Below are 57,671 nucleotides of genomic sequence, written 5' to 3' on the forward strand. Positions count from 1 at the left end.
AAATTTTCTGTTTTCCGTCACCGTGAGCGACTCGAACATGGGCGGTCATTGGAATGTAGTATTCTCCGTTTTCATCCTTCTTTTCAAAATCCGGTGGATCGAACTCATTTTTTTGCCCAAGGTATGCACCTGAATCCCGATATCTGCCAAATGTATTTTCTTGTTCCTTTAAAGTAGTCCGATCCCAAACTTCGATAAACATTTGAATCCGCCTTACTACTAAATACGTTCCGTTCACGAGCCAATCAGGTCCGTCACCGGGCTGCACCCAAACGTATTGATTCATTTCAGCAGAATTTTTCACATTTGGATTCACTGTTCCATCCTTAAAGCCAAATAAATTTCGCGGCGTTTCCTTTTTCGGACTCGCTTGCTTTGTACGCTGGAAGCCGGCCTGTGCCCAGCGAAGAACCGCTTTGCCGCGGGCAATTCTCGCTAAATTTCTAACCGCATGGAAGGCAACCTGCAAATCATCCGAGCATGCTTGAATACAAAGATCTCCGCCTGTCCACTGCTCTTCCAATGAATCAAGCGGAAACTTCGGCAGTTCTTTTAGTTCATCCGGCTGCTTTTTTTGCAAACCAAATCTATCCTTGTTGTTTTTTGTAAAAAGCGTCGGGCCGACGCCGAAAGTAATGGTTAAATTTGACGCATTAAGTCCTGCAGCTTCCCCCGTATCATCTGGAGGAAGGTATTTATTATTAGCTGGATCTCCAACCGATTTGCCTTCTGTCATAGCTGCGGCAGCCTTCGTCCATTCTTTAAAAAGCTGAATAAGCTCGTTTCTGTCTTCAGCCGTCACGTCAAAAGCAGCAAAATAAATGTGGTTTTGCACTTCAGTTGCAATGCCTGCCTGATGTTTTCCGTAAAACGGAACAACCGCATTTGTATTTTCTTTTTTTTGAGAGGTCGGCAAAACGTCAGCCAATGCTAGCGCTCCACCAATGCCGGATGCACCGATTAGCACGCCGACTCCTCCGATGCCCGCAGCCTTCAACACATCTCGTCTTGATACGTTCTTGTTAAAGACAGATGTCGTTTCTTTTTTTTCAGGTTCAGACATTGGCTATCCCTCCAGTACAACCCCTAGTTTAGAAAGAGGCTCTGCCAGTTCATTGATCGATTGGCTCAATTCTTTTACTTGATCCTTGGTCAGCTCAGTATATGAAATATACCCGTCGCCTTTTTTATATTTGTCAAGAAGTGCATAAACTGCTTGAAACCGCTGTTCAATTTCCTTAGCGAGCGCCTCATCCTTTTCCTTAAGGGCAGGGCTCATTAATTCATAAATCTTTTCAGCACCCTCAACATTGGCAGCAAAATCGTATAAATCTGTATGGGAATAACGATCCTCTTCCCCTGTAACTTTTGATGTTGAAACTTCATTTAAAAGGTCGACTGCGCCGGTGATCAAAAGATCGGGTGTCACATCAACAGTTTCAACTTTTGCGCGCAAAAGCTTCACATCTTTTATAAGCTGCTCAGCATATTTTTCATAGCCTTTCGTCGTATTTTCAACCCAGAGTCCCTTTTCAATCCGGTGATAACCTCCCCACTCTGCATCAGGGACATCACCTTCACGAGCGTCAATTTTCGGATCGAGTTCTGCAAACGCTTCAGCAATTGGTTCAGAACGCTCATAGTGCATGCGAGCCGGCGCATAAAGTTCTTTTGCTTTTTCCACATCCCCAGCGATCACTGCATTGGCAAACTCTTCTGTCTTTTTAACAAATTCATCTATTTCAGCGATCGCAAACGTGCGATAATCTGTAGATATTTGATTTAAATCAACTTGGGAGCTTTCTTTCGCTGTCTCTTTTTTTGCCGGTTCCGTTGAACTTTCATTTGATTGGGAACAGCTAAACAACAAACTGCTTGATAAAAATAATATGACAGGCAATTTATAGCGTTTCATGCGATCAACAACCCCTCAAATTAATGATTTTCATTCTCAATTATATTGGGAATGAAAATCAACTTCAATAGTTTTCTTCCTGTTACTAGAACTTAAAGGTGAAAATTGTATGTCAATATTGCTCGCTAGATAAGCCTATACGTTTTACTGCATTATTGAATGACTAACATCCTCGAAATGCAAATGTTAAGATACTTCCAGAATTTCAGTCTTTCAGTTTCATATATTTGATTATGACGAAAAACCATTTAATCAATGTTTGGTCAACACAACGTTTCATTGTTTTCACCGCATCATAATAATCTGATTTTGACAATGAAAAGTTCCATGGCTGTCGCTTGGATCGTTTTCATTTTCACGATGACCTATGAAGCGTTTATCTAAAAAACTTTTCCAGACAAGTCGCTATCTAAAATAAAAAACTGTTCAGCAGTAAAAGCTTTAATTCAACGATTAGCGTATTTCAAAAGGAATTTTGCATAAAAAGTCGAATGTTCATATTGGTGGAAAATGTGGGAAGGAGGAGAAAAATGAGTATCGTTGATCCTTTGAAACACGAAATTTGGCGCCGTTTTGTTCGGGAGGGAGTATTGGATCATGGGAGGATGAATAAAAGAATTGAAGAGTCATGGTATATTTGCCGCCGACAAAATGTCGATCCTTACGATGGAAAAGGAAGGATTGTGCTCGATTCGCAGCTGTTGACGGAAAGAAGGAAAAAGAATCAAAGATTGCTTCAAATTGCTGCTCCGATATTAGAACATTTGGAAAAAGTGTTTCAAGAAACGAAATCAATTCTTCTTCTCGCTGATAGTAACGGATACGTTTTGTATATGAACGGCCATAAACAGGCCATGAACAAGGCAGAAACAATCAATTTTATTGAGGGGGTGAAGTGGACTGAAGATGAGGTGGGGACGAACGCAATTGGAACAACATTGAGGATTCGTGAACCTATTACGGTTACTGGGTTAGAGCATTACTCTCTTGCTTCTCAGCAGTGGGTATGTTCAGCCACGCCGATCTATGACGAAAAAAAAGAACTTGTCGGAATTATCGACTTATCTTACCCCATCGACTGCTCTCAATTTTCCAACCATGCCTTAGCCACTGTTGTCGCTGCAGCGTATACGATTGAACAACAATTTCACATGAGAAAAAAGGACGATATGTTGGAGTTGCTTAAATATTCATCGAAAGTGAAAAATCCTCATTTCCCTTCAATGATATGTGATGATCAAGGGAAGATTGTATGGATCAATCATTGTTTACGTTCTTTCTTCGCGAGCATGATGGATCAACCGCTTGAAGAAATTTGTGATAAAAATTGGCGAATCAAAACGAAGACTCCTATTTTTTCTTCCATTTACCATGATTTGATTGGCTATGAAGTTACCCTGCAGAAGACGAATTATCATGAAGCTTTTCCATTTCCTACAACAATTTATCACTTTGAAGGAGTAGTTGGAAAAAGCTTATCATTTCAAAATCTTTTAAAGATCTGTGAAAAAGTTGCAAAAACGGAGTCGACTGTTTGTATCATGGGAGAAACAGGAACAGGAAAAGAACTCATTGCTCGTTCGATTCATCAAAATAGTGTGAGAAAAAATAAGCCGTTTGTTGCAGTAAATTGCGGAGCTATTCCAAAGGAATTGATCGGCAGCGAGTTATTTGGTTACGTTGACGGAGCATTTACAGGAGCCAAACGGACGGGACATAAAGGGAAATTTGTTCAGGCTGACGGCGGAACCATTTTTCTTGATGAAATCGGTGAAATACCGTCGGAAATGCAAGTAGCGCTTTTAAGAGTGCTTCAGGAAAAAGAAGTTGTACCGATTGGCGGGGAAAAGCCCGTTCCTGTTGATATAAGAGTCATAACTGCAACACATCGCAATTTATACAAATTAGTAAAGGAAGGAAAGCTGCGTGAAGATTTATTTTACCGCATTTATGTATGCACGCTTAACGTTCCGCCATTAAGAGAGCGTAAAGAAGATATCCCATTCTTTATTGAGTATTATTGTCAAAAAAATGATTGGCTCATTTCTTTTCCAGATGATGTCATACAGTTGTTTTCAGCTTATCACTGGCCCGGAAATATAAGGGAGCTGTTTAACGTGCTCGAGCGTATACGAGTGGAATATGGAGACCGTATTCCATCCATTTCCCACTTGAAATCCATGCTGATTGCTTGGGAGCAAGAACAGGAAAATTCCGAAACATTCCATAAAGGTAATTTGTCGTATCGGGATCAGCTAGAAAGAGAACGCATTCTAAATATGTTGAAGAAAACAAATGGAAATATTGGTGAGGCGGCTGCTGCGTTAAATATCTCTCGAAGTACACTGTATCGCAAATTAAAAAAATATAAATTGAGCTAATTTGCGACAAAACGATAAAAATTAGGACAAAATGAGATGAAAAAAATATTTTTTATAAAGCGCTTACAAAGAATGTTGATTTGTAAGCATTTTTTTATTGGCATGATAGTTGCAAATGAAAAAAGTGAAGCCAATCAAATAGGAGGTTATCTTTATGACGATTGCCAAATCAACATCTACTCCCATTACACAAGAAAAAGCAAAATGGATATTTCAGAAAATGCATGAAATTCGCCAGTTTGAGGACAAGGTTCATGAAATTTTCAGCAAAGGAGTGCTGCCTGGCTTTGTCCATTTATATGCTGGCGAGGAAGCGGTCGCTGTAGGAATTTGCGCGCATTTAGATGACAAAGATTATATCACAAGTACGCATCGCGGACATGGACATTGCATTGCCAAAGGCTGTGATTTGAACGGAATGATGTCTGAAATTTACGGAAAGGCAACAGGATTGTGCAACGGAAAAGGAGGATCGATGCATATTGCCGATGTTGAAAAAGGAATGCTTGGGGCCAACGGAATTGTCGGCGGGGGGTTCCCGCTAGCTGTTGGGGCAGGCCTGACAGCAAAATTGAAGAAGTCGGGAGCGGTTGCAGTTTGTTTTTTCGGAGACGGCGCGAACAATCATGGAACATTTCATGAAGGTATTAATCTTGCAGCTATATGGAAATTGCCTGTTGTTTTTGTGGCGGAAAACAACGGATATGCAGAAGCGACCCCATTTGAATATGCATCCAGCTGTAAAAACATTGCGGATCGGGCTCAAGCCTATAATATCCCGGGAGAAGTGGTCGACGGCAAAGATGTGGTAGCTGTATATGAGGCGGCAGAAAGAGCAGTTGCACGAGCTCGAAATGGAGAGGGCCCGACATTAATTGAATGTAAGACATATCGGAATTACGGACATTTTGAAGGTGACGCCCAGACTTACAAATCTGCGGAAGAAAAACAAAAGCATTTACAGGAGAATGATGCAATTGCAAAATTCCGCCATTACATTCTTTCCAATCAATTAATATCCGAACAAGAATTATTAAATATCGAACAACAGGTAACAAAAGCGGTTGAGGAGGCGGTACATTTTGCTGAAAAAAGCCCGTTTCCGTCTGCTGAGGATCTTTTAAAGGACGTTTATGTATCTTATTAAATCAAAGGAGTTAGGAGGAACGAAAAATGGCAAGAAAAATTTCTTTTTCTGGTGCGGTCAATGAAGCTATGAAGCTGGCAATGCGCAAAGATCAAAATGTTATTTTACTTGGAGAAGACGTTGCAGGAGGAGCGAATGTGGATCATTTGCAGGACGATGAAGCTTGGGGAGGAGTAATGGGGGTTACGAAAGGTCTTGTTCAAGAGTTTGGAAGAGAAAGAGTGTTGGATACGCCTATTGCGGAGGCAGGCTATATTGGTGCAGCAGTTACCGCCGCAGCAACAGGACTAAGACCGATTGCCGAATTAATGTTTAACGATTTTATCGGCAGCTGCTTAGATGAAGTTATGAACCAAGCGGCAAAACTTCGTTATATGTTCGGAGGCAAGGCGAAGGTGCCTGTAACGATACGAACAATGCACGGTGCCGGCTTTCGAGCGGCGGCACAGCATTCCCAAAGCCTGTATGCCCTTTTTACCCATATACCCGGTTTAAAAGTCGTTGTTCCTTCTACACCGGCGGATGCGAAGGGACTGTTGCTTACCTCCATCTTTGACGATGATCCCGTTATCTTTTTTGAAGATAAAACACTTTATAACCTGAAAGGAGAAGTAGAGGAAGGATTTTATACGATCCCGTTTGGAAAAGCGGATATCAAACGGGAAGGCAGCGATTTGACCATCGTAGCGATAGGGAAGCAAGTGCACACGGCCTTGAAGGCTGCCGACATATTAAAAACGAGAGGAGTCGAAACGGAGGTAATTGATCCGAGAACACTGTCCCCGCTTGATGAAGAAACGATTTTATCTTCTGTATCGAAGACAGGCCGGTTAATTGTCATTGATGAGGCAAATCCTCGCTGCAGTGCAGCTGCTGACATTTCCGCTCTTGTAGCAGATAAAGGATTTGATTATCTGGATGGACCAATTAAGCTGATTACGGCTCCGCATTGTCCGGTTCCTTTTTCGCCTGCGCTGGAGGATCTTTACTTGCCGACACCGGAAAAAGTGCTTAAGGCAGCGGCTGAAATAATTGGAGACGAAGCGATCGTGACCGCATAAAAAAAGCTGTGCGTGTTGATGAATGGAGACATCAACACGCATAGCATTTCTAGTATTCATCAAAGGAGAGATGAAACATGACAGTTGAAATTATCATGCCAAAGCTGGGAATGAGCATGGAAGAAGGAACGGTAGTAGAGTGGTTAAAGAAAAAGGGCGATCCAGTAAAAAAAGGAGAACCAGTTGTGGTGATCAGCTCTGATAAGATTGAAAAGGATATCGAAGCACCGCAAGATGGTGTGTTATTAGAGATTGCTGCCGAGCAGGATGAAACAGTGGAAGTAGGAAAAGCCATTGGCTATATCGGTCAAGAAGGGGAGGTAATCAACAACATAACGAACGATGCTGCCCAAGAAGTGGCGACAACCATTTTGAAAGAAGAAAGCTTATCTTCTCAAACAACAATTCGCGTTTCACCTGCCGCCCGAAAACTAGCACGTGAAGCCGGGATTGATTTGAGCAGTATTTCGGGTTCAGGGCCAAAAGGAAGAATTACAAGAGCGGACGTTGAAAAAGCGATTCAATCGAAAAAAGCATCCCCCCATTTAGAACCTGAACAAGAAGTAGTAATCCCGACAAATAAGCCGGCGGAAGAGCAAGAAGATATTGCAGTAAAAACTGTCACTGGCATGCGTAAAGTGATTGCATCAAGGATGTTTACAAGTCTGCATCAGACAGCACAGCTGACGATTCATATGAAAGCCGATGTGACCTCTTTATTTGAGCTGCAAGAAAAGATTAAAAGCGAACTGCAGGATGAGCAGAATTTAAAATTGACTATTACTGACTTTGTAGCTAAGGCGGTCATTCTGTCGCTGCGAAATCAAAAGCAAATGAACAGTTTGTATGAAAATGGGCAGATTCAAACGTATGATTCAGTGCATTTAGGCATTGCAGTTGCATTGGAGAACGGGCTCGTTGTGCCGGTTTTGCGCCATGCCGACAAGCTTTCCTTAAACGAAATTTCGAAAAATATCAAGGAACTAAGTAAGAAGGCAAGAGAAGGAAATTTAAGCAGCGAAGAAATGAGCGGCTCGACCTTTACGATCACCAGTTTAGGGGCTTACGGCGTTGAATTTTTCACCCCGATTTTGAATCCTCCGGAAGTGGGCATTCTCGGAGTAGGAACAGCTGCGGATACGGCAGTGTTTTCAGGAGATACCATTCAAAAGAGAAAAATTTTGCCGCTCAGCTTAACGTTTGACCATCAAGTAATTGATGGAGCTCCGGCAAGCCAATTTCTCGGGCTGGTGAAAAAATATTTAGAAAAGCCGTATCAGCTTTTATGGCTGTGAGTTTTCTGCTTTCAAGCTTGCTTGATTTTTTCACTATAAAAGTAATGTGTTAATAAAACAAGCGGATCTTTCATGATCCGCTTGTTTTAGCTTACGGGCAGCATTTAATTCTCATTCACAATAATTTTTATTTATTTAAGAAGTGCTTAATTTAAATTTTCCCTTTTTCATTAAGCAAATATCGTAGCTGCCGAGTTGTAATGTTTAGTGCTTCTGCTGTTTTTTTTCGATCTCCTGTATGTTTTTTAAGTGATTTGAGGACAAATGATCGGCCAATTTGTTTTTCTAATTCTTTAATGGAATCCAATACTTGTTCAAGGTCGATGTCATCTTGCTGTTTCCATAACGATAAAATATGTTTCGTCCAATTCGATAAATAAGCTTCTAAATCATCATGAACTGTGCTAGCTTTTGGAAATTTTGTTAGTTGGAAGCTGAAGCTGGTTTTTAATTTGTCGGGTAAATATTTTGGCGTAATTATGTCTGTCTCTCCATCTGCCAATGTTGCGGCTCTTTTGACAATGTTAAATAGCTCTCTGACATTTCCCGGCCAGTTATAGTTTTTCATTAGTTCAATGCTTTCATCTGAGAATGTAAGATGTGAAGCGTTTATCTTTTTTAGAAAATAATCCAAAAACAGCGGGAGATCTTCTATTCTGTTTCGCAGTGGGGGAATTCTTAATTTCACTACATCTAAACGATACAATAAATCTTCTCGAAACGTTTTTTCTTGGACAGCCTCGGCCAAATTTTTATTCGTGGCCGCAATGATCCGTGTATTCGTTTTACGGATCGATTCACCGCCTACTCTGAAATATTCCCCCGTCTCTAGTACTCTTAGCAGCTGTACTTGAATGGCCTGGCTTGCTTCACCAATTTCATCTAAAAACAGTGTACCGTTATTGGCTATTTCAAATATTCCTTTTTTCTGTTTAATGGCTCCAGTAAAAGCACCTTTTTCATGCCCGAATAATTCACTCTCCAATAACGTTTCGGAAACAGCTCCGCAATTTATTCGGACAAATGGTTGATCGTATCTTAAGCTCATGTTGTGAATAAAATGGGCAAGCACCTCTTTGCCTGTTCCTGTTTCTCCTTCAATTAATACATTTATGTTTTTCTTAGCAATTTTTTCCGCCAGCTTGACTAATTCATTCATCTTTTTATTGTTGCCGATAATAAATCCAATCGTATCGGCCAGTTTGTCGGTGTTTGCTGGTGAAGAAAATTTCTCGCTATTTAATAAATCTTCTAATGTTTTCTCTAATTGGCTTATATCATCGAACGGTTTTTCAATATAATCATTTGCACCATTCTTAATGGCCTCTACAGCCGTTTTCACTGTGCTGTATCCTGTCATAATGACAGCTTTACAGGAAGGATGAGCTGTTTTTAATTGCTTAAGCAAATGCAGACCATCTGTACCAGGCAGCTTGACATCAATTAGTGCTAAATCAAAGGAATGGAGCGAAATTAAGTTGGAAAAATCTTCAGCATTCAAACCTACTTTTACATCATATCCTTTTTCTTCTAAAAGATGTCGAAAAAAGTTTCCTACTTCACGTTCGTCGTCTATTACTAGTACCTTTTTCATTGCAAATCATCTCCCTTTCTATTCGTGTCTAACTGGGAGCTTTAAAATAAATTCACTGCCTTCTCCGTATTTACTGTTCACGACAATTGTACCGCCGTGTGTTTCAGCGATCCCTAAACTAACGGACAACCCTAGTCCAGTGCCTTTTCCTGGACTTTTCGTGGTAAAAAAAGGATTAAATATTTCCTGCAAATGCTGGTTTTGAATTCCGATTCCATTATCTGTTATGGACAGTGTGATCCATTTTTTGTTGTCTTCAATTATTTCTTTTGTTTCAATCTTGATGATCTTCTTCGGTATATTTTTTTCTTCCAAGGCATCCTTTGCATTAATTAACAAGTTTAAAATGATCTGTCCGATTTGCTGAATATTTCCTTTCACATGATCTATATGCTCAGCCAGTTCTTGTTGAATGATGATATTTTGTTGCTTAAACTGGTCGCTAAAAATTCCTAATACTTGTTCCACCGCTTCATTGATAGAGCATTCTTCGAACACATATTCATCTTGACGCGAAAAAGTAAGTAAATTTTGGATAATGGATTTACACCTTTTTCCACATAAATATATGTCTGATAAAAGTTTGTAGGAGCGGTCGTCCTGTTTGAATGATCTTAATAAAAGCTGAGAATTGCCAAGGATAGCTGTTAAAGGGCTGTTCAGTTCATGTGCGATTCCGGCTGCCATTTCTCCAATAGCAGCTAATTTTCCAGACTGAATTAGTTGAGCCTCCATCTTTCGTTTTTCTGTAATATCGATAATGTAGATGATATATGAATAAACCTCATGGCTCCTATTAAAGATCGGAAATGAGCGGAATTCAAAGACGTGATTTTTTAAATGAAACTCATCAATAATATTTTCTTTGACTGAGAGATATTTTTCCTGAGTAGCTTCCTTTTTATCGATTTCTAATAACTTGTGTATATTCTGTCCGATAAGATCGGTTTTAAAATATTCTTTTGCAGAATCATTCGATTTTAATATATTTCCTTCTAAATCTGTAATAAACATCATATCTGATACCGCACGAAACGTTTCTTCCCATTCTTTTTTGGCTGTTAAGACTTTATGATAAAGACGGACATTTTCGATGCAAACGGCAATTTGATCGGATAGCTGCTGAAAAAACGCAAGGTCCGATTCATCGAAATGATTGATTTTTTTGCTTCCAATGCTTAAAAGACCGATAGCCGCTTCTTTGCTTACGAGGGGAATGACTAAGGCGCTTTGAATACCTAATGATTGATACGCCTTTTTTTCAATGAAATAATGAAGATCATTATTCATTTGGTAAAAAATTTTTTGTGACGACTCAATTGCCTGCCAATATAAAGAATCTTTTTTTGGAAAAACAAATCCAATAGGAAAATATAAAGAATTGGGAGGATATACATTTGTTAGCGTCAGCTTATCATGTTCATATAAAGATAAACTGATTCGTTCAAGCGGAAAAAAAACTTTTAGCTTTTCAAATATATTTTTCAGCATTTCATCTATTGACATATCGATATTGAAGCTTCTATTTACCTCATTTATCACCTCTAGCTGCATGTTTTTCTTTTTGAGCTCTTCAACCATGATTTTCAATTCATTATAGTAGCTTTTTTTAGAAGATTGGACACCAGTCAGCTTGCTGATCATTTCTTCCCGATCTTTTAGCAACATTTCTACCAAGCCTTTCTGAAAAGTTCTTCAATAATTTCGACAGTGACATCCCTTGGATTTGTGATCATACATGCATCATTTAAAGCAGTTAAGCTCATTTGAGGAATTTCTTCTTTTTTTACATGAATTTCAGAAAGCCTTTGCGGAGCTCCAACATCTTGAATTAATTCCTTCACAAGGTCAATCGCCTTTTTGGCTGCTTCCATTTTCGATATGTCGCAATCATTTAATCCAAGGAGATACGCAATATCTGCAAATTTTTGAGGATTTGCTAAATAATTAAATTCCATGACATGAGGCAATAAAATAGAATTCACATCGCCGTGCAAAATAGGATATCTGCCACCAACTGCATGAGACATGGCATGAACAGCTCCTAAAATGGCATTGGAAAAGGCAATTCCAGCTTGTAAACTTGCCATTGCCATATTGGTTTTCGCCTCTTTATTTAATTTAGAGGCGACAGAAGGCCGTAAATATTTAGCGACAAGCGATATAGAATTTTTGGCATGAACATCAGTTAGCGGTGTTGCGGCCAAACTAATATACGATTCAATCCCATGTGTTAAAACGTCGATTCCTGTTGAAGCAGTTAAATGGGAACTTTTTGTCACGAGTGTTTCAGGGTCAATAATAGCAATATCAGGTATTAACGATTTTGAAATAATGGTCATCTTTTTCTGTTTTTCTGTATTTAAAATAATAGAAAATTGTGAAACCTCTGATCCCGAGCCGGCTGTAGTAGGGATCATGATTTGAGGCGGGAGGGGATGCTTAATTTTGTCGACGCCTTCATAATCATGAATGACTCCGCCATTTGTCGCTAACAGAGCAATAGCTTTGGCTGCATCAATAGCGCTGCCTCCGCCAATCCCGATCACCGAATCGCATCCATATTTAAGATATATATTTCGCCCTTTATCCACTTCTGTATCCTTTGGATTAACCGTAATATCAATGAATGTCTCGTATTTTAAACCGGCTTTGACGCAGCTATCAATGACTACATCCAGCCAGCCGGCCTCCGAAATACCGCGATCACTGACGATGAGCACATTGGATGCGCCCAAACGTAAACAGCAGTTGCCGACTTCAGAAATGGAACCGTTTCCGAATATTATCTCCGGCATGACAAATTTATGAATGTTCATTATGTCCCCCCTTTAACATTGACAGTTTTTCCATAAATACATAATTCCATATAAAAATAAAAAAATCCTTTTAATATGTAAAAGGTAAACAAAATATGTAAGTGGCAAGCAACAATTCATTGCTTACCACAACATACTGAAAGTAGCCGGCATCCGCCAGCTACTTTCAGACAAAAATACGAAATCAAGTAGAGAAAAACGATTTGTTTTTCTCTACTTGAATTATTTAGGGGTCTATCGAGCACTCCCCTATTTTGTTTAATTCTGGGCAATCCAGACGCTTTTCACTTCTGTATAGTTGTCTAATGCATAGGATCCCATTTCTCTTCCTATGCCGGATTCTTTATATCCGCCGAACGGACTTGCAGCATCAAAGACGTTGTAACAGTTTACCCAAACTGTTCCAGCACGGAGCTTGTTAGCAATGTAATGAGCTTTTGTAACATCGCGCGTCCAAACCCCTGCTGCTAATCCATAATTTGTATCGTTTGCACGTTCAATCAACTCGTCTATATCTTCATATGGCAAAGCAGCGATTACCGGTCCGAATATTTCTTCTTTTGAAATGGTCATAGAATCTTCAACGTTGGCAAAAATAGTCGGCTCTACAAAATACCCTTGTTCGGAAGGTTTTTGTCCTCCTGTTAAAAGTTCAGCACCTTCTTCCAGCCCTTTTTCAATATATCCAAGGACTCGGTTTTGCTGCTCGGAAGAAACAAGCGGTCCCATTTCTGTATCTGCTTTTAGTCCAAATCCTTGTTTAATAGATTTTGCATGGGATACCATATCAGCCACAACATTGTCATACTGTTTCTTCTGAATGAAGACGCGGCTGCCTGCACAACAAACTTGTCCTTGGTTGAACATGACGCCATTTAAAGCACCCGGAATTGCTTTTGAAAAATCAGCATCAGGCAAAATGATGTTCGGTGATTTACCGCCTAGTTCTAACGTAACGCGTTTAAGAGATTTCGAAGCGTTTGCCATAATTAATTTTCCGACTTCAGTTGAACCTGTGAAGGCAATTTTATCAACTTGTGGATGTTTGACTAATGCATCACCTGCTGTTTCACCAAATCCGGGAACAATATTGACAACACCGGCAGGAAAACCGGCTTCTTCAATAAGTTCAGCTAAATATAAAGCTGAAAGAGGTGTTTGTTCAGCTGGCTTTAATACAACTGTACAACCGGTTGCAAGCGCGGCGCCAAGCTTCCACATTGCCATGAGCAATGGAAAGTTCCAAGGAATAATTTGCCCTACGACGCCAACTGGTTCATGACGTGTATAGTTAAAATACGGTCCATTGACTGGAATTGTTTGTCCGACAATTTTCGTAGACCATCCAGCATAATAACGCATGTGTTCAATTGCCAACGGTACGTCGGCATTGATTGTTTCACGAATTGGTTTCCCATTATCCAATGTTTCTAGCTGAGCCAGTTCTTCTTTATTTTCCTCCATTAAATCCGCCAGTTTATACATGAGCCTGCTTCTTTCTGCTGCGCTCATTCTTGACCACGGTCCACGGTCAAACGCTTCTCTGGCTGCCTTCACAGCGCGGTCGATATCTTCAGCATCTCCTTCATAAACTGTTGCCAATCTTTCTCCCGTTGCAGGGTTAGGAGTGTCAAATGTTTTTCCTGAAGCGCTTTCAACAAAGCTGCCGTTTATATACATTTTTTTCTTACCGGATAAAAACTTTTCAACTTTTTCTTTTAATTTAGGGGCTGCAATTGAGCTCATCATCAATCCTCCTTCAATTTTAGTACGATACGACCGTTGATTTTTCCTTTTTCCATTCTTTCAAATACTTCATTTATTTCTTCTAATTCAGCGGTTTCAACAATTGGACGGACTTTTCCGCGAGCAGCAAAATCTAATGCTTCCTGCATGTCCTTTCTTGTACCGACGATGGAACCTTTAACGGAAACGCCGTTTAATACTGTATCGAAGATCGGAATAGGCAGATCAGCATTTGGCAGACCGACAACAACTAATGTGCCTCCCCGTTTCACTGACTGATAGGCCTGTTCAAATGCTTTTTTATTCACCGCTACACTAATAGCAGCATGAACACCGCCTACTTGATCATGTATCGCTTTGACAGGATCTTCTTTTAAACCGTTGATTGCAATATCTGCACCTAAATCTTTGGCTAATTTTGATTTTTCATCACTGATATCAACAGCTACCACATTAAGTCCCATCGCTTTGGCGTATTGTAATGCAATATGACCAAGTCCTCCAATACCGTAAATGGCCACCCATTCACCTGGCCGAGCACCTGATACTTTCAACGCTTTATATGTCGTTACGCCTGCACATAAAATTGGCGCTACTTCAACTGGATCTAAGTTATCAGGAATTTTCGCCACATAATCTGCGGGAGCTTTACAGTATTCCGCATATCCGCCATCAACGGAATATCCGCCATTCAATTGATGCGGGCAAAGTGTTTCTTGACCAGTTAAACAATATTCACATTCACCACATGCAGAATATAACCATGGGATGCCGACGCGATCTCCCACTTTTATTGATTTAACTCCCTTTGCGACTTCTACAACAATTCCGACTCCTTCATGCCCCGGAATTAACGGCAATTTGGGTTTAACCGGCCAGTCACCATGGGCTGCATGTAAATCCGTATGGCACACACCGCATGCTTCGATCTTAACTAAAACTTCACCTTCCTCTAGTTTTGGTCTTTCCACCTCTTTAATTTCAAGTGCTTTTTTAAATTCGTTAACTACTGCTGCTTTCACTCAAAACAACCCCTTTCATTTTTTTTTCGACTTTATATCATGCAAGAACCGTACCAAAATTGAAAGCGCTTAATTTGCGGAATATTAGAAAAATACAAAATAGATTTTTGCCGAATTTTTGGCAGACTTGAACAAAATATTGGCAGAATTGTTGCGTGAAAAGAAAAAGCAGGTTGTTCCAATGAGAAACCTGCTAAAAATATAGTGTTCAGTTTTTGCTCAAGCATGAATGATCATATTGCTTTCGGCACTGACGATATGCTTCCATGCAGATATTTTTTGGGGCGACATGTTCGGATTAAAGAGATTTTAAATCCTTCATCCAACTTTTTTTCGTAATTCCGAAATAATTGTGTAATTGCTGATATATTTGAAATAATTTTTTATATTTTTCTACATGGCTGAGAATTGGTTTGTAAGTTTTCAAAATTGGCTGTTTCATCTTTTCAACAGCCTCTTCTACGCTATCATATCCTCCATTTTCCTTGCCAGCTGCAACAGAGCCAAGAATGGCAGCGCCAACTGCAGGGGTATAATCGCTGGCTGAAACAATAATCTCTTTATTTAAAACGTCTGCATATATTTGCATGAGTAAATCATTTTTTTGGGGCAAACCACCGCAAGCAAATATTTCATTAATTTTTAATCCTGCTTGTTCATAATTTGAAATAATGATTTTTGCGCCAAATGCTGTAGCTTCCATATATGCTCTATAGATATCCTCAGGTTTGGAAGCGAGGGTCAGTCCTACAATCATTCCTGAAAGATCTGCATCTGAAAGTATAGATCGGTTTCCATTATGCCAATCTAATGCAATGAGACCAGATTGACCAGGCTCTAGGTGAGATGCCTTTTTTTCCAGTAAATCAAATACTGAAATTCCTTGTTCTTTCGCTTCTTTCATCAATGATTCCGGAACTTGTTTTGCAAACCAGCCAAATAAATCGCCTACAGCGGATTGTCCGGCTTCGTATGCATATAATCTTGGGATAATAGAATTTTTTACTACTCCCGAAATACCCGGTATATGAATTTCTTTTTTGCTCAGCATAATATGGCAAGTGGACGTCCCCATTACCATTGTCAATTGATGCGGTTTGGATGAACCGACTCCTAATACTGCGGAATGAGCATCGATAATGGCAACGGCGACAGGCAGATTTTTCGGCAATCCTAAAAGACTTGACATTTCATCAGTGAGGACCCCAGCTTTTTCACCAATATATCCAATTTTACCTTTTAACTTTGAAGAAACAATGTTTTTAAATTCAGGATGGAGCTTTTCGAAAAATTGCACGGGAAAACCGCTGTTTTCATTCCAAAAAGCTTTGAAGCCTAACGAGCAATTGCTTCTGACAACTTTCCCTGTTAACTGTGAAACAATCCAATCTCCTGCTTCCAAAAATAAGCTAGCTTTTTCATACACTTCACGATCTTTGCAAAAAACTTCATAGCATTTTGGGATAAACCATTCTGTTGAAATGTTGTAGCCGTAATTTTTTAGCCAGCTTTCTTTATGTGAAGAAGCTAATTTGAACATTTCTTCTGTTTCTTTTTTCGGTCCATGATGCTTCCATAATTTTACCCACGCATGGGGATTGTTTTGAAATTCCTTGTGAAAACATAATGGTTTTCCTTTTTCATCTACTGCGACCATAGTAGATGAGGTGAAATCAATGCCAATACCAATAATTTGTGAAGAGCTGATATTTGCATCTTTTATAGCATGAGGAATTCCTTTCATAATGACTTCTAAATAGTCGCCCGGATGCTGAAGAGCATAATCCCTGGGTAATCTCGTCCCATCGTTCGTCGGAAGCATCTCTGTAATCACTCCATGCGCATATGGAATGACACATTGTCCTTTAATAGACCCATCGTCAATGTTTACTATTAAAACTCTCCCAGATTCAGTACCGAAATCAATTCCAATAGTATATTTTTCCATACCAACCACTCCATGAAAATGCTTTCATTGTACTGATTATATTAAACTAATAAAATAAAATTTACAAGCAAAAAATTAATATAATCGAGCAAAAATAAACATATTTTTGTTCATTTATATTGACAATTTAAACAATATCGGATTATATTCATTATAAACAATCAAAAACAAGCAAGAAAGAACATAAATGAACATGGAGGATTAAGGATGACAGATGTGATTCATTCAAAGGCTTATAGGTTAATAGAGCCTGGAAAATTTAAAGAAACAATTATTGAACATAAAGTAAAGGAAGGTGAAGTAGTCGTCCAGCCTATTTTAGCCAGTATTTGTCATGCAGACTTAAGATACTATACCGGCAAAAGAAGAAAAGAAGCTCTTAACCAAAAGCTTCCGATGGCATTATTTCATGAAGGGATTGGAGAAGTAGTCATTTCAAAAGATGAGTTTATACAAGTTGGACAAAAGGTTGCAATTGTGCCAAGCATCCCTGGTTACAGATTAGAACAAAAGAAAAAAGAAGATTGTTGTGAATCCTGCAGGAGAAATGTCGCAGATAACTATTGTAAAACTGGAGTGTTTTTAGGAAGCGGATATGATGGCATTGGTCAGGAGTTTTTAGTATTGCCAAGCGAAAATGTTGTACCAATTCCAGAAAAGCTGAAAGATGAGATTGCTGTATTAGCAGAGTTATGCTCAGTTTCACTGCATGCACTGAATCATTTGAAAGAAGAAGATTTTCATAAAGGGAAAATTGCTGTGTTCGGCGATGGACCAGTAGGATATTTAACAGCCGCAATGCTATATCATTATTTTCATATTCCTAAAAGCCAGCTATTAGTGTTTGGAGCAGTGGAAGAAAAACTGAATCAGTTTGATTTTGCCACTGTACACTTAGTTAACGATTTTCCTTTTTTAGAAGCTAAAGGGGTGACAGTTGCAATTGAATGCACAGGTGGCAAGTTTAGCGAAAGCGCTATCAACCAAGCGATTGATTTATTGGAGCCTGAAGGCAAATTGATTTTAATGGGGGTGACAGAGCAGTGTGTACCAATTAATACAAGAGATGTATTAGAAAAAGGGTTGCAGCTTTACGGAAGTTCTAGAAGTTCAAGTGAAGATTTTAAAACTTTGATGCAAGCATTTCTAAATGAAGATTATCAGAAAACTCTCTCTAAGTTGATACCGGGAAAAAGCATAGCAATCCGAAACGCAGAAGATTTAAAAAAGGCAATGGATGAAGCTGCTGAACATAAAGGGTGGAAAAAAACATATTTATCTTTTTCATGGAACTAAATAAAAGGGGTGTAAAATAATGACACAAGTAACTGGAGTGAAATGGACTGAAAAATTAGGTATACCTTCTTCGATTGCATGGGGTTATTTAGGGATTTTAATTTTCATGATGGGAGATGGACTGGAAATTGGCTGGCTAAGTCCTTGGTTAATTGATCAAGGATTTACAGTTCAGCAAACTAGCCTATTGTTTTCAGCTTATGGGGTGACAGTCGCTGTTTCCTCGTGGCTGTCCGGAGTATTAGTTGAAGCGCTTGGTACAAAAAGAACGATGTGGCTAGGGGTGTTATTTTATATACTGGGGACAATTGGATTTTTGAGTTTTGGGCTGCCGAATTTTAATATTTGGTGGATGGTTCCGTTTTATGCATTAAGGGGCTTGGGATACCCGCTGTTTGCATACTCTTTCCTAGTATGGATTGCTTACCGTGCCGATCAGGAGCGTCTCGGAACAGCAGTCGGCTGGTTTTGGTTTGTATTTACAGGAGGTTTAAATGTTTTAGGGGCTTATTATTCCGTAGTTGCAATCAAATTATTTGGGCACTATACTACGTTGTGGTCATCAATCTTTTGGGTCGTATTAGGGGCGATAATCGCATTAATAATTAATAAAGACAAATTAGAACCAAATCAAGGAAGTTCTGCTAAAGAAAAATTATATGAGCTTATAAAAGGTGTCACAATTGTCAAGGAAGAGCCGAAAGTATTATTAGGCGGCATTGTTCGTGTCATTAATACTACTGCGCAGTTTGCATTTCCTGTTTTTTTGCCTACTTATCTTGCTGGACACGGAATTCCAACATCTACATGGTTGGCTATTTGGGGGACAATTTTTACAAGCAATATTTTATTTAATCTATTTTTTGGATATATAGGGGATAAAATTGGCTGGCGCAATACCATCATGTATTTTGGCGGTATTGGCTGCGGAGTTACTACTTTAGCTATATATTATTTTCCAGAGTGGTTTAATGGTAATATTTGGATCGTTGGCTTAGTAGCCATTTTATGGGGCGGATTGTTAGCGGGATATGTTCCGTTGTCTGCTTTAGTACCTTCGTTGGTGAAAGAGGACAAAGGAGCTGCAATGTCTGTTCTAAATTTAGGCGCTGGCTTGCCTGTTTTTGTTGGTCCTGCTATCGTTGGCCTGTTAATTGGTTCAATAGGAAATGTAGGAGTTATTTGGGTGCTGGCAATACTTTATTTTGTAAGCGCTATATTAACCAAATTTATTACATTGCCTGAAGAAACGAAATAACAAGATCTGAAAAAACATAGTCGATTGAATTCCTAATGAAAAGAGAATAATATAAGAATAGAAAAATTTAAATTGTTAGGAAGTTCGACTATGTTAGCTCTTGAAAGGCAAAAAAAAATAGTAGAATACGTAAAGGAAAAGAAAATTGCTACTGTGGCTGAATTGGCTGTATATTTTAATGTCCATGAGGCAACGATTCGAAGAGATTTGTCGCTATTAGAATCAGAGGGGAAATTGAGAAGGACCCATGGCGGCGTTGTCATTGAGGAAGATAAAGTAAAATCGGAGCCGTCTTTTCAGGATCGGGAAACCGTTCAGTTCGAGGAAAAACGAAGAATTGGCATGCGTGCTGCACAGTTTATACAAGATGGCGAAAATATTATACTAGACTCAGGAACAACGACCGTTCATATTGCTGAAGCGATATTAGATAGAAAAAACATAACAGTAATTACAAACGATATAAATGTTGCGGCAAAGTTGCGTTTTTCAAATGGGATTAAAGTTATTGTAACAGGTGGCACGCTATATCCGGAAAGCTATATGTTAAATGGACTCATTGCTGATGAAGTGTTAGGTAATCTTCATGTGGACAAAGCATTCATCGGAACGCCAGCCCTTCATCACAAATTTGGTCTTACTCATTTTGATGAACAGATTGCTGCAACGAAGCGTTCTATGATAAAAGCTGCGAAGAGTGTCTATGTTGTAACGGATCATACGAAAGTAGGAAGGATTGCATTGCATACTGTTGCCAGTCCAAATCAAATTGATGCAGTTATTATAGGCTCTGAATTAAGTGAGATTGAAATCAAAAAATGGGAAAATAGTGGCGTTAATCTTCATCTTGTATAAAGAAAAATTCAATATTTTACTCAAAATGCTTTCATTTTTTATTAACAATAATAATGAAAAAAGCAGATTGCACCGTACGGGCAGTCTGCTTTTAATTTACTAGCGGCAATTTTGCGAAATCAAGTACGAACAAAAAAACCTCTGAGTTTTGATTAGGAGCTGATCATGCTTTTTGTCCATTTAAAGCATTCGCAAATTCCTCTACTGCTGCGTCCAATCTTTGCACCAGCTCTTCAGACAAGCTGTATTGTTCATTTTCTTCTCTGGTTACCCAGGCATCAACGGCATAAACGCCTCCTAGAATATATCTGCCTCCCATTGTGGATAACACTGGTTTTAGCGCATAATCTATAGATAGAAGGTGAGCCAATGTGCCACCGATAAACAACGGAAGTATTGTTTTGCCCAAAAGCCCTTTTTGCGGAAGTAGGTCAAGGTATGTTTTCAATACGCCTGTATAAGCTGCTTTATACACTGGGCTTGCGATGATAATTCCGTCAGCTTGTTCCACTTTTTGGTTGGCGTTCAGAATCGCCTCGCTGTCAAATTTTGCTTTGATTAAATCTTCCGCAGGCAGCTGTGCTACTTGAATGTAATCAATCTCAATTCCTTTTTGCTGCAATTGCTGTTCAGCATATTGGATTAATCCATTTAATCTTGATGATGTAAACGGACTTCCATTGATAATTACAACTTTGCTCATTTACTACTATGCTCCTTTCTACGATTCTAAAAAAACATATAAATCTTATTGAAATAGTTCGCTTTATGCTATCATCATTTTTATATTCTGTCAATATATGGAGGCTCTTAGCTGTTATTCTAATAGCCTTTAATTTGAGCATAAATCAAGAGAAAATAAGAAGCAACTTTAAGCTCTTGGAGATTTAGCTTTTTCCAAAATTTTTTTGAGAAAATTACATATTGTTCACTTTCTTTTAGATTCAACAATTCGCGAAGATATGAGACGCCTCTTTACGTGTTATTCTTTAATCCCGATGACGCGAATTCGCTTATAATCGGCAAACCAGATGCCATTTTTATATATGACGTTTTTCAAGTTGTTTTCCACGTTTGTGAAGATAAGATTTTTTGTTTCGTTTGTCAAACTGTTAAACAGGCTGCCAGCGAACATTTCTATCCAATTTTTTACCCCATTCTCCCCATGTAATGGCGTTGGACGGTCAAAATGCTGGGCGAACACGACACGGAACCCCACTTCTTCCATCAACGATGAATATTCACCAATGCTTGGGAAATACCAAGGAAATTGGTCTGCTAATTCCTCCATGCCCAATTTATTCAATTCATTTCGGATGGCATCGGTAATTATTTTGACATTGCCTTTGCCGCCGAATTCCGCTACAAAACGGCCGTTCTCCTTTAAGGCCTGGTATATATTGATTAACGCCTGTTTTGGCGGCTTGATCCAGTGAAGAACTGCATTGGAGAAAACGGCATCAAACTCGTTGCGGTATCCAAGATTTAGAACATCCTTCACCTCAAAGCTTAAACCGGGGTATTTTGCTTTAGCCTGATTAATCATATTTTCTGATTTATCAATTCCGACGACGTCAACTCCTAATTCGTAAAGCTTCCAGGCTAAATCTCCCGTACCGCAGCCGAGGTCAAGAATACGTTCACCTTTTTTTGGCTCCAACAGATCAAGCAAATGCTCTCCAAATTTGGAAACAAATGAATGTTTTGCATCATACAAAGCTGCATTCCAACTGTCTTTTTTCATGTGATAGGATCCCTTCTTTCATTTGTAGTAAAAATATGGGGGAATTTTGCAAAATGCATTTCAATGGAACATTCGCTTATTTTTGGCCATTTCTAAACGGTTCCAGTACTTCATCCACCCATTGACGAAATTTTTCATACGCTTCCTCATTTGTTTGAACATTTTCTATAAATCCACCTTTAAATTTATCATAATAATGCTCTTTATTTACAAATAATTGTTGAAATTCTTCCTCTTTTAAATCATCAAAAAATAAATCCATTGTGCCATCAGTTCTTTCCCAGGCAATTCCTTCGATGAAAGGGGAAAATTCATCTTTAAAGTTGTCTACATGTAAATGATTCCCGGTGTAATTTTTCGAATGAAAGTAGTCATTCTTCTTCATGAGTGTGTCCTCCAAATTGATTTTTACATAATTTGAATTTTTTGCTAAGTATCTCGTTAAGAAAGATTACACAATATAACAAGATGTTTCTTGTTTACCAATTTGAAGAGCAATTTCGGAGCAGGTAACCTGCATCACGCTGCGCTTTTTAACTCCATTTTATATTTTAGAATATTTCAATTGTTTCTAGTAATGCTCTATTTCAAAAAAGATTGTAGCTTGGCCCTAGGAAAATGCGATGTTGAATCATTACACAGAAACAGGAGGCACTCCTCTTCTTAAAAACAAGGTGTCATTCCCTTATGGTAAAATGGACGAGAAGAATGTTTATCCCTACAATCTGGCAAAGGCGGGTAAAAAAGATGAAAAAAATAATCCCTCATATTTATTTGCATAACTGTAAGGAAGCGTTGCAATATTATCAGCAAGTATTTGGAGGAGAACTTAAAAATGTAGAGACATCCGATGGAAAAGAAATGTTTAAAGGCCACGAAGGAAAATATATTCATGCCGAGCTGCATATTAACGAATCATGTGTACTTTATTTTGCCGATGTTTTCTCACCGGTGACGAAGGGGAACAATATATGGCTGACATTGGATTTGGAATCAGAAGATGAAATAAATTCAATTTTTACAACATTAGCGAAAGACGGACAGGTCAAAATGGAATTGCAAGATACTTTTTGGAATTCAAAATATGGTGTGGTAATCGATAAATTCGGTGTAGTTTGGGAGCTAAACTATGCAAAATAATAAGCGGCAGAAATTCTAAAAATAAGTGTTTGATTTGAACATGTTTTGCTATAATTGAATAAAAGTTTAGAGGAGATGAGTAAGATGAGTCAGCAAACAGTTGAGAAGGGTTATTTTGGCCAATTTGGAGGAAGCTTTGTTCCAAAGGATTTGCAAAGAGCATTGGACATACTGGAAGAGAATTTCGAAAAATTTAAAAACGATTCAACGTTTAATGAAGAATTGGCATATTATTTAAGAGAATATGTCGGTAGAGAAAATCCGCTGACATATGCGAAAAATTTCACAGAAGCGCTCGGGGGCGCGAAAGTTTATTTAAAACGTGAAGATTTAAATCATACCGGAGCACATAAAATCAATAATGCAATTGGACAGATCTTGCTTGCCAAACGGATGGGGGCTACTAGAATCATTGCAGAAACGGGTGCTGGACAGCACGGTGTTGCAACAGCAACCGCGTGTGCGATGTTTGGAATGGAATGCACCATCTATATGGGCAAGCTCGATACAGAGCGGCAGGCATTAAATGTGTTTCGGATGGAGCTGCTTGGTGCAAAGGTAGTACCGGTTGAAAAAGGACAAGGACGTTTGAAGGATGCGGTGGATGCAGCTTTAGCTGATTATGTGGAAAATTACCAAAACACGTTTTACTTGCTTGGATCTGCTGTCGGTCCGCATCCGTATCCAACAATTGTCAAGCATTTTCAATCGGTTATTAGTGAAGAGTCGAAAAAGCAGATTCTTGAAAAAGAAGGGAAGCTTCCAACAGCAGTGATTGCTTGTGCAGGAGGAGGAAGCAATGCAATCGGAGCTTTTGCGCATTATCTGGACGAACCAAACGTAAGATTAATAGGAGTGGAGCCGGAAGAGGCACCAACGCTTACGAAAGGTGTTCCAGCTGTTATTCACGGATTTAAATGCTTAACTTTGCTTGACGAAAATAATGATCCAATGCCGACTTACTCTATTGCAGCAGGGCTTGATTATCCTGGAATTGGTCCAGAGCACAGCTATTTGAAGGAAACCGGACGGGCAGAATATGTTACGGTGTCTGGAAAAGAGGCTTTGGAAGCTTTTCAGCAATTATCTAAGCTAGAAGGAATCATCCCTGCTCTTGAAAGTTCACATGCTGTAGCATATGCGATGAAACTTGCCCCGCAGCTAAGCAAGGAGGATATTGTGATCGTTAATCTCTCCGGCAGGGGGGATAAGGATGTCGAGCAAGTGTTTGAAATGTTGAAAAAATAAGGTGAAAATCGGCGTTTTTGAACGTCGATTTTTTACTTTCTTTTAACGATTCATCAGCTAATTTTTAGAAGAGCAAGTTGTTTATAGTAATATAAAAAAGGCAGATTTTTGATCCACCGGATAAATGTATATTTATCTTTGAAAAAATTCTTGACAGCTCTGAAATGGGCAAGGTATGGGAGCTGTAGTCACGAAAGTGCTATAGAAAGTTAAAAGATATGGGATAAGTGCGTTCATCACATTTTTTCAATGAATCAAAATGGTGTAGCTTTTGAAGTATAGTTATCATTTGGTCTTAACTTTACTCTGATTTTATAGGAATCTTCTCAGCTCTTAGTATTTTATGTTGGTTGAAAAATTTAGTTTGCGAAGGAATGACTGAGGGGGTCAATCTAACTGTTATCTAAGCTTGCCATGTTTTCGGAGTTTACATTTAAACGCCGGACATTTACCACCAGCTTTGTAAATATATGAACAAAATAAGAAAAACTTGTTGATTTAATGCTTTTTTCAGTGGTATAGGGTATTAAATGGACAACTTGGTATCTATTTTGTTCACAATTTCGACAAAAACATAAAAAAATGTCGTTTTTTTTACATTTTTCCGTTGCACCGTCATTTTCGCTTTGCTATAATAAAACCCGTCATTGCATTACGGCTACCACGAGCGATGCTTCGATGAATAAGCATCGAGTTGCCTCGACGCATCTACTTCCTCGAATAAGCTGGAAGAGGAAGAGGCATGACAAGTGCGTGTTTTTCATCTTAATAGAAAAGAGATAATGTATGCGGGTGTAGTTTAGTGGTAAAACCTCAGCCACGAGCGATGCTTCAATGAATAAGCATCGAGTTGCCTCGACGCATCTACTTCCTCGAATAAGCTGGAAGAGGAAGAGGCATGGCAAGTGCGTGTTTTTCGTCTTGATAGAAAAGAAATAATGTATGCGGGTGTAGTTTAGTGGTAAAACCTCAGCCTTCCAAGCTGATGTCGTGGGTTCGATTCCCATCACCCGCTCCATACATATCATTCATCAACGCAGTGTTTCGTTTTTATAAGCAAACGAAGCATTGCGTTTTTTCATTATAGAAATTTTGTATATGGCTGCCATGCCATTAAAAGAAAGAAAAGGGAGAGGCTTAAGCGAAAATTTGTTGGCGAGCATCTCCACCGTGAATTTGAACAAACATGTTTGCCATCGCTTCAAGTAATTTTTTTGCTTCTTCTGTCCGCATCGATGGCTTTAAATAAACGATATGTAAAGCGCTTGTTGTTGAAAGCTGTACTGCTGTTCGCTTGGAATCAACATAGGGGCTTCCGAAAGGTCCGTTTGCATCACAGGTTACTAGTTTATTTTCCAAATTTACTTGGCGGCCGTTGATGGCATCATATGAATCACCATTTTCACCGATTTGTAACGTAATAGGTCCTTTTATTTTGTTTCGGTCGTAGATGCCTAACGGAATTTCATATTTCAAGGAGAAAAAATTATTTAAGTCAACGGCTGAATGGATAGACTGTAAGTATTGCTGTTTTTGAACGCGGCGAAAAAGAGCCTCATTGGATGGACGGTATCGATTAGGATCAGTGCCAACACGCTTAAAGATTTCCCGCCATTCTCGAATGCCGTCTAATTCAGCTGCATTTTTATTTTCTAGATCGAAAAAAATAGATTCTTGAAAGAAACGAAGTCTCCCTTTTAACATTTGGGGGGATTCGGATACTTGAATATGATCATACTCAATTAAGCCTATTTTAAAGTGAGGAATTCGTTGTTTGACCTCTTCAGCAATAAAAAATTCCATTGATTTCCCTCCTATTTTCAGCCATTTTATCTTAACATAGTTTATATATTTTTTGAAATAAAAACAAAGGGGGTGGAGCGGTGTGGATTTCGCAGTTCTCAAACAAGAAATTATTGAATACAGCAAGCAAATTGGAATCGATAAAATCGGTTTTGCGAGTGCTGATGTTTTTGAAACATTGAAGGAGCGGCTAATTGTACAGCAGCAGTTAGGATATCAGTCAGGATTCGAGGAGCCTGATATCGAAAAGCGGACAAATCCTGAGCTGCTCCTTCCAAAAGCAAAATCGATTATCTCTATAGCGTTGGCATATCCTTCAAAAATGAAAAATGCTCCCAGAAGTACAAAAAAAGAGCGGCGCGGTTTATTTTGCAGGGCTTCATGGGGGACAGACTATCACGTGATTCTAAAAGATCGGTTGAAAAAGCTGGAAAGATTTATTTTAGAAAAAGTGGACGGAGCACAGGTTAAATCGATGGTCGATACGGGGGAGCTGTCGGATCGGGCCGTAGCAGAGCGAGCCGGTATCGGATGGAGCGGAAAAAACTGCATGATTATTACACCGGAATTCGGCTCTTATGTATATTTGGGCGAAATGATTACAAATATTCCTTTTCCTCCCGACAGCCCCATTGAAGACCGATGCGGATCCTGCAACATATGTGTCGATTCATGTCCGACTGGTGCGCTCGTACAAGGCGGGCAGCTCGATTCAAAGAAATGTATTGCTTTTTTAACGCAAACAAAAGGGTTTCTGCCTGATGAATATCGTGGGAAAATCGGAAACAGGCTTTACGGCTGTGACACTTGTCAGCTTGTTTGTCCGGAAAATAAAGGAAAGGATTTCCATATCCATTCTGAAATGGAACCGGATCCTGAAATTGCAAAGCCAAAATTAAAGCCGCTTCTTCATATTTCAAACCGCGAGTTTAAAGAAAAATTCGGCCATATAGCTGGTTCATGGAGAGGAAAAAAACCGATTCAGCGAAATGCGATCATCGCTTTAGCCCATTATAAAGATAGAACGGCTTTGCCTGACTTAATTAAACTGATGCACGAAGATTCAAGACCGATTATTCGGGGAACCGCCGCATGGGCGATTGGAAGGATAGGAGATCAATCAGTGCTTTTTGAATTGGAAAAAGCTCTGGAAAAAGAACAAGATGAAGAAGTAAAGAATGAAATTGTCAAAGGAATTGAAATGTTGAAAGCATGATTTTAATTGTCACCATCATACGTATATAGAAGAAACGAAAATGGTGGTGACAAATGTGGACGTACAGGCTGTTTATCGAAAAATAAATGAAAAGCTGCAATTTTTAGTGAACAAATCTGTCAATCACAATCGGCAGCAATCTTCAGAGCTTGAATGGTGTGAAAAGAAAAAAGAGCTGGCAGCAAAACGAAAAGCGGAAATAGTGAAAGCGACTTGTCTCATAAAATGGCCGAAACAGATCGAAGATGAGGCAACCGTTGTAGATTATTTATGTGATTACAGGCTTCTTTATAAGCAGGGTGATTTTTTATATATAGAAGAAATTGGGGAAGAGCGGGTAGCGAAGTTTTCCAATAAAGGTCATTTAATATCTGATGAAGTTAAACTAAAAGACTGTTTTCATAAAGATGAAGAGGATGATTGGTCAAACGAAGAGTGGCATGGAAAAGATGAACGGGTTTCTTTTCAATATGATCGGTTGAAAAGCGTCCAATATGCGGAACGGTGGTGGAACAGCAGAAATCCGAATTATCCTTATTTTGACGTAAATTGTACAAATTATGTTTCCCAATGTTTACGTGCCGGTGATGCGCCGATGAGAGGCTACCCGAACCGGTCATCAGGATGGTGGCTTGCGAATAATAATTGGAGCTACAGCTGGTCTGTAGCTCATGCGCTGATGCTGTATTTGTCCACATCAAAAACAGGACTTAGAGCGGAAGAAGTTTCGTCTCCTGAGCTGCTTAAGCCCGGGGATGTGATTTGTTATGATTTTCAAGGCGACGGCAGATTTGACCATTCAACATTTGTTGTTGCAAAAGATAAAAGCGATATGCCGCTTGTCAATGCCCAAACATCCAACAGCCGAATGAGATATTGGTCGTACGAAGACTCAACTGCCTATACAGAAAACATTCAATATAAATTTTTTCATATCATTGATGATAATGAGGATTCTTAAAAATGTTATAATAGTTTTCGAGGTGAATCATTGTGGCATTACACGTTGTTTTATATCAACCAGAAATCCCTGCAAATACTGGAAACATTGCTAGAACTTGTGCAGCGACTAATACAGCCCTTCATTTAATTCGTCCTTTAGGTTTTTCAACGGATGATAAAATGCTTCGACGCGCAGGGCTTGATTATTGGGAATTTGTAAACATTCATTATTATGATTCTCTTGACCATTTTTTTCAGCAAAACCAGAACGGGGATTTCTACTATATAACTAAATTTGGAAAACGATATTATACGAGCTATGATTTTAGTGATCCTTCCAAAGAGATTTTCTTCATTTTTGGACGTGAAACAACAGGACTTCCAAAAGAATTGCTTGCAGAAAATGAAGATCGGTGTTTGCGCATTCCAATGACGGAAAACGTTCGGGCATTAAATTTGTCGAACACTGCCGCTATTTTAGTGTATGAGGCGCTAAGACAGCAAAGCTTTCATGGATTATCTTAAACACTTTTAGTTTTGGGCTTCTTTCGGATTGTAAATATACATTATTTTTGGCGGTTATTAAAGGAAGTATGAGAAGGAAGCGGACTACCATAAGGTTAAAAAAGCAAATACAAAGGCCAGAGCTGTCAAAGCGCCTGGCCTTTTTTGCAGTCAACAAGGTATCCCATGAAGAAATGCCAATTCAAAACGTTATTTGCGGTGTTTTTCTTTATATGCTTTCGCATATTGATCAGCAGCAAAAATCGCATCTGCTACATCATCAGCTGTCACATTGAATGCATTATGGATTGTTTCCCCTTCTGCAGTTGCTGCTTTAGCGACTTTTAGTATATCTTCGCGCGAAGCATCTTTTAATTTAATGTCCTCCAACGTGACTGGCAAATCAAGACTCAAATAAAGCTCGATATAGTGTTCAATTTCTTGTTGTGAATGTTCTTCGAGAGCGAGCTGGACAAGAGTACCAAATGCCACTTTCTCTCCGTGTGTCAAATGATGTATTTCGCCTTCTAACGCGGTAAATCCGTTATGAATAGCATGAGCCGCTGCCAAACCGCCGCTTTCAAAACCTAGTCCGCTAAGGAGCGTGTTTGCTTCGACGACCGCTTCTAACGCAGGGGTGACGACTTTTGCTTTTACTGATTCATAGGCAAGCTTCCCGTACTTGAATAAAGTTTGTTCACATTTTTCTGCAATTGCTTCAGCTGCAATTGTAGGGATACCGCCCGCCATCGTTTTTCCTCCGGATTTTATAACACTGCGTGCTTCCACCCAAGTTGCAAGTGCATCAGCGATTCCAGAGGCAAGTAAACGTGGCGGAGCATTGGCGATAATTTTCGTATCGACAAGTACAAGATCTGGATTCTTTTTATAAAAACGGTAGCTTTCAAATACGCCGTCATCAGAATATATAACAGAAAGAGCACTAGTTGGAGCATCAGTTGAAGCAGCTGTCGGCACAATCACTATATAAGCATCTAATTCATCCGCTACCGCTTTTGCGGTATCTAACGTTTTTCCTCCACCAACGCCGATTACAATAGTAGCTTCTGCTTTTCTTGCAATATTCGCGATTCTTTCTACCTCGTTTCTTGAAGCTTCTCCGCTAAAAACTACTTCTTCGGCTGCAATATTTCCTTTTTTTAATTCGTTTACGATTGTATGCCCAGCTATTTTCCAAACTATTTCATCAGCTATCACGACTGTCTTGTTTCCAATTCCTTCAAGATAATTCGCGATTTTTGTAATGACATTTTTACCTTGAACATATTTTGCAGGGCTGATAAATACTCTTTCTGCCGCCATTATTAGCACCCCTTTTATGTTTTGGAGTTATTTTCATGGAACTAACACAAGCCGAAATTCCCTACCTGCTTTACCGCTTCACAAAATTACCGGGAGGACTACTTGTGAACAAATCATCAATATGCACAAAATTATTTTTTGTTGACACCAGGTTTATCGTTGTATCCTGCCGTGAAAATAGCAACTAAAAATGCGATGCAGACACCTAAAACTAAAGCAGTTTTCATGAAAAAGATCCCTCCTTCATATGTACAACGTAATCAAAAATTACTAGTTTTATTATACATTAACATTCCCAACGAGTGAAAGAATTTCCCTAAGGTTTGTCATTTTGTCAAAATTTTTTAACTCATTTTCAAACATTAAGCTAATCAAAAAGCATCTTTAAGGACATCCTCGCATAAATTGTATTAATCTGGTGCTCAAACCAACGATGGAGGAGGTCCCTGATGGATATTTTGAAAAAAATCGAAAAGCATAGAGAAATGGAAGAGCGCTTAAAATGGGAAGGCACCTTCGCTGAATATTTGGAAATATTAAAAGAAAAACCATGGATAGCCCAATCCGCCCACTCTCGCGTTTATAATATGATAAAAGATGCAGGGATTGAGGAGATTAATGGCCGAAAACGATATAAATTTTTCAACCAGGAAATTTTCGGACTGGACGAAGCATTGGAACGGCTTGTGGAAGAATATTTTCATCCCGCTGCTAAGCGGCTGGATGTAAGAAAAAGAATTCTGTTGTTAATGGGTCCTGTCAGCGGCGGAAAATCTACACTTGTCACTTTGTTAAAAAGGGGATTAGAAGAATATTCGAAAACCGATAGAGGTGCAGTTTATGCAATTAAAGGCTGCCCGATGCATGAAGATCCTTTGCACTTAATTCCGCACCATCTTCGCGACGACTTTTATAAAGAATACGGCATTCGAATTGAAGGCAATTTATCTCCGCTTAATATGATGCGCCTTGAAGAAGAATACGGCGGGAGAATTGAGGATGTTTTAGTTGAACGAATTTTTTTCTCAGAAGACAAACGGGTAGGAATCGGCACATTCAGTCCGTCTGATCCAAAATCGCAGGATATTGCCGATTTAACGGGAAGTATAGATTTTTCTACAATTGCTGAATACGGCTCAGAATCCGATCCGAGGGCTTATCGATTTGATGGAGAGCTTAACAAGGCAAACAGAGGAATGATGGAATTTCAAGAGATGTTGAAATGTGATGAAAAATTTTTATGGCATCTGCTATCTCTAACTCAGGAAGGAAATTTTAAAGCGGGCCGATTTGCGCTCATTTCAGCTGATGAGCTCATAGTCGCTCACACGAATGAAACAGAATATCGTTCATTTATTTCAAACAAAAAAAATGAGGCTCTCCATTCGCGAATTATCGTCATGCCGATCCCGTATAATTTAAAGGTCTCCGATGAAGAAAGAATTTACGAAAAAATGATTAAAGAAAGCGATGTATCCGATGTTCATATCGCTCCTCATACATTGAGAGTAGCGGCAATGTTTACTATTTTAACCCGTTTAAAGGAGCCGAAGAGATCGGATATCGATCTTGTGAAAAAGATGCGGCTTTACGACGGAGAATTGGTTGAAGGGTTTAATGCTGTAGATGTGGAAGAGCTAAAAAAAGAATATCCGGAAGAAGGAATGAGCGGCATCGATCCTCGTTACGTCATCAATCGGATTTCTTCTACCATTATTCGGAAAGAAGTGCCTTCTATCAATGCGTTAGATGTACTTCGTTCGTTAAAAGAAGGTTTATATCAGCATCCTTCGATTTCAGAAGAAGACCGTGAGCGTTATTTGAATTTCATTTCCATCGCGCGGAAAGAATACGATGAAATTGCGAAAAAAGAGGTTCAAAAGGCGTTTGTCTATTCATATGAAGAATCAGCAAAAACTTTAATGGACAACTATTTAGATAATGTTGAAGCGTATTGCAATAAAAGCAAAATCCGCGATCCGCTGACAGGCGAGGAAATGAATCCGGATGAAAAATTGATGCGTTCGATTGAGGAGCAAATCGGCATCTCAGAAAATGCAAAAAAGGCTTTCCGAGAAGAAATTTTGATTCGCATTTCAGCATATGCAAGAAAAGGGAAACGTTTTGACTACAATTCCCATGAGCGGTTGCGCGAAGCTATTCAAAAAAAATTGTTTGCAGATTTGAAGGACGTTGTGAAAATTACAACGTCAACTAAAACGCCTGACGAACAGCAATTAAAGAAAATTAACGAGGTTGTAGCGAGACTCATTGATGAATATGGATACAATTCAACATCTGCCAATGAACTTCTTCGCTATGTAGGCAGTTTACTAAATCGTTGACAATTGAAGCTGGTTTCGTTCATGATTCGCCCGAATGGGCGCTATTTTTTTCAAAATTTCTAATCAAAAAAGGTGTGCAACAGCATGTCAATTTTGGAAGATTCGAGCATATGATAGAATAATCTTTTATTTGTCCAAACGAACTCATTCGTTTGAATATAATAAAAGAATTGCCAAGTTTTTTAAGGGAGGGAAAAAAATGACATCCAAAGGGAACCATCACTTTGTTGTTTCTAGAGAGGATTGGTCCCTCCATCGTAAAGGCCATGATGACCAAGTTCGCCATCAAGAAAAAGTGCAAGAAGCGATTCGCAATAATCTCCCTGATCTTATTTCAGAAGAAAGCATCATCATGTCAAACGGAAAAAATGTAGTAAAAATTCCGATACGGTCGCTTGATGAATATAAAATTCGATATAACTATGACAAAAACAAACATGTCGGCCAAGGAAAGGGAGACAGTAAAATTGGCGATGTCGTTGCGAGGGATGGCACAAATGATGCACAAGCAGCTGGGAAAGGCGAAGGCGCTGGAGATTTGCCTGGAGAGGACTATTATGAAGCTGAAGTGTCGATTATGGACTTGGAAAAAGCGTTCTTTCAGGAACTTGAACTTCCAGATTTACAGCAAAAAGAAATGGATGAGAATATTGCTGAAAAAATAGAATTTAACGATGTTCGCCGTACAGGCCTTATGGGAAACATTGATAAAAAACGGACAATGCTTTCGGCATTTAAACGAAATGCGATGGCAGGAAAACGAAGTTTTTATCCGATATATCCGGAAGATTTGAAATTTAAAACTTGGAACGAAGTGGAAAAACCAGAGTCAAAAGCTGTTGTGCTTGCAATGATGGATACGAGCGGTTCTATGGGAATATGGGAAAAATACATGGCGAGAAGTTTCTTCTTTTGGATGATTAGATTTTTAAGATCGAAATACGAAACGGTAGATATTGAATTTATTGCCCATCATACGGAGGCAAAAGTTGTCTCTGAGGATGAATTTTTTTCAAAAGGTGAAAGCGGAGGCACCATTTGTTCTTCTGCCTATCGAAAAGCATTAGCACTTATTGAAGAAAAATACCCGCCTTCCCGGTACAATATTTATCCGTTCCATTTTTCCGATGGAGATAATTTAACTTCAGATAACAGCCGATGCGTGAAGCTTGTCGAAGAACTAATGAAAATTTGCAACATCTTTTGTTACGGCGAGGTCAACCAGTACAACAGATACTCCACCTTAATGTCAGCTTATAAAAACATCAACAATCCAAAATTCCGCTATTTTGTGTTAAAGCAAAAAGCAGATGTGTTTCATGCGATGAAAACTTTTTTTAAAAAACAAGAAAGTAAAACCAGCTATGTGTGAAAAGGGACCTGACATAGGTTCCTTCTTTTGTTTTGCAGTTTCTAGTAACAGCTGTTCAAAAAGATTTTTTGAAGGAAAATTTCAGCAGATTCATTTGCATGTTGGAGAGAAGATAAGCACGAAGATTTTCACAGTCCCCTTCAACCAAAAAAAATTTCCTCCTGCGCTAGACAGGTGATTTTACTGTCTAACGCAAGAGGAAAGATCAATTCGCTAGTTTATTCATATTGTTCGCAAAAGGTATTTTTGTACGGCTACTGATTCTACTGTTCAGAGTTCTTGCCTTTTTCTTTTTCTATTGGTTTATAGTAGAGCTTTTGCGCAAGTAATGTTTGCAGAATAAGGAATGATCCGCTTACTGTCCAGTAAAGAGGCAAGGCAGCTGGTGAAGCAAAAGAAGCTGTTCCTATCATTAGCGGCGACAGCATTCCCATCATTTTCATCGGTCCTTGCAATTGATCTTCAGGTACCGTTCTAATGGAAACTTTAAATTGCACATAATAAATAGCTGCAGCACAAAGCGTCAAAATAAGGTCAGGTGTTCCGAGATTAAACCATAAAAATGAATGTGTTGCAATTTCTTTCGAACCGCGAATGGCATAATACAGCCCCATGATGATCGGCATTTGAATAATAATGGGAAGGCAGCCCATTTTCAATGGATTGATGTCGTGCTTTCGATAGAAATCCATCATTTCCTTTTGAATTTTTTGTTGTTCTGCTTGATCCTTCGCCTTTTTAAACCTTTCTTGCAGCTCCTTCATCTCCGGCATGACTTTCTCCATTTTCAATTTCATATTTTGCTGGTCTTTATATTGGCGAAGCATTAACGGCATAAGAATCAACCGAATCAAGACCGTAATTAAAATAATCGCGATTCCATAGCTGCCGTGAAACCAGTCCGCAAAAGTTTTAATAATAATTGAAAAAGGTTCAACGAATGTTTGATGGAAAAAGCCTGATTGATTTGAGCTGCCAGCGCTGCATCCAGTTAGTGCAACAAAAGTGATCATGACTACGATATACAAAATATTTCGCATCTTTTTCCTCCTTATAAATAAACAAAATGTGTCTCCAACAGGGAAGGAAAAAGATGATCCTCCATATCGTCCGGTCCCTCTTTCCGCTTTCTTTTCTTTATAAGAAATGAAAGAAAAAGGAAAGTGAAATACGGGATCTCTCTTGAAATGCTGTCAAAAAAGCTGTTTTTGAACTGTTCAAATTTCGCTTTGGCAGAAATTTGATAACCAGTACGGACATAACGATGAAAAAAGTTTAGCCCGATCTGTATGCAGATCTGCAGTGAAAGGGCGATGATTAATGTATCAAAAGTCAGCTCTAGTTCGGGCACAAGAGTCACCTCAATAGCAATTATAAAGATATTGTATCGTGAACAAGCCTAATTGTCATTTCTTTATGAAAAAACATTTTAATGTAAACTTAAATAAATTTTAGGTTTACAAAAATCGTTATTTCAACTATTATGTGATTATAAAATTTTTTCGAAAGGAGTTATTTATATGAAGTTATATGATATGGTATTAGTATCAATGTTCGCGGCTGTTGTTGCTGTGCTCGGCCTCATACCGCCGATTGCGCTTCCGTTCACGCCAGTGCCAATCACCGCTCAAACATTGGGTGTGATGCTGGCAGGGGCAATATTAGGATCCAAACGAGGATTTATCAGTTTATTGTTGTTTGTATTACTTGTAGGAGCCGGAGCACCGATTCTTGCTGGCGGAAGAGGCGGGCTGGCAGTATTATTTGGTCCGAGCGGTGGATATATTTTATCTTGGCCTTTTGCATCCTTTATAATCGGTTTTTTAGTTGAAAAGAATTTTGAAAAATTAGCATTTTGGAAAGTGTTAGTATTTAATATAATTGGAGGCATTTTATTTGTTTATTTATGCGGCATTTCCTATTTGTCTTGGATTGCCAATATGAATTGGATAAGTGCGAGCATATCGGCGTTGGCTTATATTCCAGGAGATTTAACAAAAGCGGTGATTTCAGCATTTTTGGCAGTAAGAATTCAAAAATCGTATCCATTGATTAAAGCTCGTAATAAACAGGCTGCTTAAGGGGTGAGCTGATGGGGATCGGGAGAAACATTAGCCAATATGCATACGAACATCCTCAAAAACCGGCAATTAAACAAATAAATGGAGAGACAGTTACATATTATGAACTGTACGAAAATATAAAAAAAATACAAACAGCTTTCGTTCGATTGACAAACAAAAAAAATATAAAAGTTGGCATATTAATGGGAAACACTTCAGAATTTTTAGAAGTGTTTTTTGCCGTTATTACACTTGGCGGGATTGCTGTTCCTTTTGATCCAAAATGGAGAAAGCGCGATATCCGGCATGTATTGGAAAGCGGCCAGCTGGATGTATGCATTGGAAGCCGCGATTTTTTGGAGCGGACCGGAATAAAGCAGGAGAACGTCATGTTAATTGATGAAATAAAAAAAGATGTCCAAACGGATCATCACGAGAAGTGGGAAGAGTTTGATGAAGAATTGTTTTATCTCGGCTTTACTTCAGGTTCAACTGGAAAACCGAAAGGATATATGAGAAATCATAAATCTTGGCTGGAAAGCTTTAATGTCGGAGAACAAATTTTTGGATATGGAAAAAATGATGTCATCCTTGCTCCCGGCCCTTTATGTCATTCGTTGTCCCTGTTTGCGGCTGTTCACGCCTTACATATCGGGGCGACTTTTTATTTGCTCCCGGCTTTTTCTCAAAAGGAAACATTTAATATTTTGTTAAAGAGAGAGGCAACTGTATTTTATGGTGTTCCAACGATGATTCAAGCTTTGCTTCAAATGAAGAAAAATGAAGAGAAATGCATAATGAACAATGTAACAATTATTTCGTCTGGTGCAAAGCTTTCTTATGAAGCTAGAAAGCAGTTAAAAGAAATGTTTCCGAACGGACAGTTGTTTGAGTTTTATGGTGCATCAGAATTAAGCTTTGTCAGTTATGTCGATGATGAAATTTTTAAAAAAGCGCCAAAAAGTGTCGGCATTCCTTTTCCAGGTGTGGAAGTAGCAATCAGAAAAAAAGATGGATCGGAAGCATCCTTTAATGAAGTTGGGGAAGTAGTCGTACGTAGCAATTTATTATTTTCAGGGTATTTCAACAACCCGATTGAAACAAAAAATGTATTGAAGGATGACGGCGCATCAATTGGTGATTTAGGGTACTTAGACGAGAACGGTTTTCTAACGATCGTTGGGCGCGAGAAAAATATGTTCATCAGCGGCGGTTTAAATATTTATCCGGAAGAAATTGAAAAAGTTTTGAAGGAACGGGATGAGGTTGAGGAAGCGGTTGTTATTGGAGTAGAGGACGATTATTGGGGGCAAAAGCCGGTTGCATTTATTAAATGGAAAGAGAAAGCTCAGCATAGAAGCTTCAATGCATTAAAGCGCTATTGCCGATCTGAGCTCCCGTTATATAAATGCCCGCGAACGTTTTATGAAGTGGACGAGTTCCCTTATACATCCAGCGGAAAGATTGCGCGAAAAGAACTTGAATTCATTGTGAAAGGGGAAGAAAAATGACGATCCCTGTCATTGTTATGGCAAAAAGAACGGCTATTGGAAAAATGGGGGGAATGTTTAAATACGTCCGCCCTGAACAACTGGCTGCTGCAGTCATCAAAGCGGTTGTAGACGAGAGCGGAATTGATCCGCAGGAAATTGATGAAGTTATTTTAGGAAATGCGGTCGGTCCAGGAGGAAATATCGCTAGACTCTCACTCCTTTTAGCGGGGCTTCCCGATCAAGTTCCGGGTATTACTGTTGATCGCCAATGCGGATCAGGATTGGAAGCGGTGAATCTCGCTTGCCGGCTTGTCCAATCAGGAGCCGGCGACATTTATATTGCCGGAGGAGTCGAAAGTACAAGCCTTGCCCCTTGGAAAATTGAAAAACCTTTATCTTTATATGAAATGAAGCCACCTAAGATCTATACGAGAGCACGGTTTTCGCCGGAGTCGTTCGGTGATCCTGAAATGGGGGAAGCGGCGGAAAATGTTGCGGAAGCGTTTCAAATTTCAAGGGAAGAGCAGGACTTGTTTGCATACAGCAGCCATCAAAAAGCGGTTCAAGCGATGGAGAATGACAGATTCAGCAGTGAAATTGTCCCTGTAAATGGCATGGATCGTGATGAATGTCCAAGGAAAAGGTTGAGCTTGGAAAGGCTTCGTGCCATGAAGCCGATATTTAAAGAAAATGGCACAGTGACTGTTGGAAATTCTTGTCCATTGAATGACGGGGCTTGTGCCGTCCTTGTCATGTCTGAAAAAAAATGCCGAGAGCTTGGGCTTCTGCCCGTTCTGAAATTTGTCGATTGTACAAGTGCAGGTGTCGATCCGAACCTTTTAGGCATTGGTCCTGTTCCAGCAGTGCAACAGCTGCTGAAACGAACCGGCTTCCAAATGGAGGATATCGATTTAATCGAATTTAATGAAGCTTTTGCCTCTCAAGTATTGGCTTCTGTTAAGCAATTAAACATCCCATTGGAAAAGCTGAATGTGGGAGGAGGGGCTATTGCCATCGGACATCCTTATGGTGCTTCAGGCGCTATTCTTGTTGCAAGGCTTTGCACAGAAATGAAAAGATTGAGAGGCAAACGGGCAATCGCAACATTAGGAATCGCAGGTGGTCTGGGCCTCGCTACATTGTTTGAATTGTATGACGCATAAAACAAATCATTGGAAAGCGCGTTTTCGAAGCAGCTTTCCAATATCCTTTCATTCGGCCAGACAAGTGGAAATAATCGCTTATCAGCGATGAATGGAATAGCTAAGCCTCAATCATCATTGCGAGCGGTATTTGTTTGATTGAGGCGAGCTAAAAGTATAAAAAACGTGCATATATTATTTTTCAGCGCTTCAGGCAAAGCGTTATGATTTGGAGCGTCGGAATCGAAAAAAAATACCAAATGATGATTGCAGCAAATACAAGAACGGCGATCACAGCATAAATGATTTTTGAATAAATGTCTATGTATTCGGTAATGAGAGGCCAAGCTTCTCCTAATCCCGCGCCAACCGATACGAGAAATATATTCCATACGAGAGAACCGATTGTGGTAAAAATCAAAAATAGAACGAAATTCATGTTGGACATTCCAGCAGGAATGGAAATTAAGCTTCGCAATAACGGAATAACTCGGCAAAATAACACAGTCCATATGCCGTAACGGTCAAACCAATTGTCTGCTTTATGTATATCCTCTTTTGTAATTTTCAATATGTATCCCCAACGGTCTACAATTTTTTCCAACCTCTCAACATCCAGCAACAGACCGACGCCGTATAAAATGATTGCACCGACAACGGAGCCGCAAGTTGCCGCCAAAATAACTCCTGGAACTGTCAAGTTCGAATAAGTCGTCATAAAACCGCCAAAAGGAAGGACAATTTCGGACGGAATCGGTGGAAAAATGTTTTCTAGCGCAATAATTAAAAAAATCCCGAGGTAGCCATATTGCTCCATAAATTCTGTAATCCAGTTTTCCATTCAAGTTCCTCCTAATAACGAACAAATTCTCTATATATTATACTAAAGAAATTGTCCAAAAAATGATCAAAAATAAAATCCAGCCAATTGACTGGATGTCCCTAAAGAAGTATATAAAGCTGATAAAGTGCAATTAAAACGGTGGACACAATTAAAATGTTTTTGGCTACTATTTGTTTTTTCTGTTTGTCGATGATTTTCAATTCTTTTTTATTTACTTTCGAGTAATTGGCTGCAATCCATTGTTTTACTTCCCATTTGTTTTGACAGGTCGCCAAATACGTTTCTCCATTTTTTCCAGTTGCATGAATAATAAAACGGCAAGTTTTTTTTGTACTCAAATAGTATTCCCAACCTTTTCAAAAAAAGATTTAGATTACTGTTATTTTATCAGTTTCCAACTAACTTTCAACCTTATTTTATGATTATTTTCCATTTCAAAAATTATGAAAAATGAAAGGGGATTCATTATTTTCTGTCGTGCATGAAGTTCAACAAGAACTTTCATACTAAAAGTAACATCATCTGGAGGTAGTTTTATGAATTCACTGATTATTTACGCCCATCCAAATCCAAACAGTTTTAATTACGCGATCTTGCAGACTACTGTACAAAAACTTCAGCAAAAGCAGCATGAAATTAGAATTCGGGATTTATATGAAATGAACTTTAATCCTGTCTTAAAAGAGGATTACTTTACAAAACAAAATCCAGCCGTATCCAAAGCGATACAAGAAGAGCAAATGCATTTTTCGTGGGCGAAACAATTAATTTTTATTTATCCGACATGGTGGAACGGCATGCCCGCTATTTTAAAAGGATATATCGAAAAAATATTCACGAATGGCTTCGCTTTTACGTTTACGGATGAAGGGGCAAAAGGGCTTTTGCAAAATAAAAGAGCGATTATTTTTCAAACAACATCTCATCCGGAAAATTATTTAAAGCCATATCAGTTAATTGCATCAATGGAGACAATCGTTGATGTCGGTATTTTAAATTTTTGCGGGATTGAAACAATCACTCATAAGTTTTTTTATTCAGTTCCTTATGTCGATGAAAATACGAAAAAGGCGATGCTAAAGGAAGTAGAAGATATAGTTGAAATGATTTAATTTTTTCGAAATATTCACTTTTTGATAGGGATCATGCATAATAGAAATGATGCACCAAAACTAGAAAGGGAGTGAAGTTGGTTGGTCAAAAGCTTGCAAGATACGGTGACTTTACATAATGGTGTTAAAATGCCGTGGTTTGGTTTAGGCGTATATAAAGTCAATGAAGGGGAAGAAGTAATTCAAGCTGTAAAATCAGCAATTAAAGCGGGCTACCGCAGCATAGATACGGCGGCATATTATAAAAATGAAGAGGGAGTCGGAATTGCGATAAAAGAATCGGGAATACCGAGAGAAGAACTATTTATCACAACAAAAGTTTGGAATGACGATCAAGGCTACGACTCTACATTAAAAGCGTTTGATGACAGCCTAAATCGATTAGGATTAGACTATTTGGATCTATATTTAATCCACTGGCCAGTTTCAGGAAAATATAAAGAAACATGGAAGGCATTAGAACGGTTGTATAAAGACGGAAGAGTTCGGGCGATTGGAGTCTGCAACTTCCATGTTCACCATTTAGAGGATTTATTGCAAAGTGCGGAGATTAAACCGATGGTTAATCAGGTGGAATTTCATCCAAGATTAACACAGGAGGAACTTAGAAAATATTGCAAAGAGCAAAACATTCAATTTGAAGCTTGGTCCCCGCTTATGAGAGGTGGGCTTCTCGATAATGAAACTTTAGCCGAGATTGCTGAAAAATACAATAAAACGATCGCACAGGTGATTCTCCGTTGGGATCTTCAACATGAGGTCGTGACAATTCCAAAATCGACAAAAGAGCATCGAATTATTGAAAATGCTTCTATTTTCGATTTTGAACTATCTCAAGAAGATATGGAAAAAATCGATTCCCTCAATAAAAATGAGCGGATAGGTCCTGATCCTGATACTTTTTAAAAGGTAAGAAATAAGAAATCGGTAATACTACAAGCCTTTCCTATATGCTGTTCAGCAGCTTTTGAAAGGTGAAAAAATGCTTCAGCTTCAATGGAAATACATTTGTGAGCTTGAAGAAGAAATATGTTTGGAAATCTTTCCGGATAAATTGATTATTTTGCGATAGTGATTTGCAAATCATTCATCATTTTGCTGGAGCCAAGCGTATGAAGACGATTTATTGCAGTATGAACAAAATTTCTAAATATTGGAGCTACGGATATTCTGTCCGCTTTTCCTGTTAAGATTGACAAAATTTGATTATTCAAAAAGCCGCTTTTGAAATAAAAGCGGCTTTAACTTTCTTGTGCAAGTTTTTGTTTTTCTCCGACAGACAATTGTTCCATATTGCCAAGCAGGCATTTACAGCTTCCATGTTTGTCATGAAAAGACAGGTTTTCCTTATTCTGATTTTGTCCAATTTTCCAGCGCTTCTCGAAAAACGTTTTTTTCCTGTGAACCGACGATACGATCGGCTTCTTTTCCGTTTACATAATGGACAAGCGTTGGAGTTGCATCAATTTTATACTCGTCCCAGCCCTCTTCAAACTCAAGAAGGTTGTATTGGTAGATATCCACATTTAATTCTTTTGCCAAAGGCATTAAGATCGGTGTTGTGTTTTTACAGTGCGGGCAGGTAGAACTGAAAAAATAGACAATGACATCTTCTTGATTATTTAATTTTGTTTCTAGCTCATCCGGAAGTATGATGTTTTGATAATTTGGATCATCCAGCAGCTTGACGGTTTCAGGATGCAGGCTCGACTTTTTGTACGGATTTCCTTCCGCCTTTTGCTTATTTTGCAAATTTGTTACAATTGCCAGTGCCGCGAACAGTACAATAATGATTCCGCCGAATATAAGCAGTTTTTTCATATAATTTGGCGAGAAGACCCCGTAATTTTAAAAATTTTGGGGAAAGTATCGCCGTTATTCACTCCTTTCGTTCCTTTGCACTAAAAAATGTAAACCGATTTTCATAAATGACGGGAATGACGGCAACCGCAAAAAATAAATGTTTATCTTTCTAAGACCTCATGAACTTGCCGGATTGCGATTAAGTCTTAATATGGGTAAAAAAACATAATTGAAAGCTATAAATCCAAAGGTTTTGTTTGCTGGTCTATAGAATTTGCATCATTCGCCTCTTGAAAAATCTGAAAATAACGGAAACGTTATCCTTTCTGCCGTAAAATGAAAAAGCTTGTGAGGAAAATAATTGAAAAGCCAATTAAAGCCAAGAAAGGAATTGTAACGAATCCAAACCAATTAATGTAGTCGCTTGTACAAGGAACTCTTCCGCATGCGAGGCTATGTTCCCCCAAAAAAGGAATTTTTTGTATAGAATAATGGTAAATGGAAATCATGCCTCCCATAATGGACAAAGTTAAGGAATAGCTTGCAATTTTGTAATCCTTTTTTACTACAGCTATTCCAAGTATAACAACGAGCGGGTACATAAATATCCTTTGAAACCAGCACAATTTACATGGTTCGAAATGCATGATCTCAGAAAAATACAGGCTTCCTAAGGTAGAAATTAAAGAAGCGATCCAGCCTATCAACAGCAAATTGTCTTTTCGCTTATCATCCATCCAACTAACCTCTCTGTTTTCTTTCTAAAGGCATTATAATACATTTCCCCTGAATTAAAAATGATTTTGCGATGAAATCAATAAAACATCAGCTAAGAATTATTATCATTCATAAATTTTTACATATTGTTCAAACTATCAACGAAAGGAGTGAGACTATGGATAAAATTCGCGATATCATGTCTTCTAATGTCATTTCCGTTTCATCAAATCAAACTGTTCAGGAAGCTGCTCAGTTAATGAGACAGCATAATGTTGGTGCGATCCCTGTTGCAGATAATGGACAATTAAAAGGAATTATTACAGACCGTGATATTACGCTTCGCTCAACAGCTCAGGGCAAAAACGAAAGCACAACCGTTGCAGAAGTTATGTCGACAAACCCTGTATGCTGTAGTCCAGACGCGAGTCTGCAAGAAGCTGCCCAAATCATGGCACAAAATCAAATTCGCCGGTTGCCTGTAGTGGAAAATAATCAAGTTGTCGGCATGGTCGCATTAGGAGATTTAGCAACAAATAAGACTTCTGATGAAGCGGCAGGAGAAGCATTAACAAACATTTCTGAAAAAGATCTTCAATAACCCCTCTTGCAATCCCGGGATGGGAGTGCCTTGCTGAAAAAAGAGCGTCCGTTTGGCGCTCTTTTTTCCGTTCAGTGGCAAAGAGCTTTGTCGCTCGGTTTGTTTTTTTTCAAATGATACAAATATTACATAAATTTATAAATAACTGGAGAAATGGAAAGACGATCATTTGCGAAAAATATGTAAAAGCTGTTTCGAATAGTTCTAAAAATAGGGATGATCATCTCATTTCCATAAAATTTGTGATAAAATATTTCAGGAGAGAAAAAGAAGGGGAACTGGAGGGGTGTTAAGTTATGGCGAAATGGAAAGAAAATTATCAACGATGGATATCGAAAGAAGATATAGATCAAGAGCTAAAACAGCAATTACTAGAAAAAGCAGACAATGAACTCGAATTAGAGGACTGCTTTTATAAAAGCTTAGAGTTTGGTACAGGAGGAATGCGGGGAGAAATTGGCCCAGGCACAAATCGGATGAACATTTATACAATCCGCAAGGCTTCTGAGGGATTGGCAAGATATATTGAATCTTTTGGAGAAGAAGCCAAAAGACGCGGCGTGGTAATTGCTTACGATTCCCGCCACAAATCGCCGCAATTTGCTATGGAAGCGGCAAAAACTATCGCAACGCATGGTATTCAAACTTATGTATTTGATGAATTAAGGCCAACTCCTGAATTATCTTTTGCTGTCCGTTTTTTAAACGCATTTTCAGGTGTTGTAATAACGGCAAGCCATAACCCGCCGGAATATAATGGATTTAAAGTTTACGGAGAGGATGGAGGTCAGATTCCTCCAAAAATAGCTGATGAAATCATCAAAAAAGTGAATGAAGTTGAAAATGAATTAGAAGTTGCTGTTGAAAATGAAGATATTTTAAAACAAAAAGGCTTGATTAAAATCATTGGAGCGGAAATAGACGAAGCATATAATGAAAAGATCAAAACGATTTCACTGAATCCTAATTTGGCAAAAGAAGTAGATGTAAAGGTCGTTTTTACGCCGCTGCATGGTACAGCCAATAAACCGGTTCGACGAGCTCTTCAATCATTAGGCTATCAAAATGTAACCGTCGTCAAAGAGCAGGAGCTTCCAGATCCAAATTTTTCGACAGTGGCTTCGCCGAATCCTGAGGAGCATGCAGCGTTTGAGCTAGCGATAAGAGAAGGGAAACGCATTGATGCTGATATTTTAATCGGAACTGACCCTGATGCTGACCGTTTAGGAGTTGCTGTCAAAAATGACAAAGGCGAATACATTGTGTTAACAGGAAACCAAACGGGTGCGATTTTGCTCAACTATATCCTTTCTGAGAAAAAGAAAAAAGGATTGCTGCCTGAAAATGGCGTTGTTCTAAAAACGATTGTTACGTCGGAAATAGGCCGCGCAATAGCGGAGGAATATGGACTAAAAACAATTGATACGCTTACCGGGTTTAAATTTATCGGGGAAAAAATTAAAGAATTTGAACAAACGAAACAATACAAATTTCAATTCGGTTATGAGGAAAGCTACGGATATTTAATTGGCGATTTTGCCAGAGACAAAGATGCCGTTCAAGCGGCCGTTTTAGCTGTTGAAGTATGTGCATTTTATAAGAAAAAAGGGCTCACACTTTATGACGGATTAATGGAAATTTTCAATCGATACGGGTATTACAGAGAAGGGTTAAAATCGTTAACCTTAAAAGGTAAGGACGGAGCAGAACAGATTAAGCGAATTTTAGAATCTTTCCGCCAAAATCCGCTTGCTGAAATTGCAGGTAAAACGGTTACGATTATCGAGGATTATTTAACAAGTGAACGTACATTGCTTCAATCGAACAAAAAGGAAACAATTGATTTGCCAAAATCAAATGTATTGAAATATTTCCTTGAAGACGGATCTTGGTTCTGTTTGCGGCCTTCGGGAACCGAGCCGAAAGTGAAATTTTATTTTGCTGTTCAGGCCGATTCACTGAATAATAGTGAAAAGGCATTGGAAGAATTAATAAATGCCGTAATGGAAAAAGTAAATGATATTCTGACAGTTAAAAAAGCTTAACTCCATTTCGATTGAGATCCCTTCAGTCTATCCAATAAGTCTTAAAAATAAGAGCGAGGGAGAAAAACAAGACGTTTTTCCACCCTCGCTTTTTCGTTTACGCTCTTAAAAAAGCGAGCTAAGTCCCGAGTTTTGGCAAAGTTGATAGCCGATTATAGCAGCGGATCAATAGCCATGAAAAAAGGCTCCTGAAAAAACGGGCTTTCGGCAAAAACGATCGCCGCTTTTAGCATTGAAGCAATAACTTAAACGACTAAAACAGAAAGAAAAAGCAACCCCATTTTTCAGAAATAACTTTTCTGAAAAAAGGTTGCTTAAACTATTGAGTCACCTTTCTGGAAACTATTTCAGCGCGATTTCCGGTTCAACCTCTGTTACGTTTTCTAATGCATGGTCAATATAACGAAGTAAAGCATATAGTTTATGCTCAATAATTTGATAATCGTGTTCAAAATTATAAGCGTGTAAAAAATGCTCAATTTTTTTGGAAAGAAAATCGTCGTTTGTGCGCACCATTAAAATAATCAAATTGTCCCATTGCGAACGGTGCGTGTAATATAATGCTTTGTCGTAATCCATTTTATTCATAATAAACATCCCTCCCTAAAAGGAGTTATGTTTATTGTATGAATAAATCGGTTTTTTGTACCGTTGCAAATGTTGGACATAACAACAGCCGTTTCTTTCAAAACAAATGTATAAATGCCTCATTCAAAAAACGAAAGACCATTTAAGGCTTTTTTCTACTTCACATTAAACAAATGCTTCAATTCGTTTTGATTTATGATTAAATCAGCGAGTGTGTACTGATCCAGCACTTGTAAATAAGCTTGCAAGGCTTGCTGGAAAACATGGCGCAGCCTGCAGGCGGATGTGATCACACATTCGCTGTTTTTTTCATTAAAACATTCGACAAGATGGAAATCTTCTTCAGTTTTTCTGACCACATCGCCAATATTTATTTCGGATGCAGGACGTGCTAAACGGAAACCGCCATTTCGTCCTCGAATCGTTTCAATATACCCGTTTTTCCCAAGCTGGTAAATGACCTTCATTAAATGGTTTTTTGAAATGCCGTACACATCCGCAATTTCTTTAATATTGGATAATTCCTCTCGGTTTTTCGTGCCAATGTAAATGAGCACACGGAGCGAATAGTCAGTATAGTTTGTAAGACGCATTGGCCTCCCTCTCTTTGTCCGTACTAGCTCCATTATACACTGATGGATAATTTAGGTTCAAAAATGTGACATCTTTTCAAAAGATGTATTTAAAATATTGCTTTTAAGACGAAGATCAACTATTTTAAAGATATATATAAAATACATCTTTTTTTAAAAAGACAAAGGAGTGCAAATTTATGTTATCCGAACGTACTATTGAAATTATAAAGTCCACCGTGCCTGTTTTAGCTAAGCAAGGAACAGAAATCACAAGTCATTTTTATAAACGAATGCTTTCTAATCATCCGGAGTTATTAAATATTTTTAATCATACAAACCAACAGAAAGGAAGACAGCAAACAGCGCTAGCAACCACACTTTATGCTGCTGCCGAGCGCATTGATCAATTGGAGACGATTTTACCAGTTGTGAAGCAAATTGCTCATAAACACAGAAGCTTAGGGGTTAAAAAAGAACACTATCCAATTGTCGGCGAAAATTTATTAGCAGCTATGAAAGAAGTGTTAGGCGATTTAGCAACAGATGAAATTATTTCTGCGTGGGAAGAAGCTTACAACGAAATTGCAAACGTATTTATCGAATTGGAGCAACGAATGTATGCTGACGCTGAAAATATGGAAGGTGGCTGGAAAGACTTTAAGCCGTTTGTTGTTGTAGATAAAGTAAAAGAAAGCTCTGTAATTACATCGTTTTACCTAAAACCGAAAGATAATGCTGTATTGCCATCATTCCTGCCCGGACAATATGTTACCGTAAAAGTAAAAATAGACGGCCATCAATATTTGCTGAATCGTCAATACAGCTTATCAGACGCTCCTGGCAAAGAATATTTTCGAATTTCTGTTAAACGTGAGGCAGAACCGGATCAACCAAAAGGGGTCGTATCGAATTACCTGCACGATGATGTTCAAATTGGAGATGAGCTTAATATTAGCGTGCCTGCTGGCGATTTTACATTGGATGTCACGCAAAACTCGCCGGTTGTTTTCATCAGCGGCGGTGTTGGAGTAACGCCAATTATGAGCATGCTGAATACAATAGCAAAAGAAAATCCTTCTAGACCGGTTCGTTTTGTTCACTCTGCTAAAAATGAAGATGTTCATGCTTTTCGTTTGGAAGTAAATGAGTTAATGAACAGGTTGCCAAATGGAACATCCTTTATTTGTTATACGGAGCCGTCACGTCAAGAAAGCGCCAATCATACAGGTTATATGACTAAAGACATTCTTAAGCAATTCATATCTGAAAATGCAGATTATTTTATTTGCGGCCCTGTGCCATTTATGAAAGCAGTCATTAATTATTTAAAGGAGCTGGGGGTTGCTTCCGAAAATATTCATTACGAATTTTTTGGACCAGCTTTACAAATTGCGCAGCCTGAAGGTTCGACCATTTAATGTAGTTTTTCCAAAAAAGTTTTTAATATTTGGTGCCGTGAGAAGGCACCATTTTTTTATAAGATTGTGTATTTTTGAACAGGAATGTCTCCCTTTTTTGCTTTTCGTTTGGTGACAGGCAGTTCAAGATGTGAAATGGAAATAGTGCAATCTGACACAACGTTCAAAATGTTTTTCATCATCTCCCGTTTGTTTTCATAAATTGTTGTAAGGAAAAAGAAGGGGGATGAACAATGAACAAGGAGGATCATAAAGTTCTTCAATATGCAATTGAAGAAATAACAGAAATCGCAAAGGGGTTTGGTCTTGATTTTTATCCGATGAGATATGAAATTTGTCCAGCTGATATTATTTATACATTTGGTGCATATGGAATGCCGACTCGTTTCTCCCATTGGAGCTTTGGAAAGCAATTTCATAAAATGAAGCTCCATTATGATTTAGGTCTTAGTAAAATTTATGAACTGGTGATTAACTCAAATCCTTGTTATGCCTTTTTGCTTGATACTAATTCTCTTATTCAAAATAAACTAATTGTTGCACATGTCCTCGCGCATTGTGATTTTTTTAAAAACAATATTCGCTTTAGTAATACGAAACGGGATATGGTCGAAAGCATGGCGGCAACAGCGGAAAGAATCAAGAAATATGAACTTTTATATGGAAAAAGAGAAGTGGAAAAATTTTTAGACGCGGTTTTATCCATCCAAGAACATATTGATCCGTCTTTAGTTCGGACAAAACTTTCTTGGAGCTTGGATGATGTTGATGAGGAAGAAGAGCTTAAGACATACAAAACACCGTATGATGATCTCTGGTCTTTAGGAGAAAAAAAAGAAAAAAGTGAACAGACAATCAAGAAAAAGAAAAAATTCCCTCCCAAACCGGAGAAAGACGTGCTTTTGTTTATCGAAGAGTATAGCCGGGAGCTTGAAGACTGGCAGCGTGATATTTTAACAATGATGAGAGAGGAAATGCTTTACTTTTGGCCTCAGCTTGAAACAAAAATAATGAATGAAGGCTGGGCGACGTATTGGCACCAGCGGATCATGAGAGAGCTGGATTTGACCTCTGATGAAGCAATTGAATATGCTAAATTAAATGCGGGTGTCGTACAGCCGTCAAGAACGAGCATTAACCCTTATTATTTAGGTTTAAAAATATTTGAGGATATCGAAGAAAGGTATAACAATCCGACAGAGGAAATGAAAAAGCGAGGAATTCAACCCGGTTCGGGCAGGGAAAAGCTGTTTGAGGTGCGGGAAATTGAATCGGATATTTCATTTCTTCGCAACTATTTAACAAAAGATCTTGTTATGCGGGAAGACATGTACTTATTTCAAAAACAAGGCAAAGACTATAAAATTGTTGATAAAGATTGGGAAAAAGTGCGGGATCAGCTCGTAAGCATGCGGGTGAATGGCGGTTTTCCGTACATTACGGTAATGGATGGGGATTATATGAAAAACGGCGAACTATATTTAAAACATTGGTATGAAGGGATTGAACTTGATATTAAGTACCTTGAAAAGGTGCTTCCATACATTTATCAGCTTTGGGGGAGAGGTGTCCATTTAGAAACGATTATTGAGGATAAACCTGTTTTATTTAATTTTGACGGCCGGAATGTCCATCGAAAATATTTGTAATGATGGGGCAAGATTGTCTTGCCCCACGGAATTTGTTTTTAGGCTTTAGGAAAAACGGTATCAGCATCATTTTTTAAGATGCTTCTTCTTTTGCTTCCACAGGGGAAGCTTTTTTCTTTTTTAAATATCCGGCAAAAATAACGCCTGCAACAAGAATAATCGTTAATCCCCATTTTAGAAGCGGGTTTTCTTCAAAGAAGCCTTTTAGAAATTTTTCATCTACGATCATTTTGGCTGCTGTAAAGGCAATAACGGCAGCCCCAATTGTCACGATAACTGGGAACCGTTCAATCCATTTGATGATGAGCGTGCTGCCCCACACAACGATTGGAATGGAAATTAACAATCCGATTATGACTAAAAGGAACGATCCGTGCGCGGCACCGGCAACCGCTAAAACATTATCAAGCCCCATTAAAGCGTCTGCTACAATGATCGTTTTCATAGCGGACCAAAAGCTATTCCCGGTATCGACGTTATGCTCTTTTTTATCGATGAGAAGTTTATAGGCGATCCAAAGGAGAAGAATTCCGCCGACTAATAGCAGTCCAGGGATTTTTAAAAGCCAAACAACCGCAAGCGTCGCAATTGCCCGGATAAAAATCGCTCCAAATGTCCCCCATATAATGACCTTTGTTTGTTGGTGTTTCGGCACATTTCTAGCTGCTAAACCGATTAGAATGGCATTATCACCAGCTAAAACAAGGTCAATGATAACAATCGAAAGTAATGCTGAAAAAAACTCAGGTGAGAATAGTTCCAATATTTATCACTCCTCAAATATTTTATACTCATTTCGATGTTTTTATCCTTTGTTATGCAAGACAATATTTTTCCTGTAATTCCTTCGGAGCCATTTTGATCATTTGTTGCATGATAAAAGTAAATATAACGACATCATCCACAATTCCAATTAAGGACAGGAAATCTGGGATTGCATCGAACGGCAACAGGAAATATCCAATTATGAAAGCGATCGAGAATAGCTTTTTTTCCTATTCACCTCCTTCGATAAGAAAAATTCAAATATAAAAGGGAAAAATGAACGAAAGTTATAAATGAACCGAATTCTTTTCCATATTTTTCTCATCGTTTTCCCCTCCACTAGGTTTATTTTTTAAAATTTGTATTGTGTCATGATCCAGACTATCGATTCCTTCTTCAAACACTAATGTTGTTTTAAAACGGTATGTTAAACTGTCTGTTGTTGCGGGAAGATGCTTTGGTAAAACAAATTCAAAAGGAATTTTTGCGCAATCAGCTGGATCGATTATGTCAGGAGCGAATAACGTAATGGAGGCGATTGATTGCTGATCAGCCTGATTGTTTATTTTCATAAGATCACATTGCAGCTGCTTAATCTTTTGAGTTATAGTGCCTCCTTTAATGTAGAGCGTGCCTGTTACTTTTTCTCCTGGCGAATACGTTTCTTTATCCAGTACGAGATCGACTGTTGCAGAGCCTATTCCGATTTTGGACATATATTTTCTAAGCAGCAACTCAAATCATCCTCCCAAAAATTGTTTTAAGATGCAAAAAGACCTTTGCCATTTTTATGGCAAAGGTCTCGCTAACAACATCCAGTTGTTCAATAAAGCCGGTGGATTCCTCCACGAAATGACGACTTTATTGTTAAGCTACTCCCCTTTGGGAATTTTTATTCTTATTCCGTTTTTCTAATTTGATTATATTGGTCAAATTGCGATTTGTCTAGTATTTTTTTTACTGAAGTAAATGTGTTTTGCAAAATGTCGGAACAAATAACAATTTATAAAAATAATAAGGAATTTCAATAGTTCAAATGGAAAATCCGCGATATAATAAGGATAACATGATGATTTTGAGTATAGAATAGATAGGAGAATGATGTATTGAAAATGAAAAAGTATCTTCCGCTTATCATCATTGGTATTGCCATTCTTATACTAATACCGTTCAGCATCCCGATATTGCTTGCGCTGCTTACAGCTCTTGTACTTGAAAAGCCTATCAGCATTCTCCAAAATCGATTTAAAATAAAAAGACCTTATGCAGTTTTGCTCATTTTTGTTGTTTTTTTACTCTTATTATGTATTCTAGGCTTTGGTTTGATAAACTTTATATATACAAACTTTGTGAGTTTTATAGAAAATATCCCTTTATATGTTAGAAAATTCAATCATGATTTTATTAATCCTCTTCTTGATACGTGGGAAAATTATTCCGCTTCCCTTCCAGAAGGTGTCATGACGTCTATTGAAATTTCCATTAATAATTCTGTCAATGCAGTTGACGGTCTTGTGAAGCAATTGATGGAATCGCTCATATTATTTGTTTCCGGCATTCCTGGCTTTTTCATTGAAGCGCTGATTTACTTGATTGCTCTTTATTTAATCAGTTTAGATCTGCCGAAAATATGGGCTTCGCTCGAGACCATGCTGACAGAAAAAACGAGAAATAAAATAAAATATGTTGTGAATGATCTTTACAAAGCAGGCTTCGGCTTTATTAAAGCGCAAGTTATCTTAAGTTTGCTGACATTTATACTAGCTTATATTGGGTTGGTGCTGCTTCGTGTAGATTATAGCTTGATTTTGGCAATCATTATCGTGGTTGTTGACATCCTTCCAATATTGGGAACAGGATCGGTGCTGGTTCCTTGGGCTATTTATGCATTTAGCCAGGGGCAAACCAATCTCGGAATAGGATTAGTTGTCTTATTTCTTGTGATCACTGTCGTCAGACGTGCTGTCGAACCGAAAATTATGTCAACCAACATGGGAATAAGCCCTCTTGCCGCCTTGATCAGCATGTTCATTGGACTAAAGATGCTCGGTATATTAGGTTTATTTTTAGGTCCAGTTGTTGTGATTTTGTTTGAAACATTGCGAAGAGCAAACATTATAAAGCTTAACATAAAAATTTAAAAAGGTTTTCCTTAAATTTGAGCGGAAAATTTGGATTAGAAGCAATAGGAGGATTGAAAAAAATTGCTTAGAATATGTAAATACATGATATTCTAAATATTGGAACGAATGTTGCAAAATTGGATGCGGGAGGCAAGCATTTTGTTTAAATCAAAACTTCATTTTTGGACGTTAGAAATACTTTTGATCATTTTGATCTTATATTTCAGCACAAAAATATCTTTTCTTTTTGAGCCCATTGTGATCTTTATAACTACTTTGTTTTTTCCTATAATTATTTCCGGTTTTCTTTACTTTTTGTTTGCTCCGATTATTGGCTTTCTTGAAAAGCGAAAAATTCCAAGAGTGCTGGCCATTTTGATTTTGTATATCGTGTTTATCGGAGGAATTTCGATCGCCATCGGATTGGTAGGTCCTACGATTGTTAAGCAGTTTAATGATTTAATTCGAAACATTCCTTTTTATATAACAAAAACGAGAGAAATCATTGAAAACCTCTATCAAACAAGCTGGTTCCAATGGGTATTGACGCAAGATTATTTTTCCATTGAAAAAATTGAGAGCACCATTACGCAATATGCATCGAGAATTACAAATAATATTACGAATGGCGTTCAGTCCGTTTTCAGCGTTATCACAAATATAACACTCATTATTGTCACGGTGCCGTTCATTTTATTTTATATGATCAAGGACGGACATAAGCTGCCGCACCAGGTCGTAAAGTTTTTTCCGAGCGATTTCCGCGATGAAGTTATGATTATCTTAAAGGAAACAGGCGAAACCTTATCTACCTATATTCAAGGACAAATGCTTGTTTCCATGTTTGTCGGGCTCTTTACGTTTATCGGATACTTAATTATTGATCTGCCATATGCTTTGCTGCTTGGAATAACTGTGGCAATCACCAATATTATTCCGTATTTAGGTCCGTTTATTGGAGCTGCTCCAGCCGTTATTGTCGGCTTGCTTGATTCGCCTTTTAAAGCACTTCTTGCGATTATTGTCGTGACAATTGTTCAGCAAATTGATGGGAATGTGATTTCTCCGTTTATTATCGGCAAGAGGCTTGATACACATCCGTTGACCATTATTATTTTGTTGCTTGTTGCAGGAAATATCGCGGGAATTTTGGGGATGATTTTGGCTGTTCCAACATATGCTGTAACCAAAACGGTTGTGATTAACTTATATAAATTAATTAAACTGAGGAAAGGGATTAAAAAGACGTAATTCAAAATATAAGCCGCTTGAAAAAGCTCAAGCGGCGTTTTTGGTTTTAAATGATGATTTAGGAGATTTACAGAGTCGGGATGACAGGATTCGAACCTGCGACCCCCAGCACCCCATGCTGGTGCTCTACCAAGCTGAGCTACATCCCGCTGGACAATCTGTATTATAAAGAAAAAATCAAACCATGACAATATGATTCAAATAAGTTTTTAAAATATAGCGCCTAGTTGGAAGCCGAGAAAGGCAAACAAAAGACCGAACGCATAGCTTGAAAGAAAATAGCAAATGGACACTGTTTTTTGTTTTTCTGTTAACAGCTGTTTATTTTCAAGCTGAAACGTAGAAAAGGTGGTAAAGGCTCCTAAACATCCTGTTCCAAATAACAGTAGATATGCTTCTGAAATATTCATGCCGATCAAAAGGCCGAGCAGGAAAGATCCGCTGACATTGATAATAAATGTCGCGACAGGGAACTTCATATTGCTTTTCTTTTTAATCCAATTGGTGACGATCAAGCGGGCATTAGCTCCTAAAAAACCTCCGATTCCTACAACGATAAAGTTGAAAAGCATTACTCTTCACTCCTATTCATGACGGGCCGTTCGTGCGTTGTGCTGGGAAAGCATTTTTCGGCCAAGATGATAACCAGACGAAACAAATAAATAACCGCCTATTAAGCTTGACAATGTATACATAATGGCTGTTTCCCATTTATCGGCAATCATCAATTGAATGTTCTCAAAACTGAAGGTTGAAAATGTTGTGAATGACCCGATTAAGCCAGTACCGATCGCTGCGGCAAAATGGGGAGGAAATCCTTTTATTTTAAATACATATTCAGTCAACCATCCTAAAAGAAAACTTCCAGCCAAATTGGCTAAAAGTGTCGCTGCTGGGAAAGATCCGGTCCAAAAGCTGGAAGTCCATAGGCCGACACTGTATCGAAGGCAGGCACCTGCTATCCCGCCCAAACCGACTAATAAATAAATCATTATATTCACCTCGCAATGGTGGAAAACAACATAGTTCTTTTTAGCCAATATGATTTTCTTAATCTTCGTGAAAACTATATTTCTTTTTAGGGCATCGCCTTTGTAATTGCTTCTATAATGAACGCAATACAAGCTAAAAAGATGGTCAGTAAAGTTGAACATAACAATATGTTTCTGATGACGACAGCAGCTTTGTCGCATCTGCTGAAAGTTTGAAAAGTAAAATATACAAAGATGCCTAATAGAATCGAGGCAAACCAACTTATAAAGCCTGTTTTTGTAGCTAATTTTTGCCAATCAAACATCCAAAAATATAGAATAGCGATATGAATTGTTACTAACAAAATTGACATTATGATCAAGGTTGATTTTAACATAGATCCCCTCCGCACATATTATACCATGGCATGGAAAAATGGGATGCTTAGGTTCCCAAAAAGATAAGCTCTTTTAAAAGAAAGTAGTTGCTTATCGAACAATTCTTTCATAGCATTCCTTTTGGTTTGGCAGCAGATAAAAAAACGGGCAGTCTCTGCTGCCCGTTATCATGAGAACGTAAATTTTTACAACTCATCAAAGCCGTTATCAATCGTGTTGACTTTTGTATATTGTCTCGATTTTTGTTCAAAGAAGTCTGATTTTCCTAAGTCCACTTCTTCATAAGCCCGTATCCATTTCAAAGGATTTGTCCGATAGCCTTCAAAAGGACGTTCGAATCCCAGCTGATTGGCACGGAAATTCGCATAAAATTTAATATAGCTCTCCCACATCTTTTAAATGCAGGCCTTCAATGTCATTGCCGATAATTACACCGGCCCATTCGATTTCCAGCTCGGCTGCTTTCATAAATGTTTTCGAAACGAATTGTTTCAGTTCATCTGTATCATATTCAGGATATTGCTTCAGCACCGCTTTGAAAATTTTTTCAAACAAACCTACGTGTATTTGTTCATCACGGTTAATGTAGTTAATCATCGTGCTAGTGGCTACCATCTTTTGGTTTCTGGCTAAATTATAAAAGAATGCGAAACCGGAATAGAAAAATAAACCTTCCAGTATGACATCAAAGACGATCGATTTCAACAAATTCTCCACATTCGGATTTTCTGCAAATGCTTTATACCCGTTGGTGACAAATTCATTTCGCTTCCTTAAAACCGGTTCGTTCCGCCAATATTCAAATACTTCATCCTGTACGTTTTTAGGCACGATGCTTGAAAGAATATACGAATATGAATGGTTATGAATCACTTCCTGCTGAGCGAGCAAGATCATTAAGGCGTTTATGCTCGAGTCTGTAATATAATCAGCAACTTTTCCGGCATAATCGGTTTGAATGCTGTCTAATAAAGCTAAGAGGCCGATAATTTTTAAAAATGCGTCCTGTTCTCTTTCTGAAAGCTCAGGAAATTGCTTCACATCTTGAGCCATATTGATTTCAAAAGGTGTCCAAAAGTTTGCGAGCATCCGTTTATATTTTGGATATGCCCACGGGTAGGCGACATCATCCCAATTGAGCACGTTGGAACATTTTCCGTTCACTATTGCTGTTGAACGGTTTGGTGCATCAGGATCCATAATAACTCGTTTTGTTAATGTTTGCTCCATATTAATTCCTCCTTAACTTGCACATGATTCACATTCATAAATGTCGCTTGATGTCGAACGGACATAATACGTTGTTTTTAATCCGGATTTCCAAGCTGTCAAATGAAGCTCCAGCAATTCTTTCGCTTTAATCGTGTTTAGGACGTAAAAGTTGAAGGAAATGGACTGGTCAATATGTTTCTGGCGCACTGCATTTTGTTTAATGCTCCATGTTTGGTCGATCAAATAAGCGGATTTATAATACCAAGTCGTTTTCGCATTTAAGTCGGGAACGGTAACTGGAATTTTGTAGTCTTTCTTTTCCTCTGAATAAACTTTTTGGAAAATTGGATCGATGCTTGCTGTGCTTCCGGCTATAATGGAGGTCGAGGCGTTCGGTGCGACCGCCATTAAATAGCTGTTGCGAATCCCAAAAGTCTGCACTTTTTCCTTTAATTCCTGCCATTTTTTTGACGTATAACCGCGGATCTCAAAATATCGCCCTGTATCCCACTCCGAGCCTTTAAAGAGAGGGTATGCGCCTTTTTCTTTTGCGAGCTCCATACTCGACTGAATGGTTAAATACGCAATTTTTTCATATAATTGGTCGACAAATTGGACTGCCTCGTCGCTTTCCCATGTAATTTCCTTTAGTGCAAATAAATGATGCATGCCAAACGTTCCAAGGCCGATTGCACGGTATTTTTCATTTGTAAGCTTTGCCTGTAATACCGGAATGTTATTTAAATCGATAACGTTGTCCAGCATCCGCACTTGAATAGGGATTAAACGTTCCAGAACGTTGTCTGGGACAGCCCGTGCCAAGTTGATGGAAGAAAGGTTGCAGACGACGAAATCGCCGGGCTTTTTCACAATGACAATTTTTCCATCTTCAACATATTGTTCTTCAACAGTAGTAGCACTTTGAT

Annotated in this window: 52 protein-coding genes, 2 tRNA genes and 2 pseudogenes (2 of these 56 cut by a window edge); 26 read left to right on the forward strand and 30 right to left on the reverse strand. The window is 38.5% G+C overall.

The genetic code is table 11. The features are described 5' to 3' along the window. Positions 1 to 1,063, reverse strand: the 5' portion of a protein-coding gene (gene efeB / locus ACVIJU_RS05810) for an iron uptake transporter deferrochelatase/peroxidase subunit (protein ID WP_456687378.1). Its footprint begins 236 nt before the window's first position; the window shows 1,063 of its 1,299 coding nt (coding positions 1-1,063); it begins with the start codon at positions 1,061 to 1,063; its stop codon lies beyond the left edge, outside the window. A 3-nt stretch (positions 1,064 to 1,066) separates the two neighbouring features. After that, entirely contained in the window at positions 1,067 to 1,915 is an 849-nt protein-coding gene (gene efeO / locus ACVIJU_RS05815; protein ID WP_456687379.1) for an iron uptake system protein EfeO, read from the reverse strand. 530 nt (positions 1,916 to 2,445) lie between these two features. Here efeO and ACVIJU_RS05820 point away from each other — a divergent pair. The 4 genes from ACVIJU_RS05820 to ACVIJU_RS05835 all read left to right on the forward strand — a co-directional run bounded on the left by ACVIJU_RS05820 (position 2,446) and on the right by ACVIJU_RS05835 (position 7,799). Next, positions 2,446 to 4,296 carry a sigma-54-dependent Fis family transcriptional regulator gene (locus ACVIJU_RS05820; protein ID WP_066250963.1) on the forward strand — a complete coding sequence of 617 codons (1,851 nt, stop codon included), beginning with the start codon at positions 2,446 to 2,448 and terminating at the stop codon, positions 4,294 to 4,296. A 154-nt stretch (positions 4,297 to 4,450) separates the two neighbouring features. Next, complete coding sequence (locus tag ACVIJU_RS05825) at positions 4,451 to 5,443, forward strand: thiamine pyrophosphate-dependent dehydrogenase E1 component subunit alpha (RefSeq protein ID WP_063387224.1); 993 nt, start codon at positions 4,451 to 4,453, stop codon at positions 5,441 to 5,443. A 26-nt stretch (positions 5,444 to 5,469) separates the two neighbouring features. Then, the gene (locus ACVIJU_RS05830) at positions 5,470 to 6,504 is read left to right on the forward strand and encodes an alpha-ketoacid dehydrogenase subunit beta (RefSeq protein WP_063387225.1); all 1,035 of its coding nucleotides are present in this window, start codon (positions 5,470 to 5,472) and stop codon (positions 6,502 to 6,504) included. 77 nt (positions 6,505 to 6,581) lie between these two features. Further along, entirely contained in the window at positions 6,582 to 7,799 is a 1,218-nt protein-coding gene (locus ACVIJU_RS05835) for a dihydrolipoamide acetyltransferase family protein (RefSeq protein WP_094244576.1), read from the forward strand. 151 nt (positions 7,800 to 7,950) lie between these two features. Here the strand turns inward: ACVIJU_RS05835 and ACVIJU_RS05840 are convergent, their stop codons facing one another. The 6 genes from ACVIJU_RS05840 to ACVIJU_RS05865 form a co-directional block, all read right to left on the reverse strand. Beyond that, complete coding sequence (locus ACVIJU_RS05840; protein WP_063387227.1) at positions 7,951 to 9,393, reverse strand: sigma-54-dependent transcriptional regulator; 1,443 nt, start codon at positions 9,391 to 9,393, stop codon at positions 7,951 to 7,953. An 18-nt stretch (positions 9,394 to 9,411) separates the two neighbouring features. After that, a complete protein-coding gene (locus ACVIJU_RS05845) occupies positions 9,412 to 11,061 on the reverse strand; it encodes a GAF domain-containing sensor histidine kinase (protein WP_063387228.1) in 1,650 nt (549 codons plus the stop codon). A gap of 2 nt (positions 11,062 to 11,063) precedes the next feature. Beyond that, positions 11,064 to 12,212, reverse strand: a complete 1,149-nt coding sequence (locus ACVIJU_RS05850; protein WP_063387229.1) for an iron-containing alcohol dehydrogenase — start codon at positions 12,210 to 12,212, stop codon at positions 11,064 to 11,066. 258 nt (positions 12,213 to 12,470) lie between these two features. Further along, entirely contained in the window at positions 12,471 to 13,958 is a 1,488-nt protein-coding gene (locus tag ACVIJU_RS05855; RefSeq protein ID WP_063387230.1) for an aldehyde dehydrogenase family protein, read from the reverse strand. 2 nt (positions 13,959 to 13,960) lie between these two features. Next, a complete protein-coding gene (gene adhP, locus ACVIJU_RS05860) occupies positions 13,961 to 14,980 on the reverse strand; it encodes an alcohol dehydrogenase AdhP (protein WP_063387231.1) in 1,020 nt (339 codons plus the stop codon). Positions 14,981 to 15,278: 298 nt separating this feature from the next. After that, positions 15,279 to 16,928 (reverse strand): ribulokinase, encoded by a 1,650-nt coding sequence (locus ACVIJU_RS05865; RefSeq protein WP_066250957.1) that lies wholly within the window; start codon positions 16,926 to 16,928, stop codon positions 15,279 to 15,281. 207 nt (positions 16,929 to 17,135) lie between these two features. On the opposite strand from ACVIJU_RS05865, the gene ACVIJU_RS05870 reads away from it, so the two are divergent. The 3 genes from ACVIJU_RS05870 (at position 17,136) to ACVIJU_RS05880 (ending at position 20,337) form a co-directional block, all read left to right on the forward strand. Continuing rightward, entirely contained in the window at positions 17,136 to 18,224 is a 1,089-nt protein-coding gene (locus ACVIJU_RS05870) for an alcohol dehydrogenase catalytic domain-containing protein (RefSeq protein WP_456687380.1), read from the forward strand. Positions 18,225 to 18,243: 19 nt separating this feature from the next. After that, the gene (locus ACVIJU_RS05875; RefSeq protein ID WP_117016929.1) at positions 18,244 to 19,482 is read left to right on the forward strand and encodes an MFS transporter; all 1,239 of its coding nucleotides are present in this window, start codon (positions 18,244 to 18,246) and stop codon (positions 19,480 to 19,482) included. A 90-nt stretch (positions 19,483 to 19,572) separates the two neighbouring features. Continuing rightward, positions 19,573 to 20,337 (forward strand): DeoR/GlpR family DNA-binding transcription regulator, encoded by a 765-nt coding sequence (locus ACVIJU_RS05880; protein WP_063387235.1) that lies wholly within the window; start codon positions 19,573 to 19,575, stop codon positions 20,335 to 20,337. Between the two features lie 163 nt (positions 20,338 to 20,500). On the opposite strand, the gene ssuE is transcribed toward ACVIJU_RS05880, so the two are convergent. The 3 genes from ssuE to ACVIJU_RS05895 all read right to left on the reverse strand — a co-directional run bounded on the left by ssuE (position 20,501) and on the right by ACVIJU_RS05895 (position 22,466). After that, the gene (gene ssuE / locus ACVIJU_RS05885; protein WP_456687381.1) at positions 20,501 to 21,040 is read right to left on the reverse strand and encodes an NADPH-dependent FMN reductase; all 540 of its coding nucleotides are present in this window, start codon (positions 21,038 to 21,040) and stop codon (positions 20,501 to 20,503) included. Positions 21,041 to 21,319: 279 nt separating this feature from the next. Continuing rightward, positions 21,320 to 22,081 carry a class I SAM-dependent methyltransferase gene (locus ACVIJU_RS05890; RefSeq protein ID WP_063387237.1) on the reverse strand — a complete coding sequence of 254 codons (762 nt, stop codon included), beginning with the start codon at positions 22,079 to 22,081 and terminating at the stop codon, positions 21,320 to 21,322. A 76-nt stretch (positions 22,082 to 22,157) separates the two neighbouring features. Further along, on the reverse strand, positions 22,158 to 22,466 hold the full coding sequence (locus ACVIJU_RS05895; protein ID WP_063387238.1) for a hypothetical protein: 309 nt from the start codon (positions 22,464 to 22,466) through the stop codon (positions 22,158 to 22,160). 362 nt (positions 22,467 to 22,828) lie between these two features. Here ACVIJU_RS05895 and ACVIJU_RS05900 point away from each other — a divergent pair, with 362 nt between their 5' ends. The 3 genes from ACVIJU_RS05900 (at position 22,829) to ACVIJU_RS05910 (ending at position 25,487) form a co-directional block, all read left to right on the forward strand. Next, entirely contained in the window at positions 22,829 to 23,221 is a 393-nt protein-coding gene (locus ACVIJU_RS05900; protein WP_063387239.1) for a VOC family protein, read from the forward strand. 84 nt (positions 23,222 to 23,305) lie between these two features. Then, positions 23,306 to 24,469: a tryptophan synthase subunit beta gene (gene trpB, locus ACVIJU_RS05905; protein ID WP_063387240.1), complete on the forward strand. Its 1,164-nt coding sequence runs from the start codon at positions 23,306 to 23,308 to the stop codon at positions 24,467 to 24,469. Positions 24,470 to 25,413: 944 nt separating this feature from the next. Next, positions 25,414 to 25,487 (forward strand) — tRNA-Gly (locus tag ACVIJU_RS05910). Between the two features lie 119 nt (positions 25,488 to 25,606). Here ACVIJU_RS05910 and ACVIJU_RS05915 read toward each other — a convergent pair. Beyond that, a complete protein-coding gene (locus ACVIJU_RS05915) occupies positions 25,607 to 26,272 on the reverse strand; it encodes a B3/B4 domain-containing protein (RefSeq protein ID WP_456687382.1) in 666 nt (221 codons plus the stop codon). Between the two features lie 82 nt (positions 26,273 to 26,354). Here ACVIJU_RS05915 and queG point away from each other — a divergent pair, with 82 nt between their 5' ends. The 3 genes from queG to trmL are packed head-to-tail and all read left to right on the forward strand — an operon-like array spanning position 26,355 to position 28,955. Continuing rightward, complete coding sequence (queG, locus tag ACVIJU_RS05920; RefSeq protein ID WP_063387242.1) at positions 26,355 to 27,488, forward strand: tRNA epoxyqueuosine(34) reductase QueG; 1,134 nt, start codon at positions 26,355 to 26,357, stop codon at positions 27,486 to 27,488. A gap of 40 nt (positions 27,489 to 27,528) precedes the next feature. After that, the gene (locus tag ACVIJU_RS05925; RefSeq protein WP_186439328.1) at positions 27,529 to 28,449 is read left to right on the forward strand and encodes an amidase domain-containing protein; all 921 of its coding nucleotides are present in this window, start codon (positions 27,529 to 27,531) and stop codon (positions 28,447 to 28,449) included. 32 nt (positions 28,450 to 28,481) lie between these two features. Continuing rightward, positions 28,482 to 28,955, forward strand: a complete 474-nt coding sequence (gene trmL, locus ACVIJU_RS05930) for a tRNA (uridine(34)/cytosine(34)/5-carboxymethylaminomethyluridine(34)-2'-O)-methyltransferase TrmL (protein WP_094244585.1) — start codon at positions 28,482 to 28,484, stop codon at positions 28,953 to 28,955. A 189-nt stretch (positions 28,956 to 29,144) separates the two neighbouring features. Here trmL and ACVIJU_RS05935 read toward each other — a convergent pair whose 3' ends face one another. Continuing rightward, on the reverse strand, positions 29,145 to 30,257 hold the full coding sequence (locus tag ACVIJU_RS05935) for a glycerol dehydrogenase (RefSeq protein ID WP_456687383.1): 1,113 nt from the start codon (positions 30,255 to 30,257) through the stop codon (positions 29,145 to 29,147). Between the two features lie 449 nt (positions 30,258 to 30,706). Between ACVIJU_RS05935 and ACVIJU_RS05940 the strand changes: the two genes are divergently transcribed. Both ACVIJU_RS05940 and yhbH read left to right on the forward strand, forming a co-directional pair. Further along, on the forward strand, positions 30,707 to 32,602 hold the full coding sequence (locus ACVIJU_RS05940; RefSeq protein WP_063387245.1) for a PrkA family serine protein kinase: 1,896 nt from the start codon (positions 30,707 to 30,709) through the stop codon (positions 32,600 to 32,602). Between the two features lie 199 nt (positions 32,603 to 32,801). Further along, positions 32,802 to 33,974 carry a sporulation protein YhbH gene (gene yhbH, locus ACVIJU_RS05945; protein ID WP_063387246.1) on the forward strand — a complete coding sequence of 391 codons (1,173 nt, stop codon included), beginning with the start codon at positions 32,802 to 32,804 and terminating at the stop codon, positions 33,972 to 33,974. A 263-nt stretch (positions 33,975 to 34,237) separates the two neighbouring features. On the opposite strand, the gene yidC is transcribed toward yhbH, so the two are convergent. Beyond that, positions 34,238 to 35,014, reverse strand: a complete 777-nt coding sequence (yidC, locus tag ACVIJU_RS05950; RefSeq protein ID WP_063387247.1) for a membrane protein insertase YidC — start codon at positions 35,012 to 35,014, stop codon at positions 34,238 to 34,240. A gap of 480 nt (positions 35,015 to 35,494) precedes the next feature. Here yidC and ACVIJU_RS05955 point away from each other — a divergent pair, with 480 nt between their 5' ends. The 3 genes from ACVIJU_RS05955 to ACVIJU_RS05965 are packed head-to-tail and all read left to right on the forward strand — an operon-like array spanning position 35,495 to position 38,693. Further along, the gene (locus ACVIJU_RS05955; protein WP_094244590.1) at positions 35,495 to 36,055 is read left to right on the forward strand and encodes a biotin transporter BioY; all 561 of its coding nucleotides are present in this window, start codon (positions 35,495 to 35,497) and stop codon (positions 36,053 to 36,055) included. A gap of 11 nt (positions 36,056 to 36,066) precedes the next feature. Beyond that, the gene (locus tag ACVIJU_RS05960; RefSeq protein ID WP_456687384.1) at positions 36,067 to 37,548 is read left to right on the forward strand and encodes an AMP-binding protein; all 1,482 of its coding nucleotides are present in this window, start codon (positions 36,067 to 36,069) and stop codon (positions 37,546 to 37,548) included. Next, positions 37,545 to 38,693 (forward strand): thiolase family protein, encoded by a 1,149-nt coding sequence (locus tag ACVIJU_RS05965; RefSeq protein WP_311066436.1) that lies wholly within the window; start codon positions 37,545 to 37,547, stop codon positions 38,691 to 38,693. Before ACVIJU_RS05960 ends, ACVIJU_RS05965 begins: the two co-directional genes overlap by 4 nt. A gap of 181 nt (positions 38,694 to 38,874) precedes the next feature. Here ACVIJU_RS05965 and ACVIJU_RS05970 read toward each other — a convergent pair whose 3' ends face one another. After that, positions 38,875 to 39,513: a DedA family protein gene (locus ACVIJU_RS05970; RefSeq protein WP_456687385.1), complete on the reverse strand. Its 639-nt coding sequence runs from the start codon at positions 39,511 to 39,513 to the stop codon at positions 38,875 to 38,877. 101 nt (positions 39,514 to 39,614) lie between these two features. Continuing rightward, entirely contained in the window at positions 39,615 to 39,854 is a 240-nt protein-coding gene (locus tag ACVIJU_RS05975; protein WP_117016937.1) for a hypothetical protein, read from the reverse strand. 198 nt (positions 39,855 to 40,052) lie between these two features. Here ACVIJU_RS05975 and ACVIJU_RS05980 point away from each other — a divergent pair, with 198 nt between their 5' ends. Beyond that, positions 40,053 to 40,628 carry an NAD(P)H-dependent oxidoreductase gene (locus ACVIJU_RS05980; protein WP_063387254.1) on the forward strand — a complete coding sequence of 192 codons (576 nt, stop codon included), beginning with the start codon at positions 40,053 to 40,055 and terminating at the stop codon, positions 40,626 to 40,628. Between the two features lie 81 nt (positions 40,629 to 40,709). Beyond that, the gene (locus ACVIJU_RS05985; protein ID WP_094244595.1) at positions 40,710 to 41,534 is read left to right on the forward strand and encodes an aldo/keto reductase; all 825 of its coding nucleotides are present in this window, start codon (positions 40,710 to 40,712) and stop codon (positions 41,532 to 41,534) included. Between the two features lie 441 nt (positions 41,535 to 41,975). Here ACVIJU_RS05985 and ACVIJU_RS05990 read toward each other — a convergent pair whose 3' ends face one another. Both ACVIJU_RS05990 and ACVIJU_RS05995 read right to left on the reverse strand, forming a co-directional pair. Beyond that, positions 41,976 to 42,449 carry a thioredoxin family protein gene (locus tag ACVIJU_RS05990; protein WP_327856420.1) on the reverse strand — a complete coding sequence of 158 codons (474 nt, stop codon included), beginning with the start codon at positions 42,447 to 42,449 and terminating at the stop codon, positions 41,976 to 41,978. A gap of 299 nt (positions 42,450 to 42,748) precedes the next feature. Further along, positions 42,749 to 43,168 (reverse strand): disulfide oxidoreductase, encoded by a 420-nt coding sequence (locus ACVIJU_RS05995; protein WP_063387257.1) that lies wholly within the window; start codon positions 43,166 to 43,168, stop codon positions 42,749 to 42,751. A gap of 158 nt (positions 43,169 to 43,326) precedes the next feature. Between ACVIJU_RS05995 and ACVIJU_RS06000 the strand changes: the two genes are divergently transcribed. Together ACVIJU_RS06000 and ACVIJU_RS06005 are read left to right on the forward strand one after the other, a co-directional pair. Beyond that, positions 43,327 to 43,749: a CBS domain-containing protein gene (locus ACVIJU_RS06000; RefSeq protein WP_063387258.1), complete on the forward strand. Its 423-nt coding sequence runs from the start codon at positions 43,327 to 43,329 to the stop codon at positions 43,747 to 43,749. 296 nt (positions 43,750 to 44,045) lie between these two features. Beyond that, positions 44,046 to 45,794, forward strand: a complete 1,749-nt coding sequence (locus tag ACVIJU_RS06005) for a phospho-sugar mutase (protein WP_456687386.1) — start codon at positions 44,046 to 44,048, stop codon at positions 45,792 to 45,794. Between the two features lie 342 nt (positions 45,795 to 46,136). Here the strand turns inward: ACVIJU_RS06005 and ACVIJU_RS06010 are convergent, their stop codons facing one another. Both ACVIJU_RS06010 and ACVIJU_RS06015 read right to left on the reverse strand, forming a co-directional pair. Beyond that, complete coding sequence (locus ACVIJU_RS06010) at positions 46,137 to 46,382, reverse strand: YhdB family protein (RefSeq protein ID WP_063387261.1); 246 nt, start codon at positions 46,380 to 46,382, stop codon at positions 46,137 to 46,139. Positions 46,383 to 46,537: 155 nt separating this feature from the next. Beyond that, a complete protein-coding gene (locus ACVIJU_RS06015) occupies positions 46,538 to 46,975 on the reverse strand; it encodes an Rrf2 family transcriptional regulator (RefSeq protein ID WP_063387262.1) in 438 nt (145 codons plus the stop codon). Positions 46,976 to 47,154: 179 nt separating this feature from the next. Between ACVIJU_RS06015 and hmpA the strand changes: the two genes are divergently transcribed. Beyond that, on the forward strand, positions 47,155 to 48,375 hold the full coding sequence (gene hmpA / locus ACVIJU_RS06020; protein WP_456687387.1) for an NO-inducible flavohemoprotein: 1,221 nt from the start codon (positions 47,155 to 47,157) through the stop codon (positions 48,373 to 48,375). Between the two features lie 56 nt (positions 48,376 to 48,431). On the opposite strand, the gene ACVIJU_RS06025 is transcribed toward hmpA, so the two are convergent. Beyond that, positions 48,432 to 48,554, reverse strand: a complete 123-nt coding sequence (locus tag ACVIJU_RS06025; RefSeq protein ID WP_339212004.1) for a hypothetical protein — start codon at positions 48,552 to 48,554, stop codon at positions 48,432 to 48,434. 54 nt (positions 48,555 to 48,608) lie between these two features. Here ACVIJU_RS06025 and ACVIJU_RS06030 point away from each other — a divergent pair, with 54 nt between their 5' ends. Further along, positions 48,609 to 50,024, forward strand: coding sequence for a SpoVR family protein (locus tag ACVIJU_RS06030; protein ID WP_456687388.1), 1,416 nt, complete (start codon positions 48,609 to 48,611; stop codon positions 50,022 to 50,024). Positions 50,025 to 50,097: 73 nt separating this feature from the next. Here the strand turns inward: ACVIJU_RS06030 and ACVIJU_RS06035 are convergent, their stop codons facing one another. From ACVIJU_RS06035 to ACVIJU_RS06045, 3 genes and pseudogenes are all read right to left on the reverse strand, one after another. Beyond that, the gene (locus tag ACVIJU_RS06035; protein ID WP_066250886.1) at positions 50,098 to 50,787 is read right to left on the reverse strand and encodes a TerC family protein; all 690 of its coding nucleotides are present in this window, start codon (positions 50,785 to 50,787) and stop codon (positions 50,098 to 50,100) included. A 52-nt stretch (positions 50,788 to 50,839) separates the two neighbouring features. Next, positions 50,840 to 51,114 (reverse strand): annotated as a pseudogene (locus ACVIJU_RS06040) (YkvA family protein). Beyond that, a complete protein-coding gene (locus ACVIJU_RS06045; RefSeq protein WP_063387267.1) occupies positions 51,077 to 51,523 on the reverse strand; it encodes a sporulation protein in 447 nt (148 codons plus the stop codon). Before ACVIJU_RS06045 ends, ACVIJU_RS06040 begins: the two are co-directional and overlap by 38 nt. A gap of 378 nt (positions 51,524 to 51,901) precedes the next feature. Between ACVIJU_RS06045 and ytvI the strand changes: the two genes are divergently transcribed. Continuing rightward, positions 51,902 to 52,930 carry a sporulation integral membrane protein YtvI gene (ytvI, locus tag ACVIJU_RS06050; RefSeq protein WP_063387477.1) on the forward strand — a complete coding sequence of 343 codons (1,029 nt, stop codon included), beginning with the start codon at positions 51,902 to 51,904 and terminating at the stop codon, positions 52,928 to 52,930. Positions 52,931 to 53,071: 141 nt separating this feature from the next. After that, positions 53,072 to 54,163 carry an AI-2E family transporter gene (locus ACVIJU_RS06055; RefSeq protein WP_066250881.1) on the forward strand — a complete coding sequence of 364 codons (1,092 nt, stop codon included), beginning with the start codon at positions 53,072 to 53,074 and terminating at the stop codon, positions 54,161 to 54,163. A gap of 75 nt (positions 54,164 to 54,238) precedes the next feature. Here the strand turns inward: ACVIJU_RS06055 and ACVIJU_RS06060 are convergent. The 6 genes and pseudogenes from ACVIJU_RS06060 to ACVIJU_RS06085 all read right to left on the reverse strand — a co-directional run. Then, positions 54,239 to 54,312 (reverse strand) — tRNA-Pro (locus tag ACVIJU_RS06060). Between the two features lie 60 nt (positions 54,313 to 54,372). Next, entirely contained in the window at positions 54,373 to 54,735 is a 363-nt protein-coding gene (gene crcB / locus ACVIJU_RS06065; RefSeq protein WP_063387269.1) for a fluoride efflux transporter CrcB, read from the reverse strand. Between the two features lie 12 nt (positions 54,736 to 54,747). Beyond that, complete coding sequence (gene crcB / locus ACVIJU_RS06070) at positions 54,748 to 55,155, reverse strand: fluoride efflux transporter CrcB (protein ID WP_063387270.1); 408 nt, start codon at positions 55,153 to 55,155, stop codon at positions 54,748 to 54,750. A gap of 86 nt (positions 55,156 to 55,241) precedes the next feature. Next, positions 55,242 to 55,532: a hypothetical protein gene (locus tag ACVIJU_RS06075; RefSeq protein WP_117016941.1), complete on the reverse strand. Its 291-nt coding sequence runs from the start codon at positions 55,530 to 55,532 to the stop codon at positions 55,242 to 55,244. Positions 55,533 to 55,718: 186 nt separating this feature from the next. After that, positions 55,719 to 56,763: pseudogene (locus ACVIJU_RS06080) on the reverse strand (ribonucleotide-diphosphate reductase subunit beta). Between the two features lie 12 nt (positions 56,764 to 56,775). Beyond that, positions 56,776 to 57,671 carry the final stretch of a ribonucleoside-diphosphate reductase subunit alpha gene (locus ACVIJU_RS06085; RefSeq protein ID WP_066250873.1) on the reverse strand. 1,369 nt of this gene lie beyond the right edge of the window, so 896 of the gene's 2,265 nt are visible here — the last part of the coding sequence; the start codon falls outside the window, past its right edge — the gene reads right to left on this strand; it ends in the stop codon at positions 56,776 to 56,778.

Source organism: Aeribacillus sp. SP014, from assembly GCF_054055575.1.

Bases quoted from the DNA above. Each gene is read 5' to 3' on its own strand.
- efeO (WP_456687379.1), bottom strand. From the start codon at position 1,915: ATGAAACGCTATAAATTGCCTGTCATATTATTTTTATCAAGCAGTTTG.
- ACVIJU_RS05820 (WP_066250963.1), top strand. From the start codon at position 2,446: ATGAGTATCGTTGATCCTTTGAAACACGAAATTTGGCGCCGTTTTGTT.
- ACVIJU_RS05825 (WP_063387224.1), top strand. From the start codon at position 4,451: ATGACGATTGCCAAATCAACATCTACTCCCATTACACAAGAAAAAGCA.
- ACVIJU_RS05830 (WP_063387225.1), top strand. From the start codon at position 5,470: ATGGCAAGAAAAATTTCTTTTTCTGGTGCGGTCAATGAAGCTATGAAG.
- ACVIJU_RS05835 (WP_094244576.1), top strand. From the start codon at position 6,582: ATGACAGTTGAAATTATCATGCCAAAGCTGGGAATGAGCATGGAAGAA.
- ACVIJU_RS05840 (WP_063387227.1), bottom strand. From the start codon at position 9,393: ATGAAAAAGGTACTAGTAATAGACGACGAACGTGAAGTAGGAAACTTT.
- ACVIJU_RS05845 (WP_063387228.1), bottom strand. From the start codon at position 11,061: ATGTTGCTAAAAGATCGGGAAGAAATGATCAGCAAGCTGACTGGTGTC.
- ACVIJU_RS05850 (WP_063387229.1), bottom strand. From the start codon at position 12,212: ATGAACATTCATAAATTTGTCATGCCGGAGATAATATTCGGAAACGGT.
- ACVIJU_RS05855 (WP_063387230.1), bottom strand. From the start codon at position 13,958: ATGAGCTCAATTGCAGCCCCTAAATTAAAAGAAAAAGTTGAAAAGTTT.
- ACVIJU_RS05865 (WP_066250957.1), bottom strand. From the start codon at position 16,928: ATGGAAAAATATACTATTGGAATTGATTTCGGTACTGAATCTGGGAGA.
- ACVIJU_RS05870 (WP_456687380.1), top strand. From the start codon at position 17,136: ATGACAGATGTGATTCATTCAAAGGCTTATAGGTTAATAGAGCCTGGA.
- ACVIJU_RS05875 (WP_117016929.1), top strand. From the start codon at position 18,244: ATGACACAAGTAACTGGAGTGAAATGGACTGAAAAATTAGGTATACCT.
- ACVIJU_RS05880 (WP_063387235.1), top strand. From the start codon at position 19,573: ATGTTAGCTCTTGAAAGGCAAAAAAAAATAGTAGAATACGTAAAGGAA.
- ssuE (WP_456687381.1), bottom strand. From the start codon at position 21,040: ATGAGCAAAGTTGTAATTATCAATGGAAGTCCGTTTACATCATCAAGA.
- ACVIJU_RS05890 (WP_063387237.1), bottom strand. From the start codon at position 22,081: ATGAAAAAAGACAGTTGGAATGCAGCTTTGTATGATGCAAAACATTCA.
- ACVIJU_RS05895 (WP_063387238.1), bottom strand. From the start codon at position 22,466: ATGAAGAAGAATGACTACTTTCATTCGAAAAATTACACCGGGAATCAT.
- ACVIJU_RS05900 (WP_063387239.1), top strand. From the start codon at position 22,829: ATGAAAAAAATAATCCCTCATATTTATTTGCATAACTGTAAGGAAGCG.
- trpB (WP_063387240.1), top strand. From the start codon at position 23,306: ATGAGTCAGCAAACAGTTGAGAAGGGTTATTTTGGCCAATTTGGAGGA.
- ACVIJU_RS05915 (WP_456687382.1), bottom strand. From the start codon at position 26,272: ATGGAATTTTTTATTGCTGAAGAGGTCAAACAACGAATTCCTCACTTT.
- ACVIJU_RS05925 (WP_186439328.1), top strand. From the start codon at position 27,529: ATGGTGGTGACAAATGTGGACGTACAGGCTGTTTATCGAAAAATAAAT.
- ACVIJU_RS05935 (WP_456687383.1), bottom strand. From the start codon at position 30,257: ATGGCGGCAGAAAGAGTATTTATCAGCCCTGCAAAATATGTTCAAGGT.
- ACVIJU_RS05940 (WP_063387245.1), top strand. From the start codon at position 30,707: ATGGATATTTTGAAAAAAATCGAAAAGCATAGAGAAATGGAAGAGCGC.
- yhbH (WP_063387246.1), top strand. From the start codon at position 32,802: ATGACATCCAAAGGGAACCATCACTTTGTTGTTTCTAGAGAGGATTGG.
- yidC (WP_063387247.1), bottom strand. From the start codon at position 35,014: ATGCGAAATATTTTGTATATCGTAGTCATGATCACTTTTGTTGCACTA.
- ACVIJU_RS05955 (WP_094244590.1), top strand. From the start codon at position 35,495: ATGAAGTTATATGATATGGTATTAGTATCAATGTTCGCGGCTGTTGTT.
- ACVIJU_RS05960 (WP_456687384.1), top strand. From the start codon at position 36,067: ATGGGGATCGGGAGAAACATTAGCCAATATGCATACGAACATCCTCAA.
- ACVIJU_RS05965 (WP_311066436.1), top strand. From the start codon at position 37,545: ATGACGATCCCTGTCATTGTTATGGCAAAAAGAACGGCTATTGGAAAA.
- ACVIJU_RS05970 (WP_456687385.1), bottom strand. From the start codon at position 39,513: ATGGAAAACTGGATTACAGAATTTATGGAGCAATATGGCTACCTCGGG.
- ACVIJU_RS05980 (WP_063387254.1), top strand. From the start codon at position 40,053: ATGAATTCACTGATTATTTACGCCCATCCAAATCCAAACAGTTTTAAT.
- ACVIJU_RS05990 (WP_327856420.1), bottom strand. From the start codon at position 42,449: ATGAAAAAACTGCTTATATTCGGCGGAATCATTATTGTACTGTTCGCG.
- ACVIJU_RS05995 (WP_063387257.1), bottom strand. From the start codon at position 43,168: ATGGATGATAAGCGAAAAGACAATTTGCTGTTGATAGGCTGGATCGCT.
- ACVIJU_RS06000 (WP_063387258.1), top strand. From the start codon at position 43,327: ATGGATAAAATTCGCGATATCATGTCTTCTAATGTCATTTCCGTTTCA.
- ACVIJU_RS06005 (WP_456687386.1), top strand. From the start codon at position 44,046: ATGGCGAAATGGAAAGAAAATTATCAACGATGGATATCGAAAGAAGAT.
- ACVIJU_RS06010 (WP_063387261.1), bottom strand. From the start codon at position 46,382: ATGAATAAAATGGATTACGACAAAGCATTATATTACACGCACCGTTCG.
- ACVIJU_RS06015 (WP_063387262.1), bottom strand. From the start codon at position 46,975: ATGCGTCTTACAAACTATACTGACTATTCGCTCCGTGTGCTCATTTAC.
- hmpA (WP_456687387.1), top strand. From the start codon at position 47,155: ATGTTATCCGAACGTACTATTGAAATTATAAAGTCCACCGTGCCTGTT.
- ACVIJU_RS06025 (WP_339212004.1), bottom strand. From the start codon at position 48,554: ATGAAAAACATTTTGAACGTTGTGTCAGATTGCACTATTTCCATTTCA.
- ACVIJU_RS06030 (WP_456687388.1), top strand. From the start codon at position 48,609: ATGAACAAGGAGGATCATAAAGTTCTTCAATATGCAATTGAAGAAATA.
- ytvI (WP_063387477.1), top strand. From the start codon at position 51,902: ATGAAAAAGTATCTTCCGCTTATCATCATTGGTATTGCCATTCTTATA.
- crcB (WP_063387269.1), bottom strand. From the start codon at position 54,735: ATGCTTTTCAACTTTATCGTTGTAGGAATCGGAGGTTTTTTAGGAGCT.
- crcB (WP_063387270.1), bottom strand. From the start codon at position 55,155: ATGATTTATTTATTAGTCGGTTTGGGCGGGATAGCAGGTGCCTGCCTT.
- ACVIJU_RS06075 (WP_117016941.1), bottom strand. From the start codon at position 55,532: ATGTTAAAATCAACCTTGATCATAATGTCAATTTTGTTAGTAACAATT.